This is a genomic window from Azospirillum sp. TSH58 (assembly GCF_003119115.1).
GTDB lineage: Bacteria > Pseudomonadota > Alphaproteobacteria > Azospirillales > Azospirillaceae > Azospirillum.
In genome coordinates, this window is sequence record NZ_CP022364.1 from 54911 (window position 1) to 111237 (window position 56327).

Sequence of the window (56327 nt, forward strand, 5' to 3'; positions counted from 1 at the left end):
CCGTTTCCGCTAGCACGGCGCAGCGCCCTTGCAGATCAAGAACATCGGCAGGGGAGCGCGACACCATCAGCGCATGGGTGTCCTGGGGGGGCTCTCCTGGTGCACTTTCACCGCGCACCTCGCTGAGTATCATGGTATTTTGAGGGTCGGTCTTCATGGGCTTTCCAAGGTTGGTGGGGACCGTTGAGCCGTTCGCGCGGCTCTGCTGATAGGGCGCCCAGCTGTTCGCGCAGCTGGGCGCTTTTCATTTGTGGCGGCAATGTCGTTGTGGTGTTATGCAACCCACATGGTGATTATGTAACCACCACCTTCGGCTTGTGTCTACCCCTTTGTGGTGATATTTTCACCACATGATGACTCCTCGCCAATGCGCGATGGCTCGAGCGGCGCTACGCTTGAGCGTCCGCGACCTCGCAGCCGCCGCTATGGTTGGCGTCAACACCGTCTCCCGTTTTGAGAACGGGAAGAACACGGAAGACCTCTCGATCAAGCGGATGCAGACCGCGCTGGAGAGTGCTGGTGTCGCATTTATCGGTGATGGCGAGCAGTCACTTGGCGGTGGACTTGGAGTTCGATTAAGCGTGGGCGGCACTTCCGATTAGTTTGTGCCACACTGTTGCCGCGCGCATATCCTTGCGCTCCCTCGATTTCGGGGGCACATTCTTTCGCATCACTCGCTCCATAAGTGAGTGACTGAGCCGGTGAACGGGAGCGGCGCCAACCACACCCCGATCACCGAACTCATCATTATGATCTGTGGTAAGGCGCCCAGGTCGCCTGGCCGCGACCTGGGCTACCGCGACATTCAGGCTGCACTGGCGCGGCTCCGCACCAGCGGCCATTCATCGCCTTCGCCCGGCTCGCGGAAGCACTCGGCGCCGGCCATTGGGTGATCCGCGTAGGGATCTACCGGCATCGTGTGGCCGTAGCTGACGAGCTTGCGCGTCATGGCGTAGGCGGCCTCATAGGCAGGCGTGCCGTAGACTCCTGGAGTGTGGTCCACGATCTGGCCCAGCGCGACCATGCAATCCTCGAAATACACCCGCGGGCGCAGCATGTGGGCGTGCCACACCTTGTCCACCAGTTTCGACGGGACGAGGGTTTCCGTCGGGTAGGCGGCCACAGCGGTTAGGAAGGACCGATAGCGCTCAACTGCCACCGCAGCCTCTTCCTTTGGTATGCCCCCGCGCACGAGGTCATCGACCAGAATTTCCAGGTTCATGGCGTTGATCGCCTGGACCTTGCTCAAGATATCCATCAGTTCTTTCCTCTTTTCATGATTTGCCGCGAAACCGGGCGGCTCCGGTGATCGCCCCCAATACGGCTACCCAGCGGGCAAGGCCCGTCTGACCGCGGTTGGCGAGTGCCCCAACATCCAGTTTCTTCAGGATGTTCTTGACTTGCTCGCGCCCGGTGCCAGGCGCTTTTCCGAGTTCTTTGGCAGCGTCGTCGTTCGTGAAGCCGTTGCCGATCATGGCGGCCAGTTCAGCCTCCGCGGGGGTTAGCTTGAAGTCTCGGTGCAGCACGTCGGAAACGGCCGCGACATCAAGACTGGCCGGCGCGACCATCACGACCGCTGATCCAACGGAATCACCGCCTCGCGATACCGACACGATGTGCGACCTTCCTGCTGCAGCTCGAATGCTGGTTGCCGCGGTCGGCGCTAAGAGGCGGCCCAAGCTGGCAAGCGCCACGAGACGCGATAGTTCCGCAGTGTCATCGCCGTGAAGCGCTGATAGGCGCCCGTACTCGTCCACCAGCAAGCCGTCGGACCGGCTGATGAGATCGGTCATGGCGGTATTCTTGTGCTTGATCCGTCTATCAGGTCCCAGGACTGCGATGCCGAATGCCAAGCAGTCGAGGGCCGCGGCGCATTGCTCGGCAGATTCCTTTTGCCGGATCGCTTCGAGCAGTCCGAAGGTCGGAATGTCGCGTGAGAAGTATTGGCGAAGGCCAGCCCGATCCGGCTCGACACGCAACTGGGCGTTCCACCCGTTGTCGAGACGGATGTGAGCGCAGATCAATTCGGTTGGAAATCGGCGCGTGAATTCAAGGCGAGGGCTTCGACGGGCAATTTGTGCATCAGCAAGCTGCGCCTCGAAGTCTGGTGGGCTGATGATTCCGTTATCCGCTCCATGTTTCCATGACGAGCGCAGCATTGATTCGAAGGTTAGTGGCGCAGAAAAGTCGATGAACGGATATAGGCGCTTTTTATCTTGGCTGGCGTAAACGATGTTATCGTTTGGATCGATGATGACGAGCAATGCATTGAGCCGTGACGCCATTACGGCCATGTCGGCGAATGGACCTGGGATGTCCCATGGGAGCGGCAGCATCGTCATCGTTTGGGCTATTCAACGGTTGTGGTTTTCCTTTCGTCTGAACGTAACAAAGCGATCTTGTGCGCCACTACCACCCACGTGGGGGGTGTGATGCTGGGGCGATCCAGACCTATGAGCGATTCTGTGGAGTTGGGTGAACCAATTTGAGCGTCAGGTGCTTGATTCGTAAGCCTTGCCGGGAATTTCGTTGCGCAACCGGTGTGGCCAAGTGGGTGGCGAACTTTTTTAGTTGCAGTAAGATTGCTGCATACCAGCATGTGTAGGTGATGGGTGAGGTTGTGCGATACGATAATAATGTTGCGCAATTTTCTCGAATTATGGGGCCGACTCGGACGAGTTTTAGCGCGAATCGGACCGCTCCGCCCGAAACACGTAAAGCGCCGCCCCGATGATCATTCCCGACCCGACCGCCTGCATGCTGCCCGGCACCTCGCCGAACAGCAGGTAGCCGGCCACCAGGGCAATCGGCACGTCGATCAGCGACAACGGTGCCAGCCGGGCAGGGGAGGCGTAGCGGTAGCCACGGACCGTGAACCACTGCGCGAGGCCGCTGAGCAGGGCCATGCTGACAAGCAGCGGGATATCGGCGGCTGGCGGCTCGATCGCCACGCTGGATGCGGGCACAGCAACGAAGGCCGTCACCAGGATCGCGGAGACGGCCACCACGACGCTCGGCGGGTTGGTAAGGGCCAGCCGGCGCATGCAAATGTGGCTCCCGGCTCCGGCGATGGCGGCAAGCGGCAGGATCAGCGCCTCCCAAACCTCCCACTCTGCAGCCGGTGTCCCGATGGCGGCGAGGCGGGGCCAGAGCGCCACGACGCCTCCAGCAATGCCGAGCCCGACCGCGGCCCACACATCGGGGCCGACCCGCTCGCCGAGGAACAGGCGAGCCATAGGCACCACCAACGCAGCTCGGACGTACATGAAGGCGGTGACCAGGGCGACGGGCAGGGTGGCGTAGGAGTGGACCAGAGCCATCAGCGACACCGCGCCCACAACAGCCCGGACGAGGTGGATGTGTGGGTCCCGGAGCTGGCGTAGGCGGAGGAAGGCACGCCACGCGACCAGCACCATGATCAAGCCGCCGGCAGACCGGAACATGGCCATCTCCAGCGGCGGCAGCTTAGCGCCCAGGTGCCGGATCGCGATGTTGGCGGCCATGAAGGCGAGCGCGGACGCGATGATCCACAGGGCGCCGGTTATCGTGGCACGGGGCATGTTGGGAGGCTTCCACCGTTGCAGGTGGGGAAGGGCTATCAGACCCCGACGCGGGCGATCAATCTCCGTGTGGAACGCACTGGACTCGCGACCATCCGGATTCCATACTCCTAAAAGTCGCTCAAGGCGCTTAATAATCGCATATTCGTGGCGGAGCAATCCATGAGGCGTGCAGCACTGATCGTGTTCCTGTGCTGTATAACAGACGCGTGGGCGACGGCAGAGTTGCTAAGGACCAACGAACAGGTTTGGTCGGCTCTGAGTGAGTCCGAGAAAGCCAGCTTGCAGGCAAAGTACGTGGTGGACGTAGCAGATAGCAATCGCTACGGCGTCATCATCGATGCTCAAGCATTGGACGAATCTACACCAGGGACGACAGGCGGCGCTGCAATCGGTCAAGCATACGGTTCGGCACTATATGTCGATAATGCGTTCAAAGGGTCTCGACCAAGTTATTCGGCCACCGATCATGTTGGTGCGGCTCTTCTTGGTGCACTTATTGGTAGCGCGATGGATGCGCCGCCGGTCAAACAATTTCGATTCCGATATACGGTTCGGGATCTATCGGGGTCGGTAAAGCAGATAGATAGAGTTGAGGGGCAGTCGTTCCGCCAGCCCATGGGTGTTTGCATTTCCATACCTTCTCTGTCTTTGGAGACGCAGAGCATCTGTGACGTTGATATTGGGTCATTCCGCGCCCGTTACTTATTGAAGGAAAATGATAAAGGCACCCGTGCGGCCGATCTCGTTCCAAAAACAAAGAACAGGAAAAGCCAAATATCTCATGATGATTCGCTTCTGCCGCAAGGTGGTGTGGTTCGCTGCAAAGTTGGCCCATCTGCTATTGTGGCGGTAAGTCTTGAAGAGTGCTTAAACGCTGAAGGAAAGGTGCTATGACGTCACGATCAATCGCCGCTGCTGTTGCGTGTTTAATGATGCTTGGTGCATGCGCGCAGCAAGCATGGGTTTATAATGGAAAGAGGTATGAGGATAAAGAGTTACTGAAGCGCGACATGGCCTATATGAATGAATCTTATCTTAATCAACTCAAGCCTTTGCAAAGGCCGGTTACTGCAAGAGAGCTGAGGATATTTGTTCCTGAAAGAAGTTATTTCATGAATACAAAACTTAATTATGTAAAGGTGGGTTATTCAGCGGCCACAATGGCTGATTTGGAAAATGATTATGTTGTTACAAATAGTTACGATGAATCTTCAAATTTATGGAAGAGAATCGAAAAGAAAGGTATCTTTCCAAGGGTGTCTTATTCATATGTGAGGGATGCATCTGGTATTCAGCCTTCGGATGAGTACGATGTATTGGTCTTTTCGGTGGCAACGCAGCCACCTGCAATCGATCAATGGTACTACATTAGTAAGAGGAGCGGAAGGCAAGCAATTTATTTCGACCAAAATCTTACTGATATTTTTGCGCGTTGCGATTCTCAGCTTGATGCTATCAAGGCGGCGGCAATGCAGTAAGGAATTTAACGTCGAACATTCGCTTGTCAGTTTCATCTACGGCAGGGAACATCTCGACAACTGGGGTGTGCCCTGCCTTGCCCGCACAATGATGTGTGTTGATGACCTTGATAATTTCTTGGTAGTCCAAGTGGATGCCTCTGGTGTTGCCTGCCGTCGAGAGCCGGCCCGGGGCGGGGATGTGTAGGCCGGGCAGGGTGAAACCGCCACCATCCTGCGGGTGATAAACCGGGACGATATTCCCATTTAGACCGCCGCTCCGCATTCTCCAGCGTCGGCGTCAACCGCTTTTAGTTCTTGAAAAGTTCTCATTCCGCGCCATCCTCGCCTGAGGGTCCAGATGGGGGAGGTGGGCATGGAGACGCCGGTTCCGGTGTTGATGACGTCGTGTCCGGTGGTGGCGGTCGAAGCGGTGGTGTCGGCGGGCTTTCCCAGCCCAGCGGCGGACTATGTCGAGGGCCGAATCGATCTCGCCGAGGTGCTGGTGCCCCACCCCAGCGCCACTTTCACCCTGCGCGTCGCCGGCCACAGCATGACGCGGGCGGGCATTCATGACGGCGACCTGGCCATCGTGGATCGCAGCCTGACCGCTCGGCATGACGACGTCGTGGTGGCGGTGCTGGACGGCGAGTTGGTCTGCAAGCGGCTGCTGATCCGGGGGCGACGGATCTACCTGATCCCTGAGACCGACGATCCCAGCTACCGGCCCACCGAGGTCACCGACCGGCCCGGCTTCGAGGTGTGGGGCGTGGTCACCAGCACCGTGCGCCTGCATCGGCGCTGACGGCCATGGCGCCGCCGCGGGTCTACGGGCTGGTGGACTGCAACAACTTCTACGTCTCGTGCGAACGGGTCTTCGACCCCCGGCTCGAAGGCGTCCCGGTCGGCGTGCTTTCGAACAACGACGGGTGCTTCGTCGCCCGCTCCGCCGAGCTGAAAGCCCTGGGCGTGAAGATGGGCCAGCCGCTGTTCGAGGTGCGCGATCTTGTCCGGCGCCACCGGGTGCGGGTGCTGTCCTCCAACTACTCGCTGTATGGCGACCTGTCGGCCCGGGTGACCGACTGCCTGCGCGGTTTCACGCCTCGGCTGGAGGTCTACAGCATCGACGAGTCCTTCCTGGACCTGAGCGGCTTCGAGGGCCGGGACCTGCTGGCCTACGCCGCAGAGATCCGGGCGACGGTCAGACGGTGGACCGGCATACCGACCTGCGTCGGGATCGGGCCAACCAAGACGCTCTCCAAGGTCGCCAACCACGCGGCCAAGAAGACGCTGCTGGACGATAGTGGGGTCTGTGATCTGGGCCGCGAATCGGAGCGCGAGCATGTGCTGCGCGTCGTGCCGGTCGAGGACGTTTGGGGCATCGGGCGGCGCAGCGCCGAGAAGCTGGGCATGCTCGGTGTGAAGACCGCGGCGGATCTGCGCGATATGGAGCCACGTCGCGCCCGGCAGGTGCTGACCGTGGTCGGGGAGCGGATCGTCTACGAGCTGCGTGGGCTCTCCTGTCTGCCGCTCGATCAGGCGCCGGCGCCGCGCAAGACGACGGCGGTCACGCGCAGCTTCGGCCAGCCGGTGACGGAGTGGGAGCCGATGCGGGAAGCGGTGGCGGCCTATGCGACTCGGGCCGGGGAGAAGCTGCGCGCCGAGGGGCTGGCCGTCGAAGCCCTCCAGGTCTTCATGCACACGTCGCCCTTCCGGCCGGGCCCAGCCTACAGCAACGCCGCGACCGTCGAGCTGCGGCCGGCGACCGACGACACCTTTGCGCTGATCGCCGCGGCGACGGCCGGCGCCCGCAGGATCTGGCGTGACGGCTTCCAGTTCAGCAAGGCCGGGGTGATCCTGTCCGGGCTCGTGCCGGTGTCCAAGGTGCAGCCGGACCTGCTGGCCGCTGCCGATCGGGCGCGTGGCGCCCGGCTCATGGCGGCAATGGACGCGATCAACAGCCGGATGGGCCGGGATACGCTGGTGCCGGCCGCCACTATCGGCCGGGCGTGGCGGATGCGCCAGGAGAGCAGGTCGCCCAGCTACACGACCGAGCTGGACGACGTACCGGTGGTGCGGGCGTGACCGAGGGCGTGTTCATCCTGCCGAAGAAGCCGGCCGCCGTGATCGCCGTGGGCGGCCGGGTGAGCTGGGACAACGCTGCGCACCAGTGCGACGCGCCCGGCGCCGGGCTTTACCCGGTGGGCGTGGCTGTGGAGGCCGCCGGCAATGGGGCCAGCACGGTCACGGTGCGGCTGGACGGCGTGAGCACCGCGGCGGCCTGACCTGGGCGGACACGCCCGATCCATGAGCCGGCCGGCGCGTCATGCCCGGCCGGCTTTTCTATGCGAGGTGACCATGAGCAAGCCTGAATCGTCGTGCCCGGCCGTCGAGGTGCTGGACCTTCGCCTGTCAGAAGGGACCGGACAGACGCTGGCCGTTGCCGTCGTTCAGGCGGGGCCGGTGGAGATCCGTAACGTGCGGGTGACCGACCGGGACGGGCGGCTGTTCGTGCGGCTGCCCGGCACCCTCATGAAGAAGCGGCTGAAGCCGGCCGTCTGCCTCGATGAGCCGGTGTTTCTGGAGCTGCGCGAAGCGGTGCTGGCGGAGTACCGGGTGGCGACCGAGGCGGACCCGTGGGGCACCTCTCAGGCGCTGTAGCGGCTGCTCTGGCCGGCGAGACCGGCCCGAGCATCAACAGCACTGACGAAGGGCCGCAGGGGTTCTTGGTGGTGTGAGGGGAAAGGTTTATATTCGAAGAAATACACTCGCGCGATCCTGCCTGACAAGTTTATATCTCTCCAATTCCTGTGCAATACCGCTATATTTGTATTCATAATATGCAACAACAGGAGACGCGACCTCCTCGACCTCGTAAGCTATCAAGTATTCATTTAATCTCATTATTAAAATTGACAGCTCTTGAAGTATCATGTAGTTATGGCTTTCTTCTATGTTTGCGCCATTTTTCTTGCATGCCTCCATGAATTCAAGGGCGCTTTTCAACGAATCCGAATATCTAGATGACATATGGTATTTAGTGTTTAAACAAGATTGAATGTCCAAGTCAAGAAGGCCAAGAACTTTCAAAATGCTGTTTTTCCGGGATTCGGTCTCAGTATGGGCTAGTTGCCTTTGACTGGTTTCTCTACTTTGAGCCAATTCGACTTTCGTTGCGGCAAGGGTCTCGTTGGAGATGCGCAACTCCTCTGCCTGCATGGCTGTAGTGTACAGCACAGCGATCAACGTTATAAAGTTGAGAAACGGCCCAACCACACCGCCAAGGAAGCCGCCAGCCTCGTTCATGGCGGCGGTAGTGGTGCCCCAGCCCCACCCGAACCGGTATAGCGCATAGGCGTTGAAGGCCAAACAGATAGCGCCAGCTGCTACGGCCAGCCATGTGAGTTTGGTTTTCGTCTTCATGGTAGGCTTCTCTGCACGTATGGGAGCGGCTTTCATGATCATATTCAACCTGTTTAGGAGGTGCAGCCGGTTTGTGGAGCCGTGCCGGCGCGCGCAGAGTGTCCGCCCTCCGGTCAGTGACAATCCAGACCCGTTAGCTCAAGCTCTGACGGCCCGTGGATGGCTTGTGTGTGGGGGGGGCTACCAGGGGTGGCCCGTTCGGGCTTGTTGCGCTCTGCGGCCTTCTGGCGGGCTTCTTCGGATGGGTCTGGTCTGTGGTGGTGCTGCCGTCCAGCGTCATGGAGGGGAGGGGCAACAGGCCGGCGCTGCGCCCTGCTGGACCGCTGTTCGGTGAGCTGATGGCCGAGGCGTTGGGGATGTGCGCCCGTGGGTGGAAGGGGGGACCTGTGCCTACCTTCTCTGGTACGACGTCAGGTGCCGGGGCGTCCCATCACCGCCTGTGTGTAAGGAGGGGCTTGCGAGTGTGCTTTGGTCGAGTGTTTATATTCTACAGGCCATTTTAACTTGGGGATGTAATATGGTTGATAAAAAAAGACGAGAAGAAAATAAACTGAAGTCAGAAATCAAGAAAGGAATGAAGAAAGTGCCTCCAGGTATGATAATATCTGTTAATTATGATTTAGGGAGTGAAAAATGGATATCAACATATCGAGTATATGACGGCTCTCTTCATGAGGGCGTTGGTGCTACAGAAAACTTATCGAGGCTGATTGCAATGTTGAAGGCCGCAGTGTATGCGGAAGATGGATACCAAACAATAATTCCTGAAATTGAAGACAGGGAAAAGAAGTATCTACGATGGAAGAATGATTTAAGATATATTTTGGATCAGCAGACGCGTGTAATCGACTATCTTATACACATTCTATCTGGAAATGATATTGGATCGGATGTAGATATTGAAAAAATTAAAACCAATAGCAATGTTATCATGCCGTTGCTGCTTATGATTCAAGCTGTTGGCGTTTCGGAGCACTCTATATATCAATTATCGTCTTATACAAGCATGAATATTAGAGACTGTTATTCAATTGGAAGATCCATTTTGGAGACTTGTGTTAATATATGCCTATTGCACACCTTGGGAATCGATGCAGTAAATAGAGCCGAGAGACACGCGCTTCAGAAATACTTTAGGGACCTAGATAGAAAAGTTCATTTAACTAACGTCAAAGTTAATTTGAAGAGTGAGCTAGCCAGTAAGATCGATCCTTCTACAGTCCCTGGACTTAATGATGCAATAAAAGAATTTTCAAAAAAAGATGGGAGCGAAGTTAGGGATTGGATAGATATGAGTATCGATAAAAAAATAGACATAGTAGCTGAATCGCATCCTATTCATTTGGGAACAACTCTTGCTGCGGCAAGGATGGCTCTATACAGGCATTCATCAGAAATACTACATGGAACTTTATTTGGTGTAAGGTACTTTTTTGCGCCGAATATTTTTGTAAAAGGTCCTGCTTCATCAAGAGAGGAGATGATCGAGAACTTGTATGAGCACTTCCTTTCATGTTTTACGGCAATATACTTTTCGATTGACGTTATGATTGAAATACTCAGTGTTGAGTACGGGTTGAGTGGCGTTAGAGAACGTCGCTCTGCTCTTTTGGGGCGGTTGCTGAAACTTGAATTCATAAAAGATGCTGAAAAGGCGGAATAGAATTCAGATAGGCCTTCTCTTCAGGTGTCAAATCCTTCCCGCTTTACCACCTTGTCGCCGTCCAGCCCGTAGGGCAGGGGGCGACAACCCCGACTTCATCGGGGGGCACTCACCCGCTGGCCTGGAGCTGCTCACCTGCATGGTGATGATGGTGACGCAGTTCGCCAGCCGGGTGGGGAGGGGCGTTGTCCGCCCTTCTGGCGCTGGGAGTCTACTCGACCGGCGGCCGGCTGGCGGTTGCCCGGTAGATCGCGCTCTGGTGGGCTGTGGGAGCGGGAAGCTAGTGCACTGACGCAGACATAGGATTCACAAAGGGTTGCCGACGTGCGATTCTGTCGGCATGGCCCAGACTGTCAGTGTCATTGTTAACCGGCATGCTGTTTTCCGGTGCTGGCCGGTGCTGGCGATTGGACCGCGGTTGCGGTATCGATCGTCCACCGGGATAGGGGCGCCGGGAGCATGAAACGGCGGCAGGCCGTCCTTACGATGAGCTGCGAGCTCGCGTTGTTACATGGCCGCCTCCTACGACTTGCCCGGTTGCGCTGCGAGCGCGGATCCGTAGATGTCGTGCAAGCCCGCCAGCTCCCGAACCACCACTGGACGGACCACTGGAGGGAGGGAGCATGCGCATCATCGGCATGGATATTCACCGCTCGTTCGCCCAAGTCGCCTTCCTGGTGGACGGCCAGGTGACAAAGGAAGCCAGGGTCGATCTTGCCCATGATCGCTTCCTGAAATTTGCCAAGACCCTTGAGCCGACCGACGAGGTGGTCATCGAGGCCACTGGCAACAGCTCGGCTGTGGAGCGTGTTCTGCGGCCTTTCGTCAAGCGGGTCGCCGTGGCCAATCCCCGGCTCGTGCGGGCCATCGCCTATGCCCGCGTGAAGACCGACAAGATTGACGCGGTGATCCTGGCGCGCCTGCATGCGGCGGGCTTCCTGCCGGAGGTCTGGGTTCCCGATGACGACACGATCCGTCGCCGGCGAACGATCACGGAACGCTCGGGGATCGTCGAGCACATGGTGCGGGTCAAGAGCCGCATCCACGCCATCCTGCACGGGAACCTGATCCCGAAATACGAAGGCTGTCTGTTCAGCAAAGCCGGCCGTGCCTGGCTGGCACGCCTGCCGTTGCCGTCCCAGGAGCAGGCCATCCTCACCCGCTTGGTGGCAGAACTGGAACGGGTGAGCGTGCAACTGGCCGAGACCGACAAGGGGATTGCCCAGCAGGCGCTGGACGATCCGCAGGCGCGCCGGCTGATGACCATCCCCGGAGTGGGCACCGTGGTCGCCCTGACCGTCTTGGCGTCGATCGGGACTATCTCCCGCTTTCCGACCCCCGAGAAGCTCAGCAGCTACTTCGGTCTGACCCCGACAACCCAACAGTCCGGCGACCATCCGGCCCGCCATGGGCGTATCTCTCGACAGGGCAACGCCGCGGCCCGCGCGGTGTTGGTCGAGGCCGCTTGGTCGGCGAAGATGGCGCCGGGACCGCTGCGGGCCTTCTTCAACCGGGTGCAGAAGAAGGCCGGAGCCGGCGCGGCCGCAGTGGCCACTGCCCGCAAGTTGGCGGTCCTCATCTGGCATGTGCTGAGCGATGACAAGGACTATGCCTACGCCCGCCCCGCCTTCACCGCCATGAAGTTGCGCAAGGCCGCCCTGAAGGCAGGCGCCCCGCGGGAATACGGCAAGGCCGGCCCCGGTCGGGACTATTGGATCAAGGAGATCCGGCAACGCGAGGCGGAGTATGTCGAACGCGCCGAACGCGCCTACGAGCGGATGGTGGAAGCCTGGAAGGAGCGACCATCGGCGCCTGCCGGATGACGCCCCCCGCGTCAAGGCGGCCGCTCCGCGGCCCCGCGCTGACGCGCGGCTGCGGCCTTGACCCGGGCTTCGTCATCCGGCGTCTGGCCAGCATGCGGTCGATGCTTTGCACCGACCGCATCGGTCCAATGCCCAATTGGAGGTTCTCAACATCATCCGTGGAGCGGAGGATCGCGCGCGCTTGGCGGCGATCCTCGGCGACCGGAACCGCCCGCAGAAGCATGTGCAGCGGGCGACCATCATCGCGCTCTCGGCCGAACGGCTGCCCGTCCTGGAGGTCGCCCGGCGCGCGGGTGTGAGCCGCCCGGCGGTGTGGCGATGGCAGGTGCGTTACGCTGAACAAGGCGTGGACGGGCTGTTGCGCGACAAGACGCGCAAACCCGGCAAGGCCCCGCTGCCCACGGCGACCGTCGCCAAGGTTCTGGCCCTGACCTGCTCGGAGCCGCCCGGCGCCGTGACGCACTGGACCGGTCGGGCGATGGCCAAGACGGTCGGCATCAGCCTGCGCGCCGTGCAGCGCATCTGGGAGGCCAATCGCCTCCAGCCGCATCGCCTGCGCACCTTCAAGCGCTCCACCGACCCTGCGTTCGCGACCAAGGTCGAGGACATTGTCGGGCTCTACATGGATCCGCCCTGCCACGCGGTGGTGCTGTCCATCGACGAGAAGAGCCAAATCCAGGCACTCGACCGCACCCAGCCCGGCCTGCCGCTGAAGCCCGGCAAGTGCGGGACGATGACGCACGATTACAAACGCAACGGCACCACCACGCTGTTCGCCGCGCTGAACACGCTGGACGGCACCGTGGTCGGACGCTGCATGCCCAAGCACACCCACAAGGAGTTCATCAGGTTCCTGAATGCTGTCGAGCGCGCCGTCCCGGCCGGCAAGGTGATCCACGCCATCGTCGATAACTACGCCACCCACAAGCACCCCAAGGTGCTGGACTGGCTGGCCGATCATCCGCGCTGGGTCTTCCATTTCACGCCCAAATCGGCCTCGTGGATCAACGCCGTCGAGGGCTTCTTCTCGATCATTACGCGACGGAGCATCCGGCGTGGCGTCTTCAAATCCGTTGCTGATCTCCAGGACGCCATCACCCGCTACATCCGCGCGCACAACAAGGCCGCCAAGCCCTTTGTCTGGACCAAGCCCGCCGAAACCATCTTCGCGAAACTCGACCGACTGCCTGCACCTTCTGAATGAGTCGGTGCACTAGTTGGATGACCTTTTTAACTTGAACGCCCCAAGCAACGCTCTGAAGGGCCTTTTTGCCCCGACAGATTTTGCCTTCTTGAAGTCAATTTCCATCTCTCTCTTAATGGTGGGATGTTCCATAAGCTCTTGTGATAGTTTATCCATATAGTGCTTCAGTGAATGCAGAAGAGATCTATCGATATCTGGTGGATGATTACCTGTAATATTATGCATGTAGCTGAAGCTGTGGTCAATAAATGAAAGCGAAACTTTTTCTATATCTGTAATTTGTTTTTTCGTTATAAAATTGCGATAAGCATTGATGTCAGTTATGCAAATATCAACGTCATGAATTGCGGAAGAAATATCGCTGCCAAGTAGTGCGTGAAGCTCCCAATTTGCTGAATGGAAATGGCTTCCGTCAAACTTTTGTGTCATGAAATTTGCATCATTGTCAGGTAATTTCTTACCATTCATCTTTAATTTGTGAAAGTGGATTTGTTGTTCGAGGTGATGAAGAGATTTGTTAACAATCATAGCTGTTCTGCGTGCATATGCATCAACGCGATTTTGATGGTTTCTCCTTTCGAAGTTAAATTGTTTCGATGCGCTTACGTAAGCAACTGCTGCGGCTAGTATTGCAAACAATCCAGCAATAATTGTTGCATACCCCTGAAAATTACCAGCTGAAATTGCAGCGTCTGCTTGAATATAAGCACTTCTCAGACTGTTTTCGAATTCTGAAGTGAAGGGAAATTCTATATTGGCTTTTGGTGTTGATTCCATCACGTAATATCCTTGCTGCCGATGTATCTTAATTGTGCTTCCGGCCCTCTCTTTCCCTGACGGGGCCTTCCGGCATGAACTCGACTCAGTAGCCTGCGGGGCGGTCCATCACCCCTTCGGCAGATAGCCCCGCCGCCCAATCACACCTTCAGCACCCGCTCGACCAGCGACGACAGTGACCAGTTATCGCCCATCGCTGCCCTTCCTCAGCCGTACTCCCGCCCCCCCGCCATTCTCCGGGATGAACTCGACGCCAGCCGCTTCCATAGCCGTGCGGATAGCGGTGAGGGTGCGCGGCTGAGGTGCTGTATCCCCTTTCTCAAACCGGACAAGGGATCGCTTCGCAACCTCTCCGTTGGTTGCTTCGGCAAGCTCATCTTGACTCCAGTTCAAGAGTCCCCTGGCCGCACGGCATTGGGCTGGTGTTATCGACATGGCACTTTTAGTGACATTCATTGTTGACCGATGCCGTATGATATGGCACTTTTAGTGACATAGCAAGCGCGGCCGAACCGGGTGTTGGGAGCATCCGGCCCGGCCTGACCACAATCGAGCTAACTGGAGCTACGGATCATGGCTGATTCCGAGAATACCACACCCTTGCCCGGCGCCAGCCGCCGGAAATCGGCTGGCACCCTGGTGCCGACCAAGCCTGCCGACCTGCCGCCGCTGTCGCCCGACCAACTGAACGACCAAGACGGGGAGCCGCGCGTCTCGGACGTGATCCTGGCTGAGCGGCTGGGATTCGGCCAGCCGCGCGACATTCGGAAGCTGATCGAGCGGAACCGTGCCGAGCTGGAGACCTATGGGGAGATTTGCGCCACCGTGGCGCAAAACACCGATCCCATGGGCCGAGGCCGCCCCGGCAAAGCCTACTACCTGAACGAAGGCCAAGCGCTGGTCATCTGCGCCCTGTCCCGCACCCCGCAAGCCGCCCTGGTGCGCCGGCAGATCATCGAGGTGTTCTTGGCTTACAGGCGGGGCGTGCTGCCCGTGGCCGAGGAACAGCAACAGACCATCGCCCACCTCGCCGCGGAGCTGGCCGACCTGCGCCAGCGCGTCGCCCTGATCGGCGCGGCCCCGCACATCCGGGCGATCTTCAAGGGCGGCTACCTGCCGGGGTCCACCGCCCTGACGGTGCAGGACATCAGCATGGAATGGGACGAGCCGCGCATCTCCGACCAGCGGCTTGCGGTCCAGCTCGGGTTGCCGGACATGCACACCGTGCGCAAGCTGATCCGTTCCCACCGGAGCCTGTTGGCTGGCCTGGGCCGGATTGTGAACGTCCCGCAGGCGAAGGAGACGGTAGGGAAGGGGGATGCACCGGGCGTCTTCTGGCTGACCGAGTTGCAGTCCCTGGCCGTCTGCGGGCTGGTGAGCGGCAATGTCGCCACCGTGACCCGAACCCGGCTGATCAAGGTGTTCGCCGAGTTCCGCCGCGGGCAGGAGGAGCTTGCGGCAGCCGGCGGCATCCGGGAGGTGCGGAACAACGCCGAGATGGTGGTGATGCTGGATGAGCGGGTGGCGGCCCTGGAGGCGAACGCCCGCACCGAGACCCGCAAGGAGGTGCGGCGCCAGCGCCGGCGGGATGCTGACGAGGCGCTTACAGAGGATGGGGACTTGCTCTATGGCGGCCCGCGCATCGCGGCCTATCTGGGCGTTCCGCCGAAGTCCGTCGATCATCTGATCCGCGCCGCCAAGCTGCCCTACTTCCGCATGGCCGGGCGGGTGTGTTCCCGTAAGACCCTCCTGGGCGCGTGGCTGGACGGAAAGGCGGTGGCCCATGCTTGAGCCCTTATCCCGCCGCTCCATCCTGGCCGGCGCGTCGGCGGTGGCCCTGGCCGGCCCGGTGTCGGCCGATGCCGTGGATCCATTTAGCGCCGCTATCGCCTATGCTGAGACCGATGGGCGCAAGGCCCTGGGGCTGCCGCCGGCTGGCGAGCCGCACCCCGACGCCGAACTGCTGCGGCTGTGCCTGGATTGGCTGGATAGCTGGGCGGAATCGGACCGCCTCAACCTTGAGGCCCGATCCCTGGCTGATCGGCTCGGGCTGAGGGGCGGAATCAACCATCCTGATTTCTGCGCCCTGGACGATCTTGCTGAAGCTGAGGGGCGGCGAGGCGGAGAGCTTCTTGATCGGCTGTGCCCCATAGCGGCGCTGACGCTGGATGGGCTGTTCGCCAAAGCCGTCATTGGGATGCGCGACGAGTGGTTGACCGACCCATCGGCCAGCTCTCGCCTTTCTTCCAACATCCTGAGTGACCTGCACCGCCTCGTCGCGCCGGGCGCCGGTCAACAGGTGCAGCGCATCTTGAATCACCCGGTGACGGTCGCTGCGCTTGCCGAGGTGTTCGGCGAAGGCGCGCCCATGGCCGGGACTGCATGCGGGAGGGCCGCCGCATGAGCCTCGACGGGAATCGCGCCGAGATCATCGGCTACGCCGAAATGCCTTGGGCTTACGGCTTCGTGAACCACGCATACACCACCGGGGCGTCGGCGGGGCCGTCTTCTCCCCCGATCGCGAACAGGCGGCCGCTGTAGAACTCCACAGCCGATGGCCCGCGCAGCTTGCACGCCGTATCGGGCAAAACGAATCGGCCATCACGAAGCAAGCACCAGGAAGCGGCCCCGTCGCCCTGCGTCCGAACCAGCCGCTCCAACGGGTCGGCCAACAGGATGTTCAGCACCTGGATGGGGTTGGACAGGGCTGGAGCCGTCGTCTCCAAGCGATCTTCCACACGGCCATCCTGTGTGGAAATCCGTGTGGAACTCGGGGTCAAAATGTGTGGAAAACTGGCCTGATTCGGGTTTTGAAAATCCAATGATTTCAATACCTTTAGATATCCTGCCCCATCCTGGGGGTCTGGGGGTCGCAGGTTCAAATCCTGTCGCTCCGACCAATGTTCTGGAAGATGAAAAGGCCTTGGAGCTGATCGGCTCCAAGGCCTTTTCTTTTGCTGTTCTCCAAAGGCCGGTTTGCGGAAGCCGCCGGGCCTCTGCCGGAGAGGCTGGCGGTGTTCCGTTTCAATGCGCGTCCGCTCAGGCGGCGCTTTCCGATGCGGCCACGGCCTCGTCGGTGGCCGCGTCCTGCTGGTTCATCTTGCGCCGCTGCGCGGCCATGTCGATCAGGGCCGTGCGCAACGCCGGATGGCGGGCGGTGAACTGGTTGAAGTCGCGCCGCTCCAGCACCTGAAGCTGGCAGTAGTCGACCGCGGCAACGTCGGCGTTGCGCCGCTGGCCGCTCAGCAGGGCCATCTCGCCGAACATCGTGCCGGCGCCCAGGCGGATGGTCTGGCCCTCCATGAGCACCTCCACGGCGCCGGAGGAGATGAAGTACATGGCGTTGGCGCGGTCGCCCTTGCGGATGATGCGTTCGCCGGGAACCGCCGACTTGGGCCGGAACAGCATCATCAGCCGCTCCTGCTCGTGCGCGTCCAGCAGCGACAGCACGGGGAAGGTCTTGGCCAGCGCCTGGATTTGCAGATCGTGCTCCTTCTCGCGCTCCTCCGCCTGATGGCGGGCGTCGGCGAGGCTGCTCTGGAGCTGCTCGAACTGCTCCCAGCCATAGGGCGGCACGCCCGCCGGCCGCTTGGCCTGAAGATGCTTGCGCAGCGCGGCGACGCCCGCGAAGACCGCCGGGTTCAGCGTGATCGACAGCAGCGCGCCGGCCAGCACGAGATCGCGCCCTTCCTCCGGCAGCAGGCCGAGCGACAGGCCCAGCCCGACGAGGATGAAGGAGAACTCGCCGATTTGCGCGAGGCTGGCCGAGACCGCCAGACCCATGCCCACCGGGAAGCGCAGCAGGATCACGATGCCGAAGGCGATCAGCGACTTGCCCACGACGATCAGGGCCACCACGGCGATGACCGCCAGCGGATCGCGGATCAGGATCGACGGGTCGAACAGCATGCCCACCGAGACGAAGAACAGAACGGCGAAGGCGTCCTGCAACGGCATCGAATCGGTGGCCGCCTTGTGGCTGAAGCGCGACTCGTTCAGCACAACGCCGGCGAAGAAGGCGCCCAGCGCGAAGGACACGCCGAACAGCACCGCCGAGCCGTAGGCGACGCCGAGCGCGATGGCGAGAACGGACAGGGTGAACAGCTCGCGCGAGCCGGTGCGCGCCACGTTGGTCAGGATCACCGGGACGACGCGCGGGCCGAGCACGATCGCCAGGACGGAGAAGGCCGCCACCTTGCCCAGCGTCAGAGCCAGCGTCAGCCAGATCGGCCCGTCCGAGCCGGCGCCATGATCCCCGGCGGCGCCCCCCGCGGCGCCGGGTGCGTGGCCGCCCAGCACCTCCGCCAGGGCCGGCAGCAGGACGAGCGCCAGGACCATCGCGAGGTCCTCGACGATCAGCCAGCCGACCGCCACGCGGCCCTCGGCGGTGTTCAGCATGTCGCGCTCTTCCAGGGCCTTCAGCAGCACGACCGTGCTCGCCACCGACAGGCTGAGGCCGAGCACGAGACCGGCGCCGAGGCTCCAGCCCCACAGCCACGCCAGCCCGACGCCCAGCGCGGTGGCGAGGCCGATCTGGCCGACCGCGCCGGGAATGGCAATCTTCCGGACCGCCAGAAGGTCCGAGGGTGAGAAATGCAGACCGACGCCGAACATCAGGAGAATGACGCCGATCTCGGCCAACTGGGCGGCCAAACCGCCGTCGGCGACGAAACCCGGCGTGAAGGGGCCGACGATGATGCCGGCGACCAGATAACCGACGAGGGGAGGCAAACGGATGCGGTCGGCGATGTATCCGAAGATGAAGGCCAACCCAAATGCGATGGCGATGGTCGATATAAGCGGAACGTCATGAGGCATGCGAGAATCCTGGCTGCATCGGCGCGATGCCGCATAGTACGGATTTTGCTGGCGCTTGTGGGCGGTGTTGTCGGGATTTTTTCCAGTCTCCGCTCGCTTTTTCGGGAACTGAAACGCGATTTGCGCGAATTCCCCTCAATTGCCCAATGATTCGGCGAAGGCGGGAAAACGCGGTGTGACCTTGCTGGCCCGTCGTCATCAAGGGGTGGATAAGCGGGGCGGGGCCGCTATGCTTCGCCGGCCGACGGTGAGGTGAGAAGCATGGCGAGCAAAAGACGCAAGGCATCCAGGAAGGCGGGCCGGGGTCGTCCGGGGACGGGGCGCCCGCTGGCGGGCGACTCGATGGTTCTGGAAGGGAGGGCGGCGCGGCCGCCGGTCCGGACGGCTCCCGCGATGCGTGGCCGGAGCGCGTCGAAACGCGCCCTGTCCCTGGACGGCGATTCGGGGGCTTTCCTCGGACCCGAGCAGCAGTATCTGCTGAAAAAGCGCCAGGAGGTCGAGCGGCGCGAGGCCCGGTTGCGGCGATCCGTGGCCGGAGTCGTGGTGGTGGTCGCCGTCGCGGTTGCGGCGGGCCTGTTCTGGTTGTTCCGCGGAATGTGAGCCGCAAGGCGCCCGCTCCCATGACTTTGGGACGCGGGCGCCACGCGTGTCAGGACCCCAGGCGGCGGCGCAGGAGCGACAGCGGCTGCGGGTCGTCCAGCGACGGCTGGAAGGCGACGGTGATCTCCGTCAGTGCGTGCGCCCAGCTCTCCGGGTTGGTGGTCTCCGGCGCCTCGGCGGAGGTGAAGCCGGTGCGCAGGAGGAAGCGGTACTGGTCGGGGATGACGTGCCCGACCGCCCGGATCTCCCCCTCATAGCCATAGCGCTCCCGCAGCTCGCGCGCGGTGGAGAAACCGCGGCCGTCGCGGAACTTCGGGAACTCGATCGCCACCAGGGCGAAGCGGTCCAGGTCCGGTGCGATGGCCGGGGCCAGGGTCCCGCTCTTGACCCGGACGCCGAGCGCCGCGTTGCGGCCGTCGAAGCTCGCGCGCTCCGCCTGCCAGCGTTCGAAGGTGACGATGGCGGGGCGGTCGGTGGGAACCGGCTCGCCGTCCGCGACCGCGACCCACGCGTCCTCGACGATGCGGCCGTCCTTAATGAGCGGCATAGACTCTCTCCTTGAACGGGCCGTGGCCGACGCGCTTCAGCGTGTCGATGAAGCGTTCCCCGTCGTGCCGGTTGGACAGATAGACCTCGACGATGGCCTCGATGGCGTCCACCGTCTCGTCGGCGGTCACCGCCGGGCCGAGGATGTCGCCGATCGCCGTGGTCAGGGTCGGGTCGCCGCCGACGGTGATCTGGTAGAACTCCTCGCCCTTCTTATCCACGCCGAGGATGCCGATGGCGCCGACATGGTGGTGGCCGCAGGCGTTGATGCAGCCGCTGATCTTGATCCCCAGCTCGCCGATGGTCTGCTGCCGCGCCGGATCGGCGAAGCGGGCCGAGATGGCCTGGGCCAGCGGGATCGAGCGGGCGTTGGCCAGCGCGCAGTAGTCGAGGCCGGGGCAGGCGATGATGTCGCCGATCAGCCCGGCGTTCGGCGTGCCCAGCCCGTTGGCCTCCAGCGCCGTCCACAGGGTGAACAGTTCATCTTGCCGGACATGGGCCAGCACGAGGTTCTGGGCGTGGCTGACGCGCAGTTCGCCGAAGCTGTGCGCGTCGGCCAGATCGGCGATCAGCTCCATCTGTTCCGACGTGGCGTCGCCGGGGATGCCGCCGGCGGGCTTCAGCGAGATGGTGGCGGCGGCGTAGCCGGGAACCTTGTGGGCCAGCACGTTGACCGCCACCCAGCGGGCGAAGTCCGGGTTCGCGGCCTTGGCGGCCTGGAAGGACTCCGGCTCGTCGGTCAGCGTCTCATAGGCCGGGCCGCCGAAGCGGCGGCGGATCTCGTCGACGACCTCCGGCGCGAGGCGGTATTTCGGGCCGCGCAGGCGGGCGAACTCCTCCTCCACCTCCTGGGTGAATTTCTCCTGGCCCAGCTCGTGGACGAGGATCTTGATGCGCGCCTTGTAGATGTTGTCGCGGCGGCCGTACTGGTTGTAGACGCGCAGGATGGCTTCGAGATAGGCGACGAAGTCCTCCTCCGGCACCCAGTCGCGGATCAGCTTGCCGATGAAGGGCGACCGGCCGAGGCCGCCGCCGACGTAGAAGGTGAAGCCGACCTCGCCCCGCTCGTTGCGCTTGGCGAAGACGCCCACGTCATGGACGCGGATGGCCGCGCGGTCGGCGTCCGATCCCATGATGGCGATCTTGAACTTGCGCGGCAGAAAGGTGAATTCGGGGTGCAGGGTCGTCCACTGCCGCAGGATCTCGGCGTAGACGCGCCCGTCCACCACCTCGTCCCGCGCGGCACCCACGAACTGGTCGGTGGTCACGTTGCGCACGCAGTTGCCGCTGGTCTGCAGCGCGTGCATGTCCACCTCGGCCAGTTCGTGCAGGATGGCCGGGGTGTCCTCCAGCTTGATCCAGTTGAACTGGAGATTCTGGCGGGTGGTGAAGTGGCCGTAGCCCTTGTCGTACTTGCGCCCGATCTCGGCCAGCTTGCGGAGCTGCCGCGCGGTCAGGACGCCGTAGGGAACGGCGATGCGCAGCATGTAGGCGTGGAGCTGGAGGTAGAGGCCGTTCATCAGCCGCAGCGGCTTGAACTCGTCCTCCGTCAGCTCGCCGGACAGGCGGCGTTCGACCTGGGCGCGGAATTGCTCCACGCGCTCCGCGACGAAGCGGCGGTCGATGTCGTCGTAGCTGTAGACCCCGGCGTTGCGGCCGGGCGCGATGTGGTTCATGGAACTCGCCCTTGTCAGAATTGTGGCCGCCCGGTTCAGGCCGCAGCCTGCTTGCCGAGATCGATACGGACGGTGGGGCCGAGCGCCCGGATGCGCTCCCGCGTCTTGACCGGCACCCGCCGCCCGTCCGTGACGCGCAGGTCGAAGGCGTAGACGTCCACGGCGAACCGCTCGCCCTCGGCCTGGGCCTTGGCGGCGGCCAGAGCCGTTTCGGCCGCGTCCGCGTCCTCGAACAGGGCGGCCTCGTCCAGACGCTCCACCCAGCCGAGGTCGGGGCCGGGGGCGAGGAAGATCACCTCGCCGTCGCGCAGGCGGTTGGCGGTGATGGTCTTCAGCACCGCTTCGTTCTTGGACTTATCGTTCAACGCCATGCCTTCAACTCCTAACACGAACGCTTACGCCGACACGGCGATGGAAAACGGATGCTGGCCGGTGGTCTGCTGCCACGCGCCGATCAGGGCGCGCAGCCGCACGACCTCGCCGACCACGACGATCGCGGGGCGTTTGGCCTGTAGCCGCACGACGTCCCGCGCGCAATGGGCAAGATTGGTCTCGATGACGCTCTGCGCCTCGGTGCTGGCGCTCGACACGATGGCGACCGGGGTCATCGGCGGCTTGCCGGCCGCTTCGAGCCGCTCGGCGATGGTCCCGATGGTGCCCAGCGCCATGTAGAACACCAGAGCGCCGGGCATGCGCGCCAGGACGTCCCAGTCCAGGTCGGCGGGCAGGCCGCCGGCCTTGTCGTGGCCGGTGACGAAGGTCGCCGTGGTGCCGAAGCCGCGGTGGGTCACCGGGATGCCGGCGTAGGCCAGCCCGCCGATCCCCGCGGTCACGCCCGGCACCACGCGGAAGGGAATCTCCGCCTCGGCCAGCGCCAGGCACTCCTCGCCGCCGCGCCCGAAGACGAAGGGGTCGCCGCCCTTCAGCCGCAGCACCCGCCGGCCTTCGCGCGCCAATTCCACCAGCCGCGCGTTGATCGCCTCCTGCTTGGGGGAGGGGTGGCCGGCGCGCTTGCCCATGTCCACCAGAAGGGCGTCGGGGTTGGCGGCCTCCAGGATGCCGCCGCCGACCAGCGCGTCGTGGACGATGGCGTCGGCCTCGCCCAGCGCCTTGGCGGCCAGCAGGGTCAGCAGGCCCGGATCGCCGGGACCGGCCCCGGCCAGCCAGACGCTGCCCGGCTCGAAGGCGGGCAGGCGGGACAGAAGAGTGCGGGACAGAAGAGACGATGCGATCATGGCAGCCATCCTTTGGCGGCGATCAGGTCCCGGCAGGCGCGCAGCACCTCGGGTCCCCTGGCGCCCGCGGCGCGCAGGCGGTCGCGGAGCGTGGCGAGTTCCGCCAGCCGGTCCGCCCAGACGGCGGGAAACAGCGTCTCCAGCCGTTCGCGGAGCACCTGGGCGAGCGCCGGGCTCCTGCCACCGGTGGAGACGGTCATCAGAAGGTCGCCGCGGCGTATCACAGACGGCGCGTGGAAATCACAGAGCGGAATCACATCCTCGACATTCACCAGGACGTTCCGCGACCGCGCCTGACCGGCCAGGGATTCCGCAGCGGGGTCGTCGATGCCGACCACGAACAGCACCTGCACGCCATCCAGATCTGCGGGCGACGGCAGGGCGCGGCGCAGGTCCGCGCCCGCAAGGGCGATCAATTCCGCATCCGGTTCCGGTGAATAGACCGCCGGTGCCGCACCGCCTTCCAGCAACTGCGCAAGACGGCGCTTCGCCAGCGGCCCCTGGCCGACCAGCGCGATCCGCACATGCGTCGGGTCGAGAGCGACCGGGATCACCGCCGCCACCCGGAATGCACACCGAAGCTATCGTGAAAAGACATCATGGGCGCATTTAAGCGCGATGGCGGGGTGCAATCAACAGATTTCACAAACTCGCTTAAACCTATAATACATGTAGACAATGTATATGCATTGCAACGCCGTGAAACTGGTGTTAATGTGCAATTCAGAACAAATACTCCACTTCGTGGATAGGCAATTAGGTCATGCTTGATGGACTTGCCCAGGCTGTGAAACGCGACCGCGTGGCCGATCTGACCGAACGTTACGGGCGGCTGGACGGGGCGGTGCTTCTGAACGCTCTCCTGCGGGATGAATTCGACGGCCGCGTCGCTGTTGTTTCGTCCTTCGGAACGGAATCGGCGGTGCTGCTCGCCTTGGCGGCGGAGGCCGACCCGTCCTTCCCGGTGCTCTTCGTCGACACGGGGAAGTTGTTCGGGGAGACGCTGCACTACCGCGACAAGCTGGTGTCCGCGCTCGGCCTGACCGGCGTGCGCACGATCGGCCCGGCCGATGCGGATCTGGCGGCGGAGGACCCCGACGGGCTGCTGTTCACCCGCTCGCACGACGCCTGTTGCCATCTGCGCAAGACGGTGCCGCTGGACCGCGCGCTGGAGGGGTTCGACGCCTGGGTGACCGGGCGCAAGCGGTTCCAGGCGTCCACGCGCGCCGCCCTTCCGCTGTTCGAGGCGGAGGAGGGCACGGGCCGCATCAAGATCAACCCGCTCGCCCATTGGGACCGCGAGCGGATCGAGCAGGAATTCACCCGGCGCAACCTGCCGCGCCACCCGCTTGAGGCCGACGGCTTCCTGTCCATCGGCTGTTTCACCTGCACCGAGCGTGTCGCTCCCGGTGCGGACCCGCGGTCGGGCCGCTGGGCCGGAACCGCCAAGACCGAATGCGGCATTCACACCTTCAAGAAGACCGGAACCGCACAATGACCGCCGATCTCGATTACCTTGAGAGCCAGAGCATCTACATCCTCCGCGAGGCCTACAACCGCATCGACAAGCTGGCTCTGCTGTGGTCGATCGGAAAGGACAGCAACGTCCTGCTCTGGCTCTGCCGCAAGGCGTTCTTCGGGCGCGTTCCGTTCCCGGTCGTCCAGCTCGACACCGCGATGGAGCTTCAGGAGGTCTACGACTTCCGCGACCGCATCGCCGGTGAGTGGGACCTCGACCTGCGGGTGGAGCAGTGCCCGCCGGAAGCGGACATGGACCAGACCCTGCCGCCGCTGACCCGCGCCGCCGCCCGCAAGACGGAGGGGCTGAAGAACCTGCTCCGCACCGGCAAGTACCAGGGTATCATGGTCGGCATCCGCCGCGACGAGCAGGCGACCCGCGCCAAGGAGCGCGTCTTCTCGCCGCGTTCGCTGGAAGGCGACTGGGACGTGAAGGACCAGCCGGCGGAGTTCTGGGACCATTACAAGACCCGGTTCGACGAAGGCACCCACGTCCGCATCCACCCGCTGCTGCATTGGACCGAACTGGACATCTGGCGCTATTCCAAGCGAGAGGGGATTCCCATCGTCCCGCTGTACTTCGCCAAGGACGGCAAGCGTTACCGCTCGCTGGGCGAGAAGAACATCACCTTCCCGGTGGACAGCACCGCCGGCACCATCGACGAGATCATCGCCGAACTGGTCGTGACCCGCATTCCGGAGCGCGCCGGCCGCGCCATGGACAACGAGGCCGAGGACAGCTTCGAGCGCCTGCGCAGCTCGGGCTACATGTAAGAAGCGGGGATTGGGACCATGGACATCCGGAACGAATTGAACGGCCAGCTCCGCATCGTCATCGTCGGCCATGTCGACCATGGCAAGTCGACTCTGATCGGGCGCCTGCTGAACGACACCGGCAGCCTGCCCGACGGCAAGGTGGAGCAGGTCCACGAGATGAGCCGCAAGCGCGGCATGCCCTTCGAGTGGGCCTTCGTGATGGACGCGCTCCAGGCCGAGCGCGACCAGGGCATCACCATCGACACCACGCAGATCCACTTCAAGACGGAGCAGCGGCCCTACGTCATCATCGACGCGCCGGGCCACACCGAGTTCCTGAAGAACATGGTGACCGGCGCCTCGCAGGCCGACGCCGCCCTGCTGGTGATCGACGCCGCCGAGGGCGCGCTGGAGCAGTCGCGCCGCCACGCCTTCCTGCTGCATCTGCTGGGCGTGCGCCAGGTGGCGGTCGCCGTCAACAAGATGGACCGCGTCGACTTCGACCAGTACCGGTTCGAGGCGGTGTCGCAGGAGATCCGCGCCTATCTGGCGGAACTCGGCCTGCACACCTCCACGGTGATCCCGATCGCGGCGCGCCACGGCGACAACATCGTCACCCGCTCCGACAAGGCGCCGTGGTACGACGGCCCGACCGTGGTGGAGGCGCTGGACGCCTTCCGCCCGCAGCAGGCCCCGACCGAGCTGCCGCTGCGCTTCCCGCTCCAGGACGTCTACAAGCCCGACGACCGCCGCATCCTGGCGGGCCGGATCGAGAGCGGGCGCCTGCGCGTCGGCGACACGCTGCGCTTCTCGCCGACCGGCGCCACCGCCACGGTGGTCAGCATCGAGGGGTGGAACCACAGCCAGCCCATCGTCGCCGCCCAGGCCGGGCAGAGCATCGGCATCACGCTCGACAAGCGCATCTTCGCCGAGCGCGGCCATGTCGCGCACCATGAAGAGGGTGCGCCGCATGTCACCCACCGGCTGGGCGTGCGGGCCTTCTGGCTGACTTCGGAGCCGCTGACGGTCGGCAAGACCTACACGCTGAAGATCACGACGGGCGAGCACCGCGTGACGGTGGAGAGCATCACCGCCGTCATCGACATCGAGGACCTGTCGAGCACCCCGGCCAAGGCCGTCCACCGCAACGAGGTGGCCGAGGTCGTCCTGCGCTCCCGCTCGCCGATCGCCGTCGACCTCGCCTCGGCGCTGTCGCGGACCGGGCGCGGCGTGCTGATCGACGGCCACGACGTGGTCGGCGGCTGCATCGTCGTCGAGGTGGACGAGGGTCCCGCCGCTTCGGCCAACACCACCGAGGTGTCGCACGCCGTCACGGCGGACGAGCGGAACGCCGCCAACGGCCACAAGGGTGGCGTGTTGTGGCTGACCGGCCTGTCCGGGGCCGGCAAATCCACGCTGGCCATGGCGCTGGAGCGCGCCCTGTTCGACCGCGGCTGGCAGGTCTTCGTGCTGGACGGCGACAACGTCCGCAACGGGCTGAACGCCGGGCTGGGCTTCTCGGCGGAGGACCGGGCGGAGAACATCCGCCGCGTCGCCGAGACCGCCAAGCTGTTCGCGGACGCGGGCGTTCTGGTCATCGCCTCGCTGATCTCGCCGCTCCAGGCCGACCGGGCGCGGGCGCGCGCCATCGGCGGCGAGCGCTTCCACGAGGTGTATGTGGCCGCCGATCTCGCCACCTGCGAATCGCGCGATCCCAAGGGCCTGTACCGCCGGGCGCGCGCCGGGGAGATCCCGGACTTCACCGGCATCTCCGCCCCGTACGAGGCGCCGGAGTCGGCGGAACTGACCATCGACACCGGCACGGTCACCCCGGTGGAGGCGCTGGGTGAACTGCTCGACTATGTGGACGGCGCGTTCGGCCGGAACGCCCTGAAGCGCGGCCGGGTGTGATGCCCCTCCCTTTCCCCTTTCCCGCACCGGGAGAGGGGAAAGGGGATGCTCTTGTGATTGGAAGGCCCCATGTCCCGGCCCGGGAATGGGGCCTTTTCCTATGGGAGAATGAGTGCATATAAGAACTTCATAATCATGTGAAATAACTCATTACCTCACGGAGGTTTGTGCAATTCGCTCTTCCTTCCGATAGGAGATGTGCTAAATAGGCGGGCAATTTCCTGCGAGGATGGAACCATGACTGCCCTGACCCGACGCTCCGCGATGCTGGCTGTGGCCGCCGTCGCATCCCTGACCGCCGCGTCCCTGACCGCCCTGACTCCCGGCGCGGCCCGCGCCGCCGATCCGGTGAAGCTGGAGGTCGGCTACATCCCCATCCTCGCCGCTGCTCCGCTGTTCATCCTGGAAGGGGAAGGCTGGGCGCGCGAGGCGGGCATCGACCTGAAGCTGACCAAGTTCGAATCCGGCCCGCACGCCATCCAGGCGATGGCCGCCGGCAAGATCGACCTGCTCTACGCCGGCGTCGCCCCGGTCCTGGTCGCCCGTTCCAAGGGCGCGGACGTGTCGGTCATCGCCAACTCGGCGGTTGAGGAGATGGTCGTCGCCAGCCGCGGCGAGTTCGCCAAGGCGTTGGGCGGCAAGGCCACCGCGGAGTCCATCGCGAAGTTCGTCGCCGACAGCGGCCGCAAGGTGAAGATCGGCACGCAGCCGCCGGGCTCGGTCCCGGACACGGTGCTGCGCCACTGGCTGTTCAAGGTGCTGAAGGCCGACCCGGCCAACCTGGAGATCATCTCCATGGGCATCGAGAAGACCCAGCAGGCGCTGCTGGCCGGCGCGCTCGACGCCGCGACGATCCGTGAGCCGACGGTGACCGTGACCCAGAAGGTCGACCCGAACGTCGGTCTGCTCGCCACCGGCGCGGAGATGTTCCCGAACCAGCCCGGCACCGTCATCGCGGTCCGCGGCCCGGTCGCCAAGGAGCATGGCGAGGCGCTGACCCGCCTTCTCAAGGCGCACATCCGCGCCGTCGATCTGATCGCCAAGGACCCGGCCCGCTCCGCCAAGGTCGCCAACGAGTATCTCGGCAAGGGCCTGATGGAGCCGGCCACGCTGGAGGCCGCCTTCCGCTCGCCGGGCTCCAAGTTCCTTGCCGACCCGCACGGCGTGGTCCCGGCGGTCGAGCAGATGATGGCCTACGCCAAGGAGATCGGCTCCGCCGAGGGCACCATTCCGGTGGCGGAGGCGTTCGACTTCCGCTTCTACGACGCGGCCGCCGCGAAGTAAGCGCGATGCGTCAGCCGCTGAAGCTCCACAGCTCCATCGCCCTGTCGGCGCTCGGCGTCGGCGCTTTCCTGCTCGCCTGGGAAACGCTGGCGCGTAGCGGTGTCGTGCCCGCCGGGCTGCTGCCGTCGCCCAGCGCGGTGCCCGGCGCCTTTCTGTCCGAATTCCGGGCCGGAACCTGGCAGGCGATGGTTCTCGCCAGCCTGTCGCACTACCTGTCGGGGCTGGCGCTCGGCACCGTCCTCGGCATCACCTTCGGCACGGCGGCAGCGACCTGGGGCATCTGGGACGCCTTCCAGGCCTGGGTGGTGCGCATGCTGCGCCCCATTCCGTCCATCGCCTGGATTCCCTTCGCCATCATCTGGTTCGGCGTCAGCAAATCGGCGGCGACCTTCCTGATCGCCCTGACGGTCTTCTGGATCAACTATTACGCCACCTACAGCGCGGTGCGCGGGGTCGACAAGGACCTGATCGAACTCGGCCACGCCTTCGGGCAGGGCGGGCTGATCCCGCGCCTGTTCAAGATCGTCCTGCCCGGCGCGCTGCCGGGCATCCTGTCCGGCGTGCGCGCCGGGCTGGGGCAGGGCTGGATGACCGTGGTGGCGGCGGAGTTGTTCGGCATCTCCGGCCTGGGCGCGCGCATGTCCGACGCCTCCGGCCTGCTCGCCACGCACATCGTCGTGCTCTACATGGTCACCATCGCCGCGCTCTACGGCGTGTGCGACTTCCTGTTCATGCAGGTTCAGCAGCGGGTGCTGGCATGGCAAAAGTGAACGGCGCAAAAGTGAACGGCGCAAACGTGAACGACTCTGCCGTGATCGATCTGAAGGGCGTCGCCATCGGCTACGGCGCCGAGGCGCCGCCGGTCCTGGTGGACGTCGATCTGTCCATCGGGCGCGGCAGCTTCGTCGCCATCGTCGGGCCGTCCGGCGTCGGCAAGTCCACGCTGCTGCGCGTCGTCGCCGGGCTGCACACGGCGCGCGCCGGTGCCGTGACCATCCACGAGACGAAGAAGCCGGGCCACCGTCCGGTCAGCCTCGTCTTCCAGGACGCCCGCCTGCTGCCCTGGCGGCGCGTCGCCAAGAACGTCCGCTTCGGCCTGGAGGGCCTGCCGATCTCCACCGCCGAGCGGGAGGAGCGGGTGGCCGCCGCGCTGCGCCTCGTCCGGCTGGACGATTACGGGCGGCGTTGGCCCTACGAGCTGTCGGGCGGCCAGCGCCAGCGCGTCGGCATCGCCCGCGCCCTGGCCGTCGATCCCGACATCCTGCTGATGGACGAGCCGTTCGGCGCGCTCGACGCCATCACCCGGCACGGGCTCCAGGACGAATTGCTGCGCATCCACCGCGAGACGGGCAAGACCGTGCTGTTCGTCACGCACGATCTGGAGGAGGCGGTGCATCTCGCCGACCGGATCATCGTGCTGGGCGGCAGCCCGGCGCGCATCGTGCAGGACGTGCGCAACGAGCCGGGCCGCGACAGCGGCGGCTTCCGCGAGCAGGTGGAGCAGCTGCGGTCGGGAATCGCGGACAATTACAGCATTTGAGGGTGTCGGAGTGGTCGTGTTGGGCCCCCCACCCAAACCCTCCCCCGCTTTGCAGGGGAGGGCTTTTTCTCCTCCCCCTGCGCAGCGGGGGAAGGCCGGGAAGGGGGCGACGCGACCGCTCCCCCCTACGACGCCACCCTTCTCACGTCCCGTGCCGTCAGATGGATGTTCGCATCCGGGTCCAGCTTGCGGTCCATGATGCGGGCCTCCACCGCCTTGTCGAAGACCGGGCGGTTCAGGCAGACATACTGCAGCGCCTCGTCCGGCTTGGGCAGATGGCCGGCGAGGGTTTGCAGGGCGCGGCGCGGGACGAAGACCCGCCCGTGAAACTCCCCGACCTCCACCGCGAACTCCACGGCGTCGGCCTCCTCGTTCCAGGACGGGTCGTCGGGGAACACGAACAGCGGCATCACACCCTCACGCAGAACACATCTCAGTCCAGGATGTAGGTAACATCGTAGCCGCTGCGCTTGAAGCGGGTCTTCAGCAGCGTGCCCTGCGCGTCGAACCACAGGTCGCGCTCCACGTCGCCGGAGATGCGGTGATGCTGCGCCGGAACGGCGCGCCCGCCGATGGTCAGCGTCTCGGTGCCGACAAGGTCGGTGCGCACGCTGTAGGGCTTGCCGTCGATGACCGAGAGCAGGGTGGGGCGCTTCAGCACCTCCGGCGTCCACAGCGTCAGGGGCAAGGTGTCGGCGCCGGCCTCGCCCGCCTTGCCGTCCACAGTGACGGTGTAGCCGCCGCCGTGCCGCATCATGCGGACGGCGTGGGGCGTGCCGTCGTCGTCGGTTTGGGCGCTCATCGATTCGAGCGTCCGGCCCTTCCAGACCTCCTCCCGCTTGTGATCGTAGCGGAAGTTGATGAACAGCACCTTCACCCGGGTCGAGGCGGTGACGGCGACCTTGGTCACGTCGCCCTGGGGTTCCAGCCGGACGGTTTCGCTGCCGACCGGATCGTCGCCCATCAGAATCCGGTAGGTCAGCGTGCGCGGCTCGGCGGCGTGGGCCGCGGCCGTGGTGAGCAGCAGGCCGGCGGCCGCCAGCGCCGCGCGCAGGGCGTGCGTCATGGATGTTTCCTCCCTGTGTTCGTTGTGCGGCGGCGGCTTATGGTGCCGCCGTCCGGTTTCCGTCGCTCAGTCGTCGAGGAGCTGCGCCAGCTTCATGGCGACGCCCATCGAGCCGTCCACCTTCAGCTTGCCCATGGTGAAGGCCAGCATCGGGTTCAGCCGCCCGTCCATCAGCTTCTTCAGATTCTCGGCGGAGATGCGGATGGTGCAATCGGGATCGGCGGCCCCGGCATCCTCCCGCGCGATGGCGACGGGCGTCTCGCGGGCGTTGACCCGCACCGCCTCGCCGTCCTCCAGCGCGAAGCGGACGTCCGCCTTCAGGCTGCGGAAGCTGGTGGAGCGGGACTGGAGTTCGCGCAGGATGTCCTCAACCATGGATCGGTCTCTCTCCCCTGGATTCATGTGTGTCGGATCTTGACAGTAAGTGGAGTTTACGTTTACGTCAACGTCATAACCAAAACGTTCCCGGCGCGCCAACGATCCGGGCGACATCAAATCATTCGAGGGGAGTGAAACCATGCAGACCGCCGCCGCGCCCGGAATCCCATCGCCCCGCTTCGCCTTCCGCCGTCGCCTGTCCTGACCCGACGCACAGCCGGGAGGATCGGAGATGACCGAGAATCTTGCGCGCCGGGGGAGCATCGGCGACGACACGCCGGCCCATCCCTGGCTGGCCCATTATCCCGAGGGTATTTCCTGGGACCAGCCGATCCCTGTGACTCCGCTGGCCGAGCTGTTCGAGGAGGCCGCCCGCCGCTACGCCGCCCGTCCGTGCCTGGACTTCCTCGGCCGCCGCTACCGCTACGCGGAGGTGCTGGGGCTGGTGAACCGGGCGGCCAAGGGCTTCGCGGCGATGGGCGTGAAGCCGGGCGTGCGGGTGGGGCTGTGCCTGCCGAACACGCCGACCTACGTGATCGCCTATTTCGGGATTCTGAAGGCCGGCGGCACGGTGGTGAACTTCAACCCGCTCTACGTCGAGCGGGAGCTGGAGCACCAGATCGAGGATTCCGGGACCGAGATCATGGTCACGCTCGATCTGAAGCAGATCTACCCGCGCATCGAGGCGATGCTGGACCGCACGCGGCTCAAGACGGTGGTCGTTTGCCGCATGGCCTCCATCCTGCCGCCGGTGAAGAGCGTGCTGTTCCGTGTGCTGAAGCGCAGCGAGCTGGCCAGCATTCCCCAGGACGGGCGGCATGTGGATTTCGACGCGCTGCTCGCCAACGACGGGGCGATGCCGCCGGTGCGGGTGGACCCGCGGCGCGACGTGGCGGTGCTGCAGTACACCGGCGGAACCACCGGCGTGCCCAAGGGAGCGATGCTGACCCACGCCAACCTCGTCGCCAACGCCCGGCAGGTGCAGGCCTGGTTCCCCGGCATGGCGCTGGGGGAGGAGCGGATGCTCGCCGTCCTGCCCTTCTTCCACGTCTTCGCCATGACGGTGATCCTGAACATGGGGCTGGCGGCGGGGGCGGAACTGATCATGCTGCCGCGCTTCGACACGCTGCAGGTGCTGAAGACCATCGCGCGGCGCAAGCCCACGCTGCTGCCCGGCGTGCCGACCATGTACAAGGCGTTGCTGAGCCATCCCGACGTGGCGCGCCATCCAATGCGGTCGATCCGCTATTGCATCTCCGGCGGGGCGCCTCTGCCGACGGAGCTGAAGCGCCAGTTCGAGGAGGCCACCGGCTGCGTGCTGGTCGAGGGCTACGGCCTCAGCGAGGCGTCGCCGGTCTGCGCCTGCAACCCGTTGACCGGGGTGAACAAGGAGGGCTCCATCGGCCTGCCGCTGCCCGGCATCATGGTGCAGATCCGCGCGCTGGACGATCCCGACCGCGTCCTGCCGCCCGGCGAGAAGGGGCAGGTCGCGCTGTCCGGCCCCAACGTCATGGCCGGCTACTGGAACAAGGACGAGGAAAGCCGGCGCACCATCGTCGGCGGCTGGCTGTTCACCGGCGATGTCGGGGTGATGGACGAGGACGGCTACGTCTTCCTGCTCGACCGGCTGAAGGACCTGATCCTCTGCGGCGGCTACAACGTCTATCCGCGCGTGATCGAGGAGGCCATCTACCAGCACCCGGACGTGGTCGCCGTCTGCGTCATCGGCATCCCCGACGACTACCGCGGCCAGAGCCCGAAGGCCTTCGTCCAGCTCCGGCCCGGCGCCGACCTGACCGCGGAACAGCTGAAGGACTTCCTGCGCGACAAGATATCGCGGATCGAGATGCTGAAGCGGATCGAGTTCCGCGCCGAGCTGCCCAAGACGGCGGTCGGCAAGCTGTCGAAGAAGGAATTGATCGCCGAATCCTTGCAACGACCCGAGGGGTGACCGGGGAAAGGCGCGCGGCTTTGTCACATCGCGGCGTGTGTGGTAGGAACGGAGACGCCGTCCGGCGGCGTGGAGCGAGCGGCCTTCGCTTCCCACACGCCGCCGCGGCGCGACGTGACGGAAGGCGTGCCCCCCACCATGGAACAGCTCTACACGGTCAATCAGTTGGCGGAGGAACTGGGCATCACGCCGCGCGCCCTCCGCTTCTACGAAGTGAAGGGGCTGCTGTCGCCCAACCGCCTGGGCAACAACCGCGTCTACACCAAGCGCGACCGCGCCCGGCTGAAGCTGATCCTGCGGGGCAAGCGTCTGGGCTTCTCGTTGGCGGAGATCCGCGAGTATCTGGACCTCTACAACGTCGATGGCGGGGTGGAGCAGTTGAAGGTCCTGCAGAAGCGCATCGACGCGCGGCTGAAGGACCTGGAGCAGCAGCGCCAGGACCTGGAGGCGACCGTGGGCGAGCTGCGGGAGATCGAGGCCCAGGTGCAGGCCGCGCTGGACGAGCGCGGATTGGCGTCCAAGAGCGCTTGAGCCGGTGCGGTCCCGTCCGCCCGGCCAAGCCGGAGGGGATGGGGTTATGAATTTGCTGTTCCGCCTGATCGGCGTCATCGTGGCCGCTCTGACCGGTCGGCCGGTGGGGTTCCTGGAACCGGCGCGGCTGCGCTTCCGGGTGTGGCCGACCGACCTCGACCTCAACCTGCACATGACCAACGCCCGCTATTTCAGCGTCATGGACCTCGGGCGGGTCGATCTGATGCTGCGCTCGGGCATGGGGCGGTCGATCCTGCGCCACCGCTGGCAGCCGGTGATCGGCGCCGCCAACGTGCGCTTCCGCCGCCCGCTGGCGCCCTTCCAGCGCTTCGAGCTGGCGACCCGCGTGCTGTGCTGGGACGACAAGTATTTCTTCATCGAGCACCGGGTGGAGACCGCCGCGGGCACGGCGGCGCTGGCGGTGGTGCAGGGCGCCTTCGTGGCGCGCGGCGCCGTGGTTTCCCCGGCGGAGATCCTGGCGATCCACGGCGAGCACCGGGAGTCGCCGCCCATGCCGGACGTCGTGGCGGCGTGGCGCGAACGGCCGCTGGCGCCCTGACTATTGCATCGCGCCGCCCCCTTGCACTATGGCTGGCCGAACGCGAAAAGCCGGCAAAGCGGAAGGGCAAGGGTCATGGGCGCACACGGAATCAACGGCATCGACCATCTCGTCATCGTCGTCCGCGATCTGGAGGCGGCGCAGGACGCCTATCGCCGCATGGGCTTCACCATCTCGCCGAAGGGCCGGCATGGCGAGCTGAAGTCGGCCAACCACACGATCATGTTCAAGGGCATGTTCGGGGCGGGCGATTATCTGGAACTGCTGGCCATCGAGCAGCCGCACCCCTTCACCGCCTTCTTCAGCAACGTTCTGAAGACCCGTGAAGGCATCGCCGCGGCCGCGTTGAAGACCGACGACGCGCGGGCGGCGCAGCGCCTCCTGGTCGAGGCCGGCTATCCGGCGGGTGAGCCGGTGGAGTTCGGCCGTCCGGTCGAGCTGCCGGGCGGCGCGCAGCAGGCGCGCTTCACCACGACCCCGATCGACGGCGTTCCGGAATGGGGCGGGCGGGTCTTCCTGTGCCAGCACCACACCCCCGACGTGGTCTGGCGCCCGGAGCTGATCCAGCACGACAACACGGTGACCGGCCTCGCCGCCCTGGTCGTCGCGGCGGACGATCCGGACGCCACCGCGTCCTCCTACGCCCGGCTGTTCGGCACGACGGTGGAGACGCGGGGGCCGGCGCGCGTCGTGCCGACCGGCAGCGCCCCCATCGTGGTGGCCGATCCCGCCGCGCTGCATTGGGGCTGGACCGGCGACCCGGCGCTGGCGGTCCCGCGCCCCTTCCTGGCCGGGGTGGTGCTGACGGTGGCCGATCTGGAGCGCGCCCAGCAGGCGCTTCAGAAGAGCAAGTTCCCGACCGTCGTCGGCAACGGCGTGCTGCGCGTCTCGTCCGCCAGCGCCTGCGGCGCCATGCTGGCCTTCGCCAAGGAGTTCGATCTCGGCGCGCTGATCCCCTGACCCCGCCGGACGCCCTGTTTTCACAGGTGCCCGTTTGTCATAACGGAATCATATTGCTGCACTGCGTCCGATCCGTTGGACAGGACGCCGTCGCGGGCGCACATTCCCCTCTTGCGTGCATGTTGCGGCGCATCATGGGGACGGACCGACGTGGCGGACGGCGATTTCGGCAGGGTTCAGATCGAGGCGGCGGGGCAGGGGACGGCTGAACCGGGAAACGCGTCGGACTATCTCGTCGCCGGCACGCCGGCCTACAAGCGGGCGAGCCGCATCCTGTTCGTCGCCGGATTCTCCACCTTCGCCGCGCTCTACTGCGTGCAGCCGCTGATGCCGGAATTCACGCGGGAGTTCGGCGTCACGCCGGCGCAGTCCAGCCTCGCCCTGTCGGTGTCCACCGGCGTTCTGGCCTTCGCGCTCCTGGTCGCGGGGGCGGTGTCCGACCGGTTCGGGCGCAAGGCGATCATGGCGCTCTCCCTGCTCGCCTCGGGCACGCTGGGCATCAGCGGCGCGATGGCGCCGGACTGGGTGTCGCTGCTGCTGGTGCGGGCGCTGGAAGGGATGGCGCTCAGCGGCCTGCCCGCCGTCGCCATGGCCTATGTGTCGGAGGAGGTGGACCCGCGGTCGGCCGGGGTCACCATGGGCCTGTACATCGGCGGGACGGCGCTGGGCGGCATGACGGGACGGGCGCTGACGGCGCTGGTCGCCGACGTCGCGTCCTGGCGGATGGCGATGGGGGTGATCGGCACGCTGGGCATCGCCGCGGCGGCGGCGGTGTGGTTCGCGCTTCCCGCCTCGCGCCATTTCCAGCGCCGGCCGGCGGGCATGCGCGAACTGGCGGAGGCGTGGCGCGGGCATCTGATGGACCGCGGACTGCTCGCCCTGTTCGCCATGGGGTTCCTGTCCATGGGGGCCTTCGTCACCGTCTTCAACTACATCGGCTTTCGCCTGCTGGCGCCGCCCTTCGACCTGCGCCCGGCCGCCGTCGGTGCCGTCTTCACGGTCTATCTCTGCGGAGTCGTCAGTTCGCCGCTGTTCGGCGGGCTCGCCGTGCGGCTGGGGCGCGGGCGGGTGCTGGCCGCGGCGGCGGCGATGATGGCGTCCGGTCTGGCGTTGATGACTCCGGACAGCCTGTGGACGATGACGCCGGGCATCGCCCTGTTCACCTTCGCCTTCTTCGGCGTCCACACCATCGCCTCCGGCTGGATCGGGCAGCGGGCGCCGGTCAACCGCGGGCAGGCGTCGGCGATCTATCTGTTCTGCTACTACATGGGCTCCACCATCGCCGGGACGCTGGGCGGTGTCTTCTGGCACGGGCTCGGCTGGGCCGGAGTCGGCGGATTCGTCGGGTTTCTGCTGGCGGTCGGGCTGGCCGTGGCGCTGGGGCTGGCGATCCGCCGCTGATTCGTCCTTTGCGCGCATACTGAAGTATGGTTTCAACCGTTTCAGTTGCGCCCCGCGCCGCTTCGCCTCATTGTGGGTGCACCTGCACAACGAGGCGGCCATGGCGCGTTTGTCGATCTACAGCGACACCGATCCCTCCGTCGCGGAACTCTCGTCCGCCGACCCGGCGCTGGTCACCGCCCATCTGGCGCTGGCCGGCGTGCTGTTCGAGCGATGGCAGGACCCCCGGGCCATCCCCGACGCCGCCGACGCCCAGGCGGTGCTGGAGGCCTACGCCGCGCCCGTGGCCGCCTTGAGGGAGGCGCGCGGTTTCCAATCCGCCGACGTGGTGCGGATGCCCCGCGGCCTGCCGGACGCCGCCGCCCGCCGTGCCTCCTTTCTCGCGGAACACACCCACGACGAGGACGAGGCCCGCTTCTTCGTGCAGGGCGGCGGCGCCTTCTACCTGCACATGGACGAGAAGGTGTTCCGCATCGTGTGCGGGCCCGGCGACCTGCTGAGCATCCCGGCGCGGACGCGGCATTGGTTCGACATGGGGCCCGACCCGGAATTCACCGCCATCCGCTTCTTCACGCGTCCGGACGGCTGGGTGGCGACCTTCACCGGCGACGTGATCGCCGACCGTTTTCCGAAGTTCGAGCCGGAAACCGGTCCCCTCCCATGACCCGTCCGTCATGAGCTTCCCGCCGTCGTTACCTTTCGCCGCAGCGGATTGCGGGCGAAAATCGGCGCTGATAAAAGCCTTTCGCTATCAGCGCCCAACCAGACGCGGCGCGTCATCCGCCTCGGAGGCTCCATGACCACGGACGGCCACACCGTCCCGCGCACGGGCAACGGCTTCATCGACGCGGCCCACCGCTCGCTGATGGACCATGTCGAGACCATCCGCCGCGAATGCGCAGCCGGCGCCTCCCGCGAGTCCATGATTCCCCGCTTCAGCCGCTTCGCGGACGAGATGCGCATGCATTTCGACCATGAGGAGGTGATCATCCGCGCCGCCGGATTCACGCGGTGGGAGGAGCACGCCAGCCATCACGCGATGCTGGACCAGCAGTTCGGCCGTCTCATCGACTATGTGCGCGGATGCGACGTCACCTCGGACTTCCTGTGCACGGTGGCGGGCACGCTGGACGCCGCCCTGTGCGGGCACGAGATCCGGCACGACGGCGATTACACAGCGCTGGTGCGCGACGCCTCCCTGGCGCCGGAAGGGCGGACGCTGATCGCCTGGAGCAGCGCCTTCGACGTCGGGGTGGGGCCGCTCGACGCGCAGCATCGCCAGCTCGCCGAACTGATGAACGAACTGGACGTGATGAGCCGCCGGGGCGCCTCGATCGGCGAATCGCTGGACCTTCTGGGCATGCTGCACGACCATGTGCACGCCCATTTCGCCATGGAGGAAGGGGTGCTGCGCCGTGTGGCGCCCAGCCGCTTCGTGGCCCACCGCAACCATCACCGGCTGCTGGAAAGCCAGTTCGCCGGCATCCGCCAGCAGGTGGAGAGCGGGCGGCTCGACCCCGGCGTCGCGGTGCGGGGGTTCCTGCGCTTCTGGCTGATGGACCATGTGCTCGGCTCCGACCGGCCGACCTTCGCGGATGCGGCCGACGCGGCGCCCCGCTGAGCCTTCCAACCGACCGCGGTTGTCGCTCCGATCCCGGCCGTCATCAAAAAATCACTTGAATCGCCGGGGAAAAAGCGTAATTCATCGGGGACGACGCACTCGCACGTGCCAATGGCCCTCTGTGGTTATGCAACGACGTACCGCGTCCTTTTTGGCAGAACCGGTCATCAGTGGGCCGGTCCCGAGAGGGAGGTAGGCATGTTGGCTCTCCACGGCAGGGCTCTCAGACGGTAGCCCATAGCCGGACATCGACGCTTTGAACCTGCGGAGCTGTTAGCCCGCTCGTGAGCGTTTGACCCGGCTTTTCTCCGTCGCCTTTCACCACAACCCGAATTCTGGTCCGCGGCTTCGAAGGCCGCGCCGGATTCCCGTCTGTTCGCTGGACCGCCCCGCGCCGGGTGGCCCAGGGTAAGGAGTGCGCCATGGGCTTCATCCGTTCCCGTTCCGCCGTCGCCCCGCTGCGCCGCGGCGTTTCCGTTTCCGCCCCGTCCTTCGGCGCTTCGCCGGTGTCGGACCGCCGCACCTCCGTCCATCAGGCGGTGGCGCTGGCCCGTCCCGAGGAGCCGATGCACTGCATTCGTCCGGGCGTCCTGGCCGACACCGCGTCCAGCTTCGTGGCCGCCTTCGACGCCGCCGTGTCGGGCGACGTGCTCTACGCCGTGAAGTGCAACCCGGAGCCGGCGGTGCTGCGCGCCCTGTGGGCCGGCGGCGTGCGCCACTTCGACGTGGCGTCGCCCGGCGAGATCCGCCTGATCCGCCAGATGTTCCCGGAGGCGGTGCTGCATTACATGCACCCGGTGAAGGGGCGCGAGGCGATCCGCACCGCCTACCAGCAGTACGGCGTGCGCGACTTCGTGCTCGACAGCATGGAGGAGCTTCAGAAGATCCTGGAGGAGACGGGCGACGCCCAGGACCTCGGTCTCGTCGTGCGTCTGGCCCTGCCGAAGGGCAACGCGGTCTACGACCTGTCCGGCAAGTTCGGCGCCCCGGCGGCGGAAGCGGTCGAACTGCTCCAGGCCGTGCGCATGGTGGCCCCGAAGGTCGGCGTGTCCTTCCATGTCGGCTCGCAGATGCTCGACCCGTCCGCCTACGAGCGGGCGCTGGAGCTGGCCGGCCGCATCATCGCGGAGTCGGGCGTGGTGATCGACGTTCTGGATGTCGGCGGCGGCTTCCCCGTCTCCTATCCGGGCGTCACCCCGCCGCCGCTCGGCGACTTCATGGAGGCCATCGCCCGCGGCGTGGCCAGGCTCGACCTGCCGGCCCACTGCCGCGTCTGGTGCGAGCCGGGCCGCGCGCTGGTCGCGCCGGGCGTGTCGCTGGTCGTGCAGGTGGTCAAGCGCCGGGGCAACGAGCTGTTCATCAACGACGGCGTCTACGGCGCCCTGTCGGACGCCGGGGTCCCCGGCTTCCGCTTCCCGGCCCGGATGATCCGTCCCTTCGCGCCGATGGGGGACGAGCCGGTGGAGGCCTTCGCCTTCTACGGCCCGACCTGCGACAGCGCGGACCGCATGAACGGCCCGTTCCACCTGCCGGCGGACATCCGCGCCGGCGACTGGATCGAGCTGGGCCAGCTGGGGGCCTACGGCTCCTGCCTGCGCACCGCCTTCAACGGGTTCGACCAGGCCCGCGTGGTCGAGGTTTCGGACGCGCCGCTGCTGGAAACGCCCGGCTATGTGCTGAAGAGCTGCGTCGCCTAAGTCCCGCATCGCGGGAAAGCTGTGGATATCCCTAAAAAATCACCGTAAACCATCGTTGGTCCGCCACCCTCCGCCTTTGCAAGAGGCGCGAGGGTGACGGGCTGTATTTTTGTCACGCCAACCACGGGGGACCGTCTTAGATGACCCTGGACACCAAGCACATCACCTTCACCGGCCGCATGGTCATTGTCGGCTTCGGATCGATTGGCCAGGGAGTGTTGCCCCTGATTTTGCGCCACATCGGAATCACGAAGGACCAGATCACCATCGTCACCGCCGAGGAGCGCGGTCATGCCGAGGCGGATGAGCTTGGCGTCAAATTCATCAACCTGCCGCTGACGAGGGAGAATTACGCCCAGGTGCTGGAGCCCATGGTGGGCAAGGGCGATTTCCTGGTCAACCTGTCGGTGGACGTGTCGTCCGTCGCCCTGTTCGAGTTCTGCCACAAGGTCGGCGCGCTCTACATCGACACCTGCGTCGAGCCGTGGGCCGGCGGTTACACGGACCCGTCGCTGTCGCCGTCGCTGCGCTCCAACTACGCCCTGCGCGAGACCGCGCTGTCGCACCGCCCCGCCTTCGAGGGTGGGCCGACCGCCGTCCTGACCCACGGCGCCAACCCCGGCCTCGTCTCGCATTTCGTCAAGCAGGCGCTGCTCAACGTCGCCGCGGACACCGGCGAATCGACGGAGGTCCCGAAGGACCGCGCCGGCTGGGGCGCCCTGGCCGCCAAGCTGGGCGTCAAGGTGATCCACATCGCCGAACGCGACACCCAGGTCTCCAACGAGCCGAAGAAAGTGGGCGAGTTCGTCAACACCTGGTCCATCGACGGCTTCGTCGGCGAGGGCTGCCAGCCCACCGAACTCGGTTGGGGCAGCCACGAGAAGCATTTCCCCGTGGATGGCCGCCGCCACGAATTCGGCTGTGACGCCGCCATCTATCTGATGCGACCCGGCGCCTCCACCCGCGTGCGCACCTGGACCCCGCTGGAGGGGCCGTTCCACGGCTTCCTCATCACCCACAGCGAGGCGATCTCCATCGCCGACTACTACACCCAGCGCGACGGCAACCACGTCACCTACCGCCCGACCGTGCATTACGCCTATCACCCCTGCGACGACGCGGTGAAGTCGGTGCACGAGCTGGCCGGCAAGAACTGGTACATGCAGCCGAGCCAGCGCCTGATGATGCACGAGATCGTCAGCGGCACCGATGAGCTGGGCGTCCTGCTGATGGGCCACAAGAAGGGCATCTACTGGTTCGGCTCCCGCCTGGGGATCGACGAGGCGCGCGCTCTGGTGCCGTACAACAACGCGACCTCGCTGCAGGTCACGGTGGCGGTCCTGGCCGGCATCGTCTGGGCGCTGGAGAACCCGAACCGCGGCATCGTCGAGCCGGACGAGATCGACTTCCAGCGCATCCTGGAGATCGCCAAGCCCTATCTCGGCGAGCTGGTCGGCGCCTATGGCGACTGGACTCCGCTGCAGGACCGCGAGCGCCTGTTCCCCGAGGACATCGACCACGACGATCCCTGGCAGTTCAAGAACTTCCGGGTCGTGTGAGGCCGGTTGGCCTGAACAGGAAAGGGGCTCTTCGGAGCCCCTTTTCCTTTGGCGTGGTCAGAGGGTGAGCGCCAGCAGCAGCGCGCCGGCCACCAGGGCGATGCAGGCGCGGCGGTAGAGGTGAAGGGCGCGGGTGATGTCCTGGGCGGTGGCGGCGGTGCGGCCCGGCCCCATCCAGGCGTCCTCGATCCGCACCGCGCCGTAGACCCGCGGCCCGCCGAGCCGGAGGTCGAGCGCCCCGGCCATCGCCGCCTCCGGCCAGCCGGCGTTGGGGGAGCGGTGACGGTGGGCGTCGCGCCGCACCGACCGCCAGGATTCGCCCGCATCGGCCCCCTCGGTGAAGCGGGCGGCCACCCAGATCAGCAGAGCCGACAGGCGGGAGCCGGGCAGGTTGACCAGATCGTCCAGCCGCGCCGCCGCCCAGCCGAACGCCTCGTGCCGGGGGGTGCGGTGGCCGATCATGCTGTCCGCGGTGTTGATCGCCTTGTAGAGCGCGATTCCCGGCAGCCCGCCGACCAGCAGCCAGCAGGCCGGGGCGACCACCCCGTCCGAGAAATTCTCCGACAGGCTTTCGATGGCGGCGCGGCTCACCCCATGCTCGTCGAGGCTCGCCGGGTTGCGGCCGACGATGCGCGACACCGCCTCGCGCGCCGCCTCCAGCCCGCCGTCGCGGAAGGCGGCGGCGACCGCGGCGACATGGTCGTGCAGGCTGCGCTGCGCCAGCAGGGTGGAGGCCAGGGCCGCTTCGAGGAGCCCGCCGAGCGGCAGATTCCGGCACAGCCCGGCCACCGCCGACGCCGCGCCGCCCACCACCAGAAGCAGGACGAGCAGAGCCAGCACACCGGCGGCCTTGCGGACGGCGAAGGACTCGCGCTCGCGGTTGAGCGCGCGGTCAAGCTGGGCGATAAGCGCCCCGATCCACACCACCGGGTGGCGGATTTGGGCGTAGAGTGCGTCCGGATAGCCGGCGGCGGCCTCGATGAGGAGAGCGGCGGCGAGCACGGACGGATGAAGCTCCACGGGATCGAATCCTCTGGGGAAAGGGAAGGGGCGGGATGATGGCGGAATCGGCGGCGGGGTCCAAGAGGCTCGTCGATGAAGGGAGCGTCCAGGGTGAGATCATCCATGGCGGCGACCTCGACGCGGCGCGGTCGGCCTTTCCGGGGGCGCCGGAGCCCTGGGTGGACCTGTCCACCGGCATCAACCCCTGGCCGTACCCGTTGCCGTCCATCCCGGCCGAGGCCTGGGCGCGCCTGCCGGGCCGGGCTGCCGAAACGGCGCTGCGCGAGGCCGCGGCGGCCTGCTACGGCGTGCCGTCGCCGGACCGCGTCGCCGCCGCTGGCGGTTCCCAGGCGCTGATCCAGATCCTGCCGCGGCTGCGCCGTCCGGGGACGGTCGCCGTGCTGGGGCCGACCTACGCCGAGCATGCCGCGGGCTGGGCCAAGGCCGGCCATCGCGTGAGCGAGATGGAGTCGCTGGACGCCTGCGACGCGGACGTCGTGGTGGTGGTGAATCCGAACAACCCGGACGGCCGCATCGTCCCTCCCGACACCCTGTTGGCTCTGGCGGAGCGGCAGGCGGCGCGGGGCGGCTGGCTGGTGGTGGACGAGGCCTTCGCCGAGGTCGCCCCGGAGTGCAGCGTGGCGCCCGTTGCCGGGCGCGCCGGTCTGGTCATCCTGCGCTCCTTCGGGAAGTTCTTTGGGCTGGCCGGGGTCCGGCTCGGCTTCCTGCTCGGCGAGCCGGCGCTGGTCCGGGATGTACGCGCCGCCGTGGGACCCTGGGCGGTGTCGGGGCCTGGGCTGGCCGTCGCCACCGCGGCGCTGTCGGATTCGGCGTGGATCGCCGCCACCCGGCGCCGTCTGGCCGAGGCCGCGGCCCGCTTCGACGCGCGTTTGGCGGGTGCCGGATTGCGCGTCGCCGGAGGGACCTCGCTCTTTCGTCTCATAGACGATCCCCAGGCCGCCGGGCTTTACAACGCCTTGGGGAGCGCCGGGGTGTTGGTGCGCCGGTTCGACTATCGGCAGGACTGGCTGAGGCTGGGGTTGCCGGTGGACAAGGAAGCGGAGGACCGTGTGATAGTTGCGTGTGAAACATTCAAAAATCGATGGATTTTGCGCTTAAAATAGGCGATCACCACCATAGCGCGACAAGATGGCACACAGGGGCAAAAAGGCGCATCGGCTAACGTACTCCTGGTTTGCCCTATCGTGGCGCAAGAATCTTCCATGACGCTGTGGGGGCCATGCTGGATTCGGTCGGTTCAATGAGTCCTTCTGGGGATGCGGAGGAAACCCGGGCTGCGCTGTGGCGTGCGTTCGACACGCTGCCGTCGGGGGTCTGCGTCACCACGGACACGGGGACCATCCTGTACGCCAACCCGGCCCTGCACAGCCTTCTGCATTACGCCCCCGGCCATCTGACCGGCCATGACCTCGCGGCGCTGGAACCTGAGGACGTCGTTCCCCCGTCCCTGCCGGACGCCTCCGGAGAGCGGCCGCTGCGGCGCCTGGACGGCGGAACCGTCTGGGTCTCGGAGTCGATCGGTCCCCTCACCGGGCCGCTGGGGGAGCGGCAGTCGCTGCGCATCTACACCGACGTCACCCATCATCGGCAGGCGCAAGCCGCGCTGCGCGACCAGCTTCTGATGAAGGAGGTGCTGTTCGAGACGCTGCCGGTTCCCGTCTTCGTGAAGAACGCGGCGGGCGAATACACCGATTGCAACGACGCCTTCGAGCGCTACACCGGTCTGGAGCGCCGGAGCATCGTCACCAAGACCGCCTTCGCGGTGATGGACCCGCGGATCGCCAAGGCGCACGCCGAGCAGGATCGCGAACTGACCATCAATTGGGGCCAGCGCAGCTACGAGGAGGCGGTTCCCTTCGTCGGCGGCACCACCCGGCTGTCCAGCCTGACCAAAGCGGTGTTCTGCGACAGCACCGGGAACCTGGGCGGCATCGTCGGCGTGATCCACGACCTGACGGAAGGGCTTCCCAGCGAGGAGCGGCTCCAGGCCATCCTGGAGCAGAGTCCGGTCGGCGTGTCGGTGTCGCGCCGCGACGACGGGAGGATCATCTTCGTCAACACGCGCTTCGCGGAACTGATCGGGCTGAAGCGCGAGGATCTGATCGGCCGGCAGGCCCGCGACTATTATCTGGACCGGCACCAGCGGGAACGGGTGATCGAGCGGCTGCGCTCCTATGGGTCGGTGACCAACATGGAGGTGCAGTTCCGCCGGGCGGACGGATCGTCCTTCTGGACGCTGTTCACCGTCAATCAGGCGGTGATCCAGGGCGTCCAGGTGAATCTGGCCTGGATCTACGACTACACCGACCGCCGGAACATGGAGGAGGCGCTGCGGGACATGGCGTCCCGCGATCCGCTGACGGGGATCTACAACCGGCGTTCCTTCATGGAGCTGGCGCGCTCGCAACTGGCCCGCGCCCACCGTTTCAGCGAGCCGATGTCGGTCTTCGTGCTGGACGTCGACCATTTCAAGCGGATCAACGACAGCTACGGCCATGCCACCGGCGACGACGCCCTGCGCATGGTGGCCGGCGGCTGTCAGGCCATCCTGCGCGAATACGACATTCTCGGCCGGCTCGGCGGCGAGGAGTTCGTGGTGGTCCTGCCCGGCGCCACCGCGGAGGAATCCCGCGTGGTGGCCGAGCGGGTGCGCCGCCACCTGTCCCGCATGGCGATTCCGGGACCCGAAGGCCGCTTCCATCTGACCAGCAGCATCGGCATTTCCGCGATCGAGGGCGCCTACGACACGCTGGAAAAGGCGATCCACCGCGCCGACCTCGCCCTCTACCGGGCCAAGCGCGAAGGGCGCAACCGGGTCGTCGTGTACGAACAGGGGATGTGATCCGCCATCTGCGGGCGAAAGTGTCCGGCATCCCATCCAGGGATCGGGCGGACGTTTCGCCATGGACTCCGCGATGCGCGCCCGAGTGCAACCTCTTATGCGCGTGACGCATGTGATACAATTTGCCGCAGCCTGTCCCCGACCGTTTTTAAAGCCAACCGATTATTACGTACGCTATGAGTCAATCAACAAAAGATATGACCAACGGTCGGGTTGGTGACTTGTTCTGAGTTCACCGCGCGTTTGAGAGGCGGACGGTCATGGCGGTCAGCATCGGCGGCACACACAGTGGCTCGACCGGACGGGAGCGGACATTTCACCGCGACGAGATCATCGTCTCCAAGACCGATCTCAAAGGCTGCATCACCTACGCCAACGACGTGTTCCTGCGCATCAGCGGGTACGACGAGTCGGAACTGCTGGGACAGCCGCACAACATCGTCCGCCATCCGGACATGCCCCGCTGCGTCTACAAGCTGCTGTGGAGCCGCATCGAGGCCGGGAACGAAATCTTCGCCTATGTGATCAACCGGGCGAAGAACGGCGACCATTACTGGGTGTTCGCCCACGTCACGCCGGTTTTCGGCAATCCCGACAGCGGGAACGGGCGGACCATCACCGGCTACCACTCCAGCCGGCGCGTTCCGGCGCGGCCGGCGGTGGATGCGGCGACGGGTCTCTACGCCGCGCTGCGGACGGAAGAGGCGCGGCACGCCGACCGGAACGCGGCCATGGCGGCCTCCGGCGCCATGCTGGAAAAACTCCTGCGCGACAAGGGCACGAGCTATGACGAGTTTGTCTTCAGTCTCTAAATCGCTCGCCGCCGCCGCTTTGGTCGCCCTGCTGTCGGCGGCGCAGGCGGTGCACGGTTTCGCCACCGGCAACGTCGCCGCCGCCGCGCTGGGCCTGGTGGCGGTCCTCCCCTGTCTTGCCGCGATCCGCTGGCTGACGCTCACCAACCGGACCATCCGGAAAGCCATGGCGGTGATCGCCGCGGCGGAGAAGGGCGACCTTCAGCCGCGCATCCTGAACATCCACGGCCAGAGTCCCATCGCGGACATGCTGCGCACCATCAACCGCCTTCTGGACCGCGTGGAGTCCTTCGGCAAGGAGGCCAACGCCGCCATGCAGCACGCGGCGGAGGGGCAGTATTACCGGCGCATCGTGATGACCGGCATGGTCGGGGAGTTCGGCGCCTACGCCCGCCAGATCAACGACGGGCTGGCGGCCATGGACGGCAAGAGCCGCGAGTTCGTGGAGAGCGCCACCCGCATCGGCGCCAACATCAAGGAGGTGGCGCAGAGCCTGTCGGCCAGCGCCGCCCAGCTCGAAGCGTCCTCCACCGCCATGACGGCGACCGCCGCCACGGCCAGCGAGCAGTCCTTCTCCGCGGCCTCCGCGGCGGAGCAGGTGTCGTCCAACGTGGACGGGGTCGCCGCGGCGACCGGCGAGGTCTCGGGCGCCATCGGCGAGGTGGCCCAGGGCGTGTCCCGCACCGCCGATCTCGCCCGCAGCTCGGTGGAGAAGGTGCGGGAGGCGGACGCCACCATCCGCTCCCTGCTCGCCGCCTCCGACCAGATCGGTGCGGTCGTTCAGCTCATCAACGACATCGCCAGCCAGACCAACCTGCTGGCGCTCAACGCGACGATCGAGGCGGCGCGCGCCGGGGAGGCCGGCAAGGGCTTCGCCGTGGTGGCGACCGAGGTGAAGAATCTCGCCAACCAGACCGCCCAGGCGACGGAGGACATCACCCTTCAGATCGCCCAGCTCCAGTCGGTGACCCGCGACACGGCGGCGGTGATCCAGCATGTCGGCGGCATGATCCACGACATCGACGAGATCGCGGTCGGCATCGCCGGCGCCGCCGAACAGCAGAGCGCGGCCATCGACGAGATCAGCCGGTCCATCCGCGAGGCGTCGGCCGGCGTGCGCACCGTGGCCGACGCGGTGACCAGCGTGTCCTCGGGCGCTCAGGACGCCAGCGCCGCCGCCAGTCAGGTGCTCTCGTCGGCCGGAGAGCTGGCGCGCCGCGCCGTGACGCTGAACGGCGACATCGACAGCTTTGTCGCCCGTGTCTGCGGCGGGAAGCGCTGAGCATCGGCGAAGGCCGCCCACGCGGCAGGTCCCTTACCAACTCGGATTGAAATCCATGGCCTGAGGGCCCTGGACCACACACAGCGTGGTCCGGACCGTTACGCCGCTCCGGAACCGCCCGTCGGAATTTCGGCCGTCTCCAGCACCGCCCGAGCATCGTCCTTTGGGTTGGCCGTGCGTTCTGCGTCCTTCGCGGCGTCCTTAAGGGCGGCGTCCAAACGCCGGATGCGGTCGCCGCCGATGCCCGCGGGATCCTGGCCGCGGGCCGCGGCGAGCAGTTCGCCGGCCAGCGCGGAGGCCTCGGCAAACCCCACATTGCCGGTCGAGCCCTTCAGGATGTGGGCCGAGCGCTCCACGGCCGCGAAATCCCGGTTCTGAGCCGCCTGCCGGAGCTGGTCGAGATGGGCCGGCGTCTCGCGGCGAAAGGTCTCCATCAACAGGGCAAAGCCGTCCTCGCCGATCGCGTCGCGCAGGTCCTGGAGCTTGGCGTGGTCGATCCGCGGCGGGGGCTCCGTCCCATGAACCGGCTCCGGCGGGTTCGGCTCGCTTGTTTTCGGGGAATCGCTCCACCGGGTGACCGTCCGCAGCAACTGGTCCGCCACGATGGGCTTGGCCAGATAATCGTCCATCCCGGCGGCCAGGCATATGGCCTGGTCGCCTTCCATGGCGTTGGCGGTCATGGCGATGATCGGAACGCGAGCCGCAGCCCCACCCATCCGCCGGATCGCCCGCGTCGCCGCCAGACCGTCCATTTCCGGCATCTGGACATCCATCAGGACGAGGTCGTAGGGCAGGGCGGCGACGGCGTTGACCGCCTCCAGCCCGTTCGACACGGAATCGACGACATAACCAGCCCGGCGCAGCAGGGCGAGAGTCACCTGCAGGTTGACCGGGTTGTCCTCGGCCACCAGGATGCGGCGGCGAAGGGGGGCGGATGCGGTCGATCTGGATGTCGCCGAGCCGGACTGTCCCGAGCCGGCCGCCGCCGGTCCAGAAGAGGACTTGCCCGCGGGAACCGCCGCCGGCGGCGCCACCCTCGGCGGTGGCGAGGCGAGCAGGCGCGCGACGGCGGCATGGAGCGCCGTCGCACGGATCGGCTTGACGATCCGCACGGCCACGCCGGCGGCGTCGCCCTCCGGATCACCCATGCGATGGGAGGTCGCCAACGCCAGCGGCAGGGCCGCCAGGGCCGGCTCCGCGCGAATGCGGGCGGCCAGTTCCGGCCCGGTCAGGCCCGGCATGCAATGATCCAGGATAGCGGCGTCGAACGGCCGCCCCTCGGCGCTGGCGGCCAGAAGCCGGCGCAGGGCATCCTCCCCCGTGGCGGCGGATTCCGTCTCCAGACCCAGCGCGGCGAGCTGGCGTGCCAGCAGGTCGCGGTTCACCGCCAGATCGTCCACCAGCAGAATCCTCCGGCCGGCCCAGGCGCCCGGCTCCTTCGCCGTGGATGCGGTTTCCACCGCCGCGCCGCGCCACAGGGGGATGACGGCCCAGAAGACGCTGCCCTCTCCGGGCATGCTGTGGACGCCGATCCGCCCGCCCATCAGCTCGGTGAGGCGCTTGCAGATGGCGAGGCCGAGCCCCGTTCCGCCATGGCGCCGGGCCGACGAACCATCCACTTGGCTGAACATGGAGAACAGGCGCTTGTGGTCGGCCGCGGCAATGCCGATCCCGGTGTCCCGCACTTCAAAACGGACGGTCACCGGCGTGTCATGCAGAGCCTCGGCCTTGGCGCCGCCCGGTTCCGCTCCGCCCTCCTCGGGGGAGGGGGCGCCCGGCTCAAGCGACAGCACGATGGTCACGCTGCCATGGTCGGTGAACTTGACCGCGTTGCCGGCGAGATTGATCAGGATCTGGCGCAGCCGGCCGGGATCGCCGCGCAGCGGGCCGTGCAGGGAGGGCGGGACATAGCTGGCCAGTTCCAGCCCCTTCGCGGCGGCGCGCGGGGCCAGCAGTTCCACCACGCTCTCGACCAGCGGGACGGCTTCGAAATCGGTGACCTCGAGCGTGAGGCGCCCGGCGTCGATCTTGGAGAAGTCCAGAATGTCGTTGATGATGGTCAGCAGCGACTCCGCCGAATCACGGATGGTGTCGGCGTAGGCGCGCTGCTCCTCGTCGAGCTTGGTTTCCTGGAGAAGCCCGGCCATGCCGATCACCCCGTTCATGGGCGTCCGGATCTCGTGGCTCATGGTCGCCAGGAACTCCATCTTGCTGCGCTGCCCGGCCTCGGCCTTCTCCTTGGCCTCGGTCAGCGCCCGCTCCACCCGCTTGCGTTCGGTCAGGTCTCGGAAGAAGGCGGCGAAGAGGATGCCCTGCTGCGTCTGAACCTCGGCCAGCGACAGGTCGAGGGGAAACACCTCCCCATCCATCCGCAGGCCATTGACCTCGCGGGAGAAGTTCGGGCCGATCCGGCGGGCGCCCGCGGCGATGGCCTCCATGGTGCGGCCGTGGAGCGCGTGATGCCGCCGCTCCATCAGTTCCTGCACATGGCGCCCGATCAGGTCGCCGGGCGGGTAGCTGAAAATGCGGTGGGCCGCGCTGTTGGCGGTTTCGATGACGCCGTCCGCACGCACCGTCAGGATGCCTTCCACGGCGGTTTCCAGAAGCGCGTTGAACCGGGCGTTGCCGTCCTCTAACTGGACGTCCTTGCGGCGCAGCAGGGTCAGCACGGCCGCGAACAGCAGGATGATCAGCCCGGAGCCCAGAACGACACCGGCGATTTCCAACTGGTTGTTCCACCAGCCCGCCAGTTCCTCGTCCTCGCTGCGGCTCACCGCCAGGATCAGCGGCCAGATCGGTGTGGCGCGATAGGCGGTGATGCGCGCCTGCCCGTCCGGGGCGGTCTCATGGAACACCCCGCCTTCCGAGGTGGGAAGATGGACCCGGAACAGGTCCGTCCCCGCCATCGGCGCGCCGATGCCCTCCGCCCCGTCCTGCGGAAGCCGGGTCAGGAGCACGCCGTCGCGGCGGTAGAGCGACACCATCCCGTGCAGCCCGTTGCGCACCGCCCGGAAGACGCCTTGCAGATACTCGGGATTGACCGAGGCGATCGCGACCCCCAGGAGCGTCCCATCCGCGCTGCGAATGGCCCGGCTCATCGGCAGGACCCATTTGCCCGACCGATCCTCCACGGCCCCGGCCGGCGTCAGAAAACGCCCGCGCATCGGGGTCCCGATATGAAGACCGGCGCTTCGGCCGGACAGCTGGGCGCGGAACAGGTCCAACTCCGCGTAGGAGGTGCCGAGCAGCCGCGGGTCCTCCGTGGTCGCCACCAGGACCCCCCGGTGGTCGAGGACCAAAAAGCCGCGGATGTGCGGCGAGCGGCGGAGCCGTTCCTGGAGCAGAGGCGTCAGCGCCCCCTCCTCCTGGCCTTGGGGCGGATGGCCGTTCAGCAGCTTGCCGACGGTCACCGCGTCGCCCACCGAGGCGAGCGTGACATCCACCGTCTGGACCGTGCGGCTGACCGAGGATTCCAGCGCGCTCGCCAAATTGTCGATGTTCTCCGCCGCTTTCCTCAACGTCAGGGCGCGGTCGGCATGGATGTCGTAGGCGAACTCGAACAGAAGAGCCATCACCGACAAGAAGGCCAACGTGAGAAGGGCGCCCCGGTGTTGCAACAGGGCAAACTTGGCCATCACGCGCGGCTCCGTGCGGTGTGCTGATGTGGCGCGAATCTTAACAGCGGGCGGGCGAATCGCAAGCCTGCGCTGTGCAGACGGGGGGCGCGGTGCTATCCTGTCGCAGTGAAAAGCCGGTTTCCGGGGGGCCAGGTCGTGCGGCGTCTTTCCATCGCACTGTCAGCGTTGGCGTTTCACGCTGCGCTCCAGTCGATGCATGTTGTTGCCGGTGCAACGCCGGTTCGGGCGGAAGGGGACCGCGCAGAAGGGAGCCGGGCGGAAAGCCGGCTCGACCGGGTGCAGCGCACCGGGTTGCTGCGCGTGTGCATCTGGCCGGATTATTACGCCATCTCGTTCCGCAACCCCTACAGCGGGGAATTCCAGGGCCTGGACATCGACATGGCGCGCGCCTTCGCCCAGGACCTGGGCGCGCGGGTGAGCTTCGTGGAAAGCGGCTTCCCGACTGTCGTCCCCGACCTGCTGGGTGACCGCTGCGACATCGGCATGTTCGGCATCGGCGTCACCGCGGAGCGCGCCGAAAAGGTCGCGTTCAGCAAACCCTACCTGCGCAGCGGCATCTACGCCGTATCCTCCCAGACTCACCCGCGCATCCTGCGGTGGAGCGATCTGGACCAGGACGGCATGGTGGTGGCGGTTCAAAAGGGTACCGTCATGGACCACTACGCCAGCCAGGCCTTCCGCAAGGCCAGCGTCCGCATCGTCTCCGGACCCCAGGAGCGGGAGGAGGAGGTGCAGTCCGGGCGCGCCGACGCCTTCCTCACCGATTACCCCTATGGCCAGCGGATGCTCGCCGTCCATCAGTGGGCACACCTGATCACGCCGGAGCATCCGGTCCACACCACGCCCTACGCCTATGCGGTGGTGCCGGGCGATCCTCTGTGGCTGGAACGGGTCAACCGGTTCGTCGACGCGGTGAAGCGCGACGGGCGGCTGGAAGCCGCCGCCGCCCGTTTCCGCCTGACCCCCATCGTGGCGCGGGATTGATCGCCAGACCGGATTGATCGTCTGACCGATTGACCGTCAGGCCGGATTGACCGTCAGATCTCGACCTGCGTGCCCAGTTCCACCACGCGGCCCGGCGGAATGCAGAAGAATTCCGTGGCCGACAGGGCCGTCTTAGACAGCAGGATGAAGGCGGGCTCGCGCCAGCCCGGCAGGCCGGTCGACCGCGACGGGATCAGGGTCTCGCGGCCCAGGAAGAAGGACGTCTCCATCATGTCCAGATGCAGGCCGAAGCGGCGGCACCGCTCCAGCGCGCGGGGAATGTGGGGCTGTTCCAGATAGCCGAAGCGCAGGACGACCCGGAAGAATCCCTTGCCCAGCTTCTCCACCATGACGGCGCGGTCCGGGGAGACGCGGGGCACCTCCTCCATGATCACCGTCATGACGACCACCCGCTCGTGCAGCACCCGGTTGTGCTTGATGTTGTGGAGCAGGGCGTGGGGGACGACGTCGGGGTTGCCGGTCATGAAGACCGCCGTTCCGGCGACGCGCTGCGGCGACTGCGGCGAGACGCGCTGCAGGAACAGGTCCATCGGCAGGGCGTCGGCGTAGAGCCGCTCGGCGAGGATGCGGCGGCCCCGGCGCCAGGTGGTCATCAGCGTGTAGACCGCCGCCGCGATCAGCAGCGGGAACCAGCCGCCGTCCGGCACCTTCAGCAGGGTCGCCCCGAACAGCGCGAGGTCGATCACCAGCAGGATGGAGAAGGCGGCGATGACCAGCAGGGGATTCCAGCGCCACAGCCGCCACGCCACCACCGCGGCCAGGATCGTGTCGATGGCCATGGCCCCCGTCACCGACACGCCGTAGGCGGCCGCCAGATTGCTGCTGGACCCGAAGCCGATCACCAGGATCACCACACCGACCAGCAGCAGCCAGTTGTTGCGCGGGATGTAGACCTGACCGACCTCGTGCTCGGAGGTGTGGCGGATTTCGCGCCGCGGCAGGTAGCCGAGCTGCACGGCCTGCCGGGTCAGCGAGAAGGCGCCGGAGATCACCGCCTGGCTGGCGATGACCGTGGCCGCCGTCGACAGCAGGACCAGGGGGAACTGCGCCCAGTCCGGCGCCAGATGGAAGAAGGGATTCTCCAGCGTCTCCGGCTCGTGCAGCAGCATGGCGCCCTGCCCGAAGTAGTTCAGCAGCAGCGCCGGCAGGACGAGGTAGAGCCAGGCGATGCGGATCGGCGCCCGCCCGAAATGGCCCATGTCGGCGTAGAGCGCCTCCGCCCCCGTGACCGCCAGCACCACGGCGCCCAGCGTCAGGAAGGCCACCCAGCCGTGGTCGACGAACAGCGCCGCCCCGTAGAGCGGGTTGAAGGCGCGCAGAACGTCCGGCCAGTGCATCACCTGCATCAGGCCCAGCACCGCCAGCGTGGCGAACCACACCCCCATGATCGGGCCGAAGAAGATGCCGACCCGGCCGGTGCCCTGCCGCTGAAACAGGAACAGCAGGGTGAGAACCGCCAGCGTGATCGGAACGATGTAGGGGGACAGGGACGGGGTGACGACCTTCAGCCCCTCCACCGCGCTCAGCACCGAAATGGCCGGGGTGATCAGGCTGTCGCCGTAGAACAGGGCCATGCCGAGGATCGCCAGCGCCATGATGGCGCGGTTGCCCGCTCTGGAGCTGAGCCCGCGGTGGGCCAGCGTGCCGAGCGCCAGGACGCCGCCCTCGCCCTTGTTGTCCGCCCGCATGACGAGCAGGACGTACTTCAGAGTCACGACGATGATGAGCGCCCAGGTCGCCAGCGACAGGACGCCGAGGATGGTCGGCTCGTCGAGCGGCAGGCCGGTGTGGGTGAAGGACTCCCGCATTGTGTAGAGCGGGCTGGTCCCGATGTCGCCGTAAACGACGCCCAGCGCCCCCAGGACGAGGGCGGGCATGCGGTTGGCTTGAGGGGGATGGCCCGGGGGAGGGGAACTGGGAGCGGAGGTGGGGGCCGGAGCGGCGCCGCTCGGTCCGTCGCCGGTTTGCTGGTTGGCGCTGTCCATGATGGTCCGTTCGTTCGGATCGCGGTCCGGTATCGGGAGTCCCTTCCTTGCGGGCGGAACGCTTCGGCCGCGAACCTTCTCCTTACATCAACCGCTCACCACAAGACCATATGGTTCCGGTGGCGCGGAGGTGCCAGCCACAGCGTGCAAGGCGACGGGAGCTGTCGCGACCGGCATGGGTGCCGGCTCCGGAAGCGATTTCGGGGGCAAGGAGTGCGCATCGGAACAAAAAACGAACAACCGGCTTGTTGTTCACTTTTTGTTCTGATACGTTTTTCCCCATCGACGCTGACGTCGGGCGTTTCACCATCGTCCGCCACGTCCCGCCAACCGATCGAGGGAGATTGCCATGTCGATCCTGGTTTTCCTGCGCGAGCTTGCTGGTCTGACGGCCCTGTTCGGCACCCTGTTCGTCTGGACTCTGCTGGGCCACGCCGCGGGCTTCTGAGGTGCCGGATCGCCCGAAAGGAGTCGCCATAAGGGTTGGGCCTCCTCCGGATAATAATCCGAAATCCCAGGCAACCCTTGGCGACGCATCGCTTACATCCGGAATGCGTCCACCGCACCCGCCGGGCACCTCCAGCCAAGCCGGGGCCAGCCAACCGGGGCGGGCGACGCGACGATCAGGCCACCGGCCGAGGCCGGCTGGTGACGACAACGCGGAATTCTGGGATCGGGACGGATGCGAAACTTCTTTCGGAAGCGGCGGGCGACCGCCGATGCGGATGACCGGATGTCCATGGGTGGCGGCATCACGGGTGGTGGAGCGGCCGGACCGGGCGCCACCCCGGGCAATGCGGCTCATGGCCATCCGCCGATGCAATCCCAGAGCCCCCTCGCGGGCCGTCCGGCACCGCATCTGCGACCGGTCGGCGGAGCGGCGGGGACCGGGAATGGCGGCGGGCTCGGCGGTGGGCTCGGCGGTGGCTTGGGCGAGACGATGCGCGGCCCGTCGGGCTTGCGTCACGATCCGCTGAACAGCCCGCTTGGCGGCGGTGCCGGTGGTGGACTGGGCGGCCAGCGCGGCCAGGCGCCCGCCGACACGGATCTTCCGCGCTTCACCATGACCGTCAACGGCGGCCTGCGTGGACCGGGGGCGGTCGGTGCGCCGGCGATGCTGAAGGGCCTCACGCCCGAGCTGAACGGCCTGCTGCGCGAGGCCTTCACGCCGACGCGGCCCAAGCAGCAGCTGAACTCGCTGTTCATCGGCCGGACCGACACGCTGAAGCGCATCATCTCCGCCATCGAGGAGGAGCGGGCGCACGTCATCCTGTTCGGCGACCGGGGCCGCGGCAAGACCTCCGTCGCCAACGCCATCGAGAAGATCGCCGGCCAGGCCGGCTACCTCTCGCTGAAGCTGACCTGCAGCGCCGAGCTGAGCTTCGAGGACATCTTCCGTCACTTCCTGAAGAAGATCCCCTCCACCTATTACCGGTCGGGGATCGACAACCCCTTCGCCTCGCGCCGCAGCTTCACCAGCTTCAACGAGCTTCTGCCCGAGGGCGGGTTCAGCGTGACGGAGCTGAACGAGGTGCTGGCCGGCATCCACGCCACCCATGTGCTGCTGATCCTCGACGAGTATGACCGCGTCACCGACGAGGATTTCCGCAACAAGCTGGCCGAGCTGTTCAAGAACCTGACCGACAGCTCGATCCCGGTGACGCTGCTGGTGGTCGGCGTGGCGGAGAACCTCGACCAGCTGCTGGGCAAGCACCCGTCGATCCAGCGCTCGCTGGTGCCGGTGCATCTGCCGCTGATGACCGATGTCGAGATCGGGCGCCTCATCAACGCGGGTGCCGAGAACGCCGGGATCGCCTTCGCGCCGGAAGCCGTGGACCGCATCTGCGAGTTCGTCCGCGGTCTGCCCTACTACGCGCAGCTTCTCGGCCTGCACGCCGCCCGCAGCGCGGTCAGCCGCGGTTCGACGGTGGTGGAGCGGGACGACCTTGCCTACGCCGTCACCCGCTGCCTCCAGGAGGCGGAGCGCGGCATCGTCGACTCCTACGCCCGCGCGCTGGCCGCCGAGCGCCGCGCCGAGCTGGAGGATGTGCTGCTGGCCTGCGCCCTGTGCCCGGCGGACTCCTACGGCACCTTCGATCCCAAGGAGCTGGCCGGACCGGGAGGCGTTCCGCCGACCAAGGAGGCGCTCGGCATCCTGGAACGGCTCTGCCGCGAGGAGTATGGCGGCGTGCTGGCCCCGGTCGTCGAGCCGGGCTGGACCCG

54 protein-coding genes (2 of these 54 running past the window's edge) are annotated in these 56327 nt (G+C 66.1%); 34 read left to right on the forward strand and 20 right to left on the reverse strand.

Annotation, left to right across the window (positions count from 1 at the left end; all coding sequences use genetic code 11):
- Positions 1–157, reverse strand: partial view of a DUF1653 domain-containing protein gene (locus tag TSH58p_RS33555; protein WP_199230138.1) — the beginning only. Its footprint begins 719 nt before the window's first position; only the first 157 of its 876 coding nucleotides appear in the window; it begins with the start codon at positions 155–157; its stop codon lies off the left edge, out of view.
- A gap of 217 nt (positions 158–374) precedes the next feature.
- Here TSH58p_RS33555 and TSH58p_RS03780 point away from each other — a divergent pair, with 217 nt between their 5' ends.
- The gene (locus TSH58p_RS03780) at positions 375–602 is read left to right on the forward strand and encodes a helix-turn-helix domain-containing protein (protein WP_256380065.1); all 228 of its coding nucleotides are present in this window, start codon (positions 375–377) and stop codon (positions 600–602) included.
- Between the two features lie 203 nt (positions 603–805).
- On the opposite strand, the gene TSH58p_RS03785 is transcribed toward TSH58p_RS03780, so the two are convergent.
- The 3 genes from TSH58p_RS03785 to TSH58p_RS03795 form a co-directional block, all read right to left on the reverse strand.
- Complete coding sequence (locus tag TSH58p_RS03785; RefSeq protein WP_109070369.1) at positions 806–1258, reverse strand: glycine-rich domain-containing protein-like; 453 nt, start codon at positions 1256–1258, stop codon at positions 806–808.
- A gap of 16 nt (positions 1259–1274) precedes the next feature.
- Positions 1275–2342, reverse strand: coding sequence for a helix-turn-helix transcriptional regulator (locus tag TSH58p_RS32970; RefSeq protein WP_146205885.1), 1068 nt, complete (start codon positions 2340–2342; stop codon positions 1275–1277).
- 339 nt (positions 2343–2681) lie between these two features.
- Complete coding sequence (locus TSH58p_RS03795; protein WP_109070367.1) at positions 2682–3560, reverse strand: DMT family transporter; 879 nt, start codon at positions 3558–3560, stop codon at positions 2682–2684.
- 162 nt (positions 3561–3722) lie between these two features.
- Here TSH58p_RS03795 and TSH58p_RS32975 point away from each other — a divergent pair, with 162 nt between their 5' ends.
- From TSH58p_RS32975 to TSH58p_RS03815, 6 genes are all read left to right on the forward strand, one after another.
- Complete coding sequence (locus TSH58p_RS32975) at positions 3723–4457, forward strand: hypothetical protein (protein WP_146205884.1); 735 nt, start codon at positions 3723–3725, stop codon at positions 4455–4457.
- Complete coding sequence (locus TSH58p_RS32980) at positions 4454–5041, forward strand: hypothetical protein (protein ID WP_146205883.1); 588 nt, start codon at positions 4454–4456, stop codon at positions 5039–5041. Before TSH58p_RS32975 ends, TSH58p_RS32980 begins: the two co-directional genes overlap by 4 nt.
- A gap of 379 nt (positions 5042–5420) precedes the next feature.
- A complete protein-coding gene (locus tag TSH58p_RS03800; RefSeq protein WP_247895529.1) occupies positions 5421–5825 on the forward strand; it encodes a LexA family transcriptional regulator in 405 nt (134 codons plus the stop codon).
- A 5-nt stretch (positions 5826–5830) separates the two neighbouring features.
- Complete coding sequence (locus TSH58p_RS03805) at positions 5831–7105, forward strand: Y-family DNA polymerase (RefSeq protein ID WP_109070366.1); 1275 nt, start codon at positions 5831–5833, stop codon at positions 7103–7105.
- Positions 7102–7305: a DUF2190 family protein gene (locus TSH58p_RS03810; RefSeq protein WP_247874062.1), complete on the forward strand. Its 204-nt coding sequence runs from the start codon at positions 7102–7104 to the stop codon at positions 7303–7305. Before TSH58p_RS03805 ends, TSH58p_RS03810 begins: the two co-directional genes overlap by 4 nt.
- 73 nt (positions 7306–7378) lie before the next feature.
- Positions 7379–7681: a hypothetical protein gene (locus tag TSH58p_RS03815; protein ID WP_109070364.1), complete on the forward strand. Its 303-nt coding sequence runs from the start codon at positions 7379–7381 to the stop codon at positions 7679–7681.
- Positions 7682–7768: 87 nt separating this feature from the next.
- On the opposite strand, the gene TSH58p_RS32985 is transcribed toward TSH58p_RS03815, so the two are convergent.
- The gene (locus TSH58p_RS32985; protein ID WP_158282614.1) at positions 7769–8479 is read right to left on the reverse strand and encodes a hypothetical protein; all 711 of its coding nucleotides are present in this window, start codon (positions 8477–8479) and stop codon (positions 7769–7771) included.
- Between the two features lie 481 nt (positions 8480–8960).
- Here TSH58p_RS32985 and TSH58p_RS32990 point away from each other — a divergent pair, with 481 nt between their 5' ends.
- The 3 genes from TSH58p_RS32990 to TSH58p_RS03825 all read left to right on the forward strand — a co-directional run bounded on the left by TSH58p_RS32990 (position 8961) and on the right by TSH58p_RS03825 (position 13133).
- A complete protein-coding gene (locus TSH58p_RS32990; RefSeq protein WP_146205881.1) occupies positions 8961–10106 on the forward strand; it encodes a hypothetical protein in 1146 nt (381 codons plus the stop codon).
- A gap of 638 nt (positions 10107–10744) precedes the next feature.
- Positions 10745–11929, forward strand: a complete 1185-nt coding sequence (locus tag TSH58p_RS03820; RefSeq protein ID WP_109070372.1) for an IS110 family transposase — start codon at positions 10745–10747, stop codon at positions 11927–11929.
- A 136-nt stretch (positions 11930–12065) separates the two neighbouring features.
- Positions 12066–13133 (forward strand): IS630 family transposase, encoded by a 1068-nt coding sequence (locus TSH58p_RS03825; RefSeq protein ID WP_109070363.1) that lies wholly within the window; start codon positions 12066–12068, stop codon positions 13131–13133.
- Between the two features lie 9 nt (positions 13134–13142).
- Here TSH58p_RS03825 and TSH58p_RS32995 read toward each other — a convergent pair whose 3' ends face one another.
- Complete coding sequence (locus TSH58p_RS32995) at positions 13143–13910, reverse strand: hypothetical protein (protein WP_146205880.1); 768 nt, start codon at positions 13908–13910, stop codon at positions 13143–13145.
- Positions 13911–14093: 183 nt separating this feature from the next.
- Positions 14094–14366, reverse strand: a complete 273-nt coding sequence (locus TSH58p_RS03830) for a helix-turn-helix domain-containing protein (RefSeq protein WP_371732429.1) — start codon at positions 14364–14366, stop codon at positions 14094–14096.
- A gap of 117 nt (positions 14367–14483) precedes the next feature.
- Here TSH58p_RS03830 and TSH58p_RS03835 point away from each other — a divergent pair, with 117 nt between their 5' ends.
- Complete coding sequence (locus TSH58p_RS03835; RefSeq protein WP_162600028.1) at positions 14484–15701, forward strand: hypothetical protein; 1218 nt, start codon at positions 14484–14486, stop codon at positions 15699–15701.
- Entirely contained in the window at positions 15694–16314 is a 621-nt protein-coding gene (locus TSH58p_RS03840) for a hypothetical protein (protein ID WP_109469132.1), read from the forward strand. Before TSH58p_RS03835 ends, TSH58p_RS03840 begins: the two co-directional genes overlap by 8 nt.
- 52 nt (positions 16315–16366) lie before the next feature.
- On the opposite strand, the gene TSH58p_RS03845 is transcribed toward TSH58p_RS03840, so the two are convergent.
- A complete protein-coding gene (locus tag TSH58p_RS03845) occupies positions 16367–16636 on the reverse strand; it encodes a hypothetical protein (protein WP_109469133.1) in 270 nt (89 codons plus the stop codon).
- 313 nt (positions 16637–16949) lie between these two features.
- Complete coding sequence (locus TSH58p_RS03850; RefSeq protein ID WP_109071164.1) at positions 16950–18728, reverse strand: cation:proton antiporter; 1779 nt, start codon at positions 18726–18728, stop codon at positions 16950–16952.
- A 393-nt stretch (positions 18729–19121) separates the two neighbouring features.
- Between TSH58p_RS03850 and TSH58p_RS33820 the strand changes: the two genes are divergently transcribed.
- Positions 19122–19328, forward strand: coding sequence for a hypothetical protein (locus TSH58p_RS33820; RefSeq protein ID WP_247874146.1), 207 nt, complete (start codon positions 19122–19124; stop codon positions 19326–19328).
- Positions 19329–19377: 49 nt separating this feature from the next.
- Here the strand turns inward: TSH58p_RS33820 and TSH58p_RS03860 are convergent, their stop codons facing one another.
- The 5 genes from TSH58p_RS03860 to TSH58p_RS03880 are packed head-to-tail and all read right to left on the reverse strand — an operon-like array spanning position 19378 to position 23348.
- Positions 19378–19875 carry a DUF934 domain-containing protein gene (locus tag TSH58p_RS03860; RefSeq protein ID WP_109071162.1) on the reverse strand — a complete coding sequence of 166 codons (498 nt, stop codon included), beginning with the start codon at positions 19873–19875 and terminating at the stop codon, positions 19378–19380.
- Positions 19862–21550, reverse strand: a complete 1689-nt coding sequence (locus tag TSH58p_RS03865; RefSeq protein WP_038527642.1) for a nitrite/sulfite reductase — start codon at positions 21548–21550, stop codon at positions 19862–19864. The genes TSH58p_RS03860 and TSH58p_RS03865 overlap by 14 nt, the downstream gene beginning before the upstream one ends.
- A gap of 35 nt (positions 21551–21585) precedes the next feature.
- A complete protein-coding gene (locus tag TSH58p_RS03870; RefSeq protein WP_247874145.1) occupies positions 21586–21921 on the reverse strand; it encodes a DUF2849 domain-containing protein in 336 nt (111 codons plus the stop codon).
- Positions 21922–21945: 24 nt separating this feature from the next.
- Positions 21946–22785 (reverse strand): uroporphyrinogen-III C-methyltransferase, encoded by an 840-nt coding sequence (gene cobA / locus TSH58p_RS03875; RefSeq protein ID WP_109071161.1) that lies wholly within the window; start codon positions 22783–22785, stop codon positions 21946–21948.
- On the reverse strand, positions 22782–23348 hold the full coding sequence (locus TSH58p_RS03880; RefSeq protein WP_247874144.1) for a bifunctional precorrin-2 dehydrogenase/sirohydrochlorin ferrochelatase: 567 nt from the start codon (positions 23346–23348) through the stop codon (positions 22782–22784). Before TSH58p_RS03880 ends, cobA begins: the two co-directional genes overlap by 4 nt.
- A gap of 200 nt (positions 23349–23548) precedes the next feature.
- Between TSH58p_RS03880 and TSH58p_RS03885 the strand changes: the two genes are divergently transcribed.
- The 6 genes from TSH58p_RS03885 to TSH58p_RS03910 all read left to right on the forward strand — a co-directional run bounded on the left by TSH58p_RS03885 (position 23549) and on the right by TSH58p_RS03910 (position 29794).
- Entirely contained in the window at positions 23549–24283 is a 735-nt protein-coding gene (locus TSH58p_RS03885) for a phosphoadenylyl-sulfate reductase (protein ID WP_109071160.1), read from the forward strand.
- Complete coding sequence (gene cysD / locus TSH58p_RS03890) at positions 24280–25077, forward strand: sulfate adenylyltransferase subunit CysD (RefSeq protein WP_014240756.1); 798 nt, start codon at positions 24280–24282, stop codon at positions 25075–25077. Before TSH58p_RS03885 ends, cysD begins: the two co-directional genes overlap by 4 nt.
- A gap of 18 nt (positions 25078–25095) precedes the next feature.
- Positions 25096–26970, forward strand: coding sequence for an adenylyl-sulfate kinase (cysC, locus tag TSH58p_RS03895; RefSeq protein ID WP_109071159.1), 1875 nt, complete (start codon positions 25096–25098; stop codon positions 26968–26970).
- 237 nt (positions 26971–27207) lie between these two features.
- Complete coding sequence (locus TSH58p_RS03900; protein ID WP_109071158.1) at positions 27208–28254, forward strand: ABC transporter substrate-binding protein; 1047 nt, start codon at positions 27208–27210, stop codon at positions 28252–28254.
- Between the two features lie 5 nt (positions 28255–28259).
- Positions 28260–29024, forward strand: coding sequence for an ABC transporter permease (locus tag TSH58p_RS03905; RefSeq protein ID WP_199230173.1), 765 nt, complete (start codon positions 28260–28262; stop codon positions 29022–29024).
- Positions 29012–29794 (forward strand): ABC transporter ATP-binding protein, encoded by a 783-nt coding sequence (locus tag TSH58p_RS03910; protein WP_109071157.1) that lies wholly within the window; start codon positions 29012–29014, stop codon positions 29792–29794. Before TSH58p_RS03905 ends, TSH58p_RS03910 begins: the two co-directional genes overlap by 13 nt.
- 125 nt (positions 29795–29919) lie before the next feature.
- On the opposite strand, the gene TSH58p_RS03915 is transcribed toward TSH58p_RS03910, so the two are convergent.
- From TSH58p_RS03915 to TSH58p_RS03925, 3 genes are all read right to left on the reverse strand, one after another.
- A complete protein-coding gene (locus tag TSH58p_RS03915) occupies positions 29920–30204 on the reverse strand; it encodes a DUF1488 family protein (protein ID WP_109071156.1) in 285 nt (94 codons plus the stop codon).
- Positions 30205–30227: 23 nt separating this feature from the next.
- A complete protein-coding gene (locus TSH58p_RS03920) occupies positions 30228–30860 on the reverse strand; it encodes a DUF6134 family protein (RefSeq protein ID WP_109071155.1) in 633 nt (210 codons plus the stop codon).
- A 66-nt stretch (positions 30861–30926) separates the two neighbouring features.
- Positions 30927–31235 (reverse strand): SCP2 sterol-binding domain-containing protein, encoded by a 309-nt coding sequence (locus TSH58p_RS03925; RefSeq protein WP_109071154.1) that lies wholly within the window; start codon positions 31233–31235, stop codon positions 30927–30929.
- A 235-nt stretch (positions 31236–31470) separates the two neighbouring features.
- Here TSH58p_RS03925 and TSH58p_RS03930 point away from each other — a divergent pair, with 235 nt between their 5' ends.
- The 9 genes from TSH58p_RS03930 (at position 31471) to TSH58p_RS03970 (ending at position 41517) form a co-directional block, all read left to right on the forward strand.
- A complete protein-coding gene (locus TSH58p_RS03930) occupies positions 31471–33189 on the forward strand; it encodes a long-chain fatty acid--CoA ligase (protein WP_109071153.1) in 1719 nt (572 codons plus the stop codon).
- A gap of 138 nt (positions 33190–33327) precedes the next feature.
- Complete coding sequence (locus TSH58p_RS03935; protein ID WP_094302185.1) at positions 33328–33720, forward strand: MerR family DNA-binding transcriptional regulator; 393 nt, start codon at positions 33328–33330, stop codon at positions 33718–33720.
- Positions 33721–33766: 46 nt separating this feature from the next.
- Positions 33767–34279 carry a thioesterase family protein gene (locus TSH58p_RS03940; RefSeq protein ID WP_109071152.1) on the forward strand — a complete coding sequence of 171 codons (513 nt, stop codon included), beginning with the start codon at positions 33767–33769 and terminating at the stop codon, positions 34277–34279.
- 75 nt (positions 34280–34354) lie between these two features.
- On the forward strand, positions 34355–35239 hold the full coding sequence (locus TSH58p_RS03945) for a VOC family protein (RefSeq protein WP_109071151.1): 885 nt from the start codon (positions 34355–34357) through the stop codon (positions 35237–35239).
- 150 nt (positions 35240–35389) lie between these two features.
- Positions 35390–36640, forward strand: a complete 1251-nt coding sequence (locus TSH58p_RS03950) for an MFS transporter (protein WP_109071150.1) — start codon at positions 35390–35392, stop codon at positions 36638–36640.
- Between the two features lie 100 nt (positions 36641–36740).
- Positions 36741–37304 carry an acireductone dioxygenase gene (locus TSH58p_RS03955; protein ID WP_109071169.1) on the forward strand — a complete coding sequence of 188 codons (564 nt, stop codon included), beginning with the start codon at positions 36741–36743 and terminating at the stop codon, positions 37302–37304.
- 132 nt (positions 37305–37436) lie between these two features.
- Positions 37437–38261 carry a hemerythrin domain-containing protein gene (locus tag TSH58p_RS03960; protein ID WP_109071149.1) on the forward strand — a complete coding sequence of 275 codons (825 nt, stop codon included), beginning with the start codon at positions 37437–37439 and terminating at the stop codon, positions 38259–38261.
- A gap of 422 nt (positions 38262–38683) precedes the next feature.
- The gene (locus TSH58p_RS03965) at positions 38684–39958 is read left to right on the forward strand and encodes a type III PLP-dependent enzyme (RefSeq protein ID WP_109071148.1); all 1275 of its coding nucleotides are present in this window, start codon (positions 38684–38686) and stop codon (positions 39956–39958) included.
- A 140-nt stretch (positions 39959–40098) separates the two neighbouring features.
- Complete coding sequence (locus TSH58p_RS03970) at positions 40099–41517, forward strand: homospermidine synthase (protein ID WP_109071147.1); 1419 nt, start codon at positions 40099–40101, stop codon at positions 41515–41517.
- A gap of 57 nt (positions 41518–41574) precedes the next feature.
- Here the strand turns inward: TSH58p_RS03970 and cbiB are convergent, their stop codons facing one another.
- Complete coding sequence (gene cbiB, locus TSH58p_RS03975) at positions 41575–42537, reverse strand: adenosylcobinamide-phosphate synthase CbiB (RefSeq protein WP_109071146.1); 963 nt, start codon at positions 42535–42537, stop codon at positions 41575–41577.
- Between the two features lie 35 nt (positions 42538–42572).
- Between cbiB and cobD the strand changes: the two genes are divergently transcribed.
- The 4 genes from cobD to TSH58p_RS03995 all read left to right on the forward strand — a co-directional run bounded on the left by cobD (position 42573) and on the right by TSH58p_RS03995 (position 47476).
- Entirely contained in the window at positions 42573–43643 is a 1071-nt protein-coding gene (gene cobD, locus TSH58p_RS03980; RefSeq protein ID WP_109071145.1) for a threonine-phosphate decarboxylase CobD, read from the forward strand.
- 137 nt (positions 43644–43780) lie between these two features.
- Positions 43781–45382, forward strand: a complete 1602-nt coding sequence (locus tag TSH58p_RS03985) for a diguanylate cyclase (protein ID WP_247874143.1) — start codon at positions 43781–43783, stop codon at positions 45380–45382.
- 260 nt (positions 45383–45642) lie between these two features.
- The gene (locus TSH58p_RS03990; protein ID WP_109071143.1) at positions 45643–46194 is read left to right on the forward strand and encodes a PAS domain-containing protein; all 552 of its coding nucleotides are present in this window, start codon (positions 45643–45645) and stop codon (positions 46192–46194) included.
- The gene (locus tag TSH58p_RS03995; protein ID WP_146205904.1) at positions 46169–47476 is read left to right on the forward strand and encodes a methyl-accepting chemotaxis protein; all 1308 of its coding nucleotides are present in this window, start codon (positions 46169–46171) and stop codon (positions 47474–47476) included. Before TSH58p_RS03990 ends, TSH58p_RS03995 begins: the two co-directional genes overlap by 26 nt.
- A 98-nt stretch (positions 47477–47574) precedes the next feature.
- On the opposite strand, the gene TSH58p_RS04000 is transcribed toward TSH58p_RS03995, so the two are convergent.
- Positions 47575–51111 carry a response regulator gene (locus TSH58p_RS04000; RefSeq protein WP_247874142.1) on the reverse strand — a complete coding sequence of 1179 codons (3537 nt, stop codon included), beginning with the start codon at positions 51109–51111 and terminating at the stop codon, positions 47575–47577.
- Between the two features lie 279 nt (positions 51112–51390).
- Here TSH58p_RS04000 and TSH58p_RS04005 point away from each other — a divergent pair, with 279 nt between their 5' ends.
- Positions 51391–52098 carry an ABC transporter substrate-binding protein gene (locus TSH58p_RS04005; RefSeq protein WP_247874141.1) on the forward strand — a complete coding sequence of 236 codons (708 nt, stop codon included), beginning with the start codon at positions 51391–51393 and terminating at the stop codon, positions 52096–52098.
- A 53-nt stretch (positions 52099–52151) separates the two neighbouring features.
- Here TSH58p_RS04005 and TSH58p_RS04010 read toward each other — a convergent pair whose 3' ends face one another.
- On the reverse strand, positions 52152–53996 hold the full coding sequence (locus tag TSH58p_RS04010; RefSeq protein ID WP_109071140.1) for a potassium transporter Kup: 1845 nt from the start codon (positions 53994–53996) through the stop codon (positions 52152–52154).
- Between the two features lie 925 nt (positions 53997–54921).
- Between TSH58p_RS04010 and TSH58p_RS04015 the strand changes: the two genes are divergently transcribed.
- Positions 54922–56327, forward strand: partial view of an ATP-binding protein gene (locus TSH58p_RS04015; protein WP_247874140.1) — the 5' portion only. Its footprint extends 73 nt past the window's final position; only the first 1406 of its 1479 coding nucleotides appear in the window; its start codon is at positions 54922–54924; its stop codon lies off the right edge, out of view.

Excerpts from the sequence above, each read along its gene's own strand:
- TSH58p_RS32990 (WP_146205881.1), top strand. The coding sequence starts at position 8,961 with ATGGTTGATAAAAAAAGACGAGAAGAAAATAAACTGAAGTCAGAAATC.
- TSH58p_RS03785 (WP_109070369.1), bottom strand. The coding sequence starts at position 1,258 with ATGGATATCTTGAGCAAGGTCCAGGCGATCAACGCCATGAACCTGGAA.
- TSH58p_RS03885 (WP_109071160.1), top strand. The coding sequence starts at position 23,549 with ATGCTTGATGGACTTGCCCAGGCTGTGAAACGCGACCGCGTGGCCGAT.
- TSH58p_RS04000 (WP_247874142.1), bottom strand. The coding sequence starts at position 51,111 with ATGGCCAAGTTTGCCCTGTTGCAACACCGGGGCGCCCTTCTCACGTTG.
- TSH58p_RS03915 (WP_109071156.1), bottom strand. The coding sequence starts at position 30,204 with ATGCCGCTGTTCGTGTTCCCCGACGACCCGTCCTGGAACGAGGAGGCC.
- TSH58p_RS03920 (WP_109071155.1), bottom strand. The coding sequence starts at position 30,860 with ATGACGCACGCCCTGCGCGCGGCGCTGGCGGCCGCCGGCCTGCTGCTC.
- cysC (WP_109071159.1), top strand. The coding sequence starts at position 25,096 with ATGGACATCCGGAACGAATTGAACGGCCAGCTCCGCATCGTCATCGTC.
- TSH58p_RS03910 (WP_109071157.1), top strand. The coding sequence starts at position 29,012 with ATGGCAAAAGTGAACGGCGCAAAAGTGAACGGCGCAAACGTGAACGAC.
- TSH58p_RS03945 (WP_109071151.1), top strand. The coding sequence starts at position 34,355 with ATGGGCGCACACGGAATCAACGGCATCGACCATCTCGTCATCGTCGTC.
- TSH58p_RS03985 (WP_247874143.1), top strand. The coding sequence starts at position 43,781 with ATGAGTCCTTCTGGGGATGCGGAGGAAACCCGGGCTGCGCTGTGGCGT.
- TSH58p_RS03830 (WP_371732429.1), bottom strand. The coding sequence starts at position 14,366 with ATGAATGTCACTAAAAGTGCCATGTCGATAACACCAGCCCAATGCCGT.
- TSH58p_RS03815 (WP_109070364.1), top strand. The coding sequence starts at position 7,379 with ATGAGCAAGCCTGAATCGTCGTGCCCGGCCGTCGAGGTGCTGGACCTT.
- TSH58p_RS03900 (WP_109071158.1), top strand. The coding sequence starts at position 27,208 with ATGACTGCCCTGACCCGACGCTCCGCGATGCTGGCTGTGGCCGCCGTC.
- TSH58p_RS03905 (WP_199230173.1), top strand. The coding sequence starts at position 28,260 with ATGCGTCAGCCGCTGAAGCTCCACAGCTCCATCGCCCTGTCGGCGCTC.
- TSH58p_RS03805 (WP_109070366.1), top strand. The coding sequence starts at position 5,831 with ATGGCGCCGCCGCGGGTCTACGGGCTGGTGGACTGCAACAACTTCTAC.
- cobD (WP_109071145.1), top strand. The coding sequence starts at position 42,573 with ATGATGGCGGAATCGGCGGCGGGGTCCAAGAGGCTCGTCGATGAAGGG.
- TSH58p_RS32975 (WP_146205884.1), top strand. The coding sequence starts at position 3,723 with ATGAGGCGTGCAGCACTGATCGTGTTCCTGTGCTGTATAACAGACGCG.
- TSH58p_RS32970 (WP_146205885.1), bottom strand. The coding sequence starts at position 2,342 with ATGACGATGCTGCCGCTCCCATGGGACATCCCAGGTCCATTCGCCGAC.
- cobA (WP_109071161.1), bottom strand. The coding sequence starts at position 22,785 with ATGATCGCATCGTCTCTTCTGTCCCGCACTCTTCTGTCCCGCCTGCCC.
- TSH58p_RS03835 (WP_162600028.1), top strand. The coding sequence starts at position 14,484 with ATGGCTGATTCCGAGAATACCACACCCTTGCCCGGCGCCAGCCGCCGG.
- TSH58p_RS03870 (WP_247874145.1), bottom strand. The coding sequence starts at position 21,921 with ATGGCGTTGAACGATAAGTCCAAGAACGAAGCGGTGCTGAAGACCATC.
- TSH58p_RS03795 (WP_109070367.1), bottom strand. The coding sequence starts at position 3,560 with ATGCCCCGTGCCACGATAACCGGCGCCCTGTGGATCATCGCGTCCGCG.
- TSH58p_RS03930 (WP_109071153.1), top strand. The coding sequence starts at position 31,471 with ATGACCGAGAATCTTGCGCGCCGGGGGAGCATCGGCGACGACACGCCG.
- TSH58p_RS03990 (WP_109071143.1), top strand. The coding sequence starts at position 45,643 with ATGGCGGTCAGCATCGGCGGCACACACAGTGGCTCGACCGGACGGGAG.
- TSH58p_RS03800 (WP_247895529.1), top strand. The coding sequence starts at position 5,421 with ATGACGTCGTGTCCGGTGGTGGCGGTCGAAGCGGTGGTGTCGGCGGGC.
- TSH58p_RS03970 (WP_109071147.1), top strand. The coding sequence starts at position 40,099 with ATGACCCTGGACACCAAGCACATCACCTTCACCGGCCGCATGGTCATT.
- TSH58p_RS32980 (WP_146205883.1), top strand. The coding sequence starts at position 4,454 with ATGACGTCACGATCAATCGCCGCTGCTGTTGCGTGTTTAATGATGCTT.
- TSH58p_RS03840 (WP_109469132.1), top strand. The coding sequence starts at position 15,694 with ATGCTTGAGCCCTTATCCCGCCGCTCCATCCTGGCCGGCGCGTCGGCG.
- TSH58p_RS03960 (WP_109071149.1), top strand. The coding sequence starts at position 37,437 with ATGACCACGGACGGCCACACCGTCCCGCGCACGGGCAACGGCTTCATC.
- TSH58p_RS03850 (WP_109071164.1), bottom strand. The coding sequence starts at position 18,728 with ATGCCTCATGACGTTCCGCTTATATCGACCATCGCCATCGCATTTGGG.
- TSH58p_RS03955 (WP_109071169.1), top strand. The coding sequence starts at position 36,741 with ATGGCGCGTTTGTCGATCTACAGCGACACCGATCCCTCCGTCGCGGAA.
- TSH58p_RS32995 (WP_146205880.1), bottom strand. The coding sequence starts at position 13,910 with ATGGAATCAACACCAAAAGCCAATATAGAATTTCCCTTCACTTCAGAA.
- TSH58p_RS03995 (WP_146205904.1), top strand. The coding sequence starts at position 46,169 with ATGACGAGTTTGTCTTCAGTCTCTAAATCGCTCGCCGCCGCCGCTTTG.
- TSH58p_RS03940 (WP_109071152.1), top strand. The coding sequence starts at position 33,767 with ATGAATTTGCTGTTCCGCCTGATCGGCGTCATCGTGGCCGCTCTGACC.
- TSH58p_RS03860 (WP_109071162.1), bottom strand. The coding sequence starts at position 19,875 with ATGCCGCTCATTAAGGACGGCCGCATCGTCGAGGACGCGTGGGTCGCG.
- TSH58p_RS03935 (WP_094302185.1), top strand. The coding sequence starts at position 33,328 with ATGGAACAGCTCTACACGGTCAATCAGTTGGCGGAGGAACTGGGCATC.
- cysD (WP_014240756.1), top strand. The coding sequence starts at position 24,280 with ATGACCGCCGATCTCGATTACCTTGAGAGCCAGAGCATCTACATCCTC.
- TSH58p_RS03965 (WP_109071148.1), top strand. The coding sequence starts at position 38,684 with ATGGGCTTCATCCGTTCCCGTTCCGCCGTCGCCCCGCTGCGCCGCGGC.
- TSH58p_RS03865 (WP_038527642.1), bottom strand. The coding sequence starts at position 21,550 with ATGAACCACATCGCGCCCGGCCGCAACGCCGGGGTCTACAGCTACGAC.
- TSH58p_RS03780 (WP_256380065.1), top strand. The coding sequence starts at position 375 with ATGGCTCGAGCGGCGCTACGCTTGAGCGTCCGCGACCTCGCAGCCGCC.
- TSH58p_RS03925 (WP_109071154.1), bottom strand. The coding sequence starts at position 31,235 with ATGGTTGAGGACATCCTGCGCGAACTCCAGTCCCGCTCCACCAGCTTC.
- TSH58p_RS03820 (WP_109070372.1), top strand. The coding sequence starts at position 10,745 with ATGGATATTCACCGCTCGTTCGCCCAAGTCGCCTTCCTGGTGGACGGC.
- TSH58p_RS32985 (WP_158282614.1), bottom strand. The coding sequence starts at position 8,479 with ATGAAAGCCGCTCCCATACGTGCAGAGAAGCCTACCATGAAGACGAAA.
- TSH58p_RS33820 (WP_247874146.1), top strand. The coding sequence starts at position 19,122 with ATGCGTGGCCGGAGCGCGTCGAAACGCGCCCTGTCCCTGGACGGCGAT.
- TSH58p_RS04010 (WP_109071140.1), bottom strand. The coding sequence starts at position 53,996 with ATGCCCGCCCTCGTCCTGGGGGCGCTGGGCGTCGTTTACGGCGACATC.